The organism is Streptomyces sp. NPDC033845 (assembly GCF_055576225.1).
The window spans coordinates 396,233-452,354 of the sequence record NZ_JBVIRI010000002.1; the positions used below are offsets into that span (position 1 = coordinate 396,233).

The 56,122-nt window shown below is 73.8% G+C and carries 51 protein-coding genes and 1 pseudogene (2 of these 52 cut by a window edge); 32 read left to right on the forward strand and 20 right to left on the reverse strand.

What is annotated here, in order from left to right:
* The 4 genes in view from ACZ50K_RS05865 to ACZ50K_RS05880 are tightly spaced (at most 8 nt apart) and all read left to right on the forward strand, a layout consistent with a single transcriptional unit that may run on beyond the window.
* Window positions 1–1,227 carry the 3' end of an FHA domain-containing protein gene (locus ACZ50K_RS05865; RefSeq protein WP_468897932.1) on the forward strand. It extends 1,245 nt beyond the left edge of the window, so the window shows 1,227 of its 2,472 coding nt (coding positions 1,246–2,472); the start codon falls outside the window, past its left edge; it ends in the stop codon at window positions 1,225–1,227.
* 8 nt (window positions 1,228–1,235) lie between these two features.
* A complete protein-coding gene (locus ACZ50K_RS05870) occupies window positions 1,236–1,967 on the forward strand; it encodes a hypothetical protein (protein ID WP_468897934.1) in 732 nt (243 codons plus the stop codon).
* On the forward strand, window positions 1,967–3,013 hold the full coding sequence (locus tag ACZ50K_RS05875) for a serine/threonine-protein kinase (protein WP_468897936.1): 1,047 nt from the start codon (window positions 1,967–1,969) through the stop codon (window positions 3,011–3,013). Before ACZ50K_RS05870 ends, ACZ50K_RS05875 begins: the two co-directional genes overlap by 1 nt.
* Complete coding sequence (locus ACZ50K_RS05880; RefSeq protein WP_468897938.1) at window positions 2,991–5,114, forward strand: SpoIIE family protein phosphatase; 2,124 nt, start codon at window positions 2,991–2,993, stop codon at window positions 5,112–5,114. Before ACZ50K_RS05875 ends, ACZ50K_RS05880 begins: the two co-directional genes overlap by 23 nt.
* Window positions 5,115–5,167: 53 nt before the next feature.
* Here ACZ50K_RS05880 and ACZ50K_RS05885 read toward each other — a convergent pair whose 3' ends face one another.
* Entirely contained in the window at window positions 5,168–6,382 is a 1,215-nt protein-coding gene (locus ACZ50K_RS05885) for a streptophobe family protein (RefSeq protein WP_468898485.1), read from the reverse strand.
* Between the two features lie 207 nt (window positions 6,383–6,589).
* Here ACZ50K_RS05885 and ACZ50K_RS05890 point away from each other — a divergent pair, with 207 nt between their 5' ends.
* Entirely contained in the window at window positions 6,590–7,975 is a 1,386-nt protein-coding gene (locus ACZ50K_RS05890; RefSeq protein ID WP_468897940.1) for a DUF6777 domain-containing protein, read from the forward strand.
* A 24-nt stretch (window positions 7,976–7,999) separates the two neighbouring features.
* Here the strand turns inward: ACZ50K_RS05890 and ACZ50K_RS05895 are convergent, their stop codons facing one another.
* Window positions 8,000–8,464: an SRPBCC family protein gene (locus ACZ50K_RS05895; protein ID WP_468897942.1), complete on the reverse strand. Its 465-nt coding sequence runs from the start codon at window positions 8,462–8,464 to the stop codon at window positions 8,000–8,002.
* A gap of 136 nt (window positions 8,465–8,600) precedes the next feature.
* Here ACZ50K_RS05895 and ACZ50K_RS05900 point away from each other — a divergent pair, with 136 nt between their 5' ends.
* Together ACZ50K_RS05900 and ACZ50K_RS05905 are read left to right on the forward strand one after the other, a co-directional pair.
* Window positions 8,601–10,643, forward strand: a complete 2,043-nt coding sequence (locus ACZ50K_RS05900; RefSeq protein ID WP_468897944.1) for a SpoIIE family protein phosphatase — start codon at window positions 8,601–8,603, stop codon at window positions 10,641–10,643.
* A 121-nt stretch (window positions 10,644–10,764) separates the two neighbouring features.
* Entirely contained in the window at window positions 10,765–12,747 is a 1,983-nt protein-coding gene (locus ACZ50K_RS05905; protein WP_468897946.1) for a phosphodiester glycosidase family protein, read from the forward strand.
* Between the two features lie 22 nt (window positions 12,748–12,769).
* Here the strand turns inward: ACZ50K_RS05905 and ACZ50K_RS05910 are convergent, their stop codons facing one another.
* From ACZ50K_RS05910 to ACZ50K_RS05920, 3 genes are all read right to left on the reverse strand, one after another.
* A complete protein-coding gene (locus tag ACZ50K_RS05910; RefSeq protein WP_468897948.1) occupies window positions 12,770–14,818 on the reverse strand; it encodes an ABC transporter permease in 2,049 nt (682 codons plus the stop codon).
* 175 nt (window positions 14,819–14,993) lie between these two features.
* Complete coding sequence (modA, locus tag ACZ50K_RS05915; protein WP_468897950.1) at window positions 14,994–15,818, reverse strand: molybdate ABC transporter substrate-binding protein; 825 nt, start codon at window positions 15,816–15,818, stop codon at window positions 14,994–14,996.
* Between the two features lie 40 nt (window positions 15,819–15,858).
* Complete coding sequence (locus ACZ50K_RS05920; RefSeq protein WP_468897952.1) at window positions 15,859–16,254, reverse strand: TOBE domain-containing protein; 396 nt, start codon at window positions 16,252–16,254, stop codon at window positions 15,859–15,861.
* A 133-nt stretch (window positions 16,255–16,387) separates the two neighbouring features.
* Here ACZ50K_RS05920 and ACZ50K_RS05925 point away from each other — a divergent pair, with 133 nt between their 5' ends.
* Window positions 16,388–16,771 (forward strand): RNA-binding S4 domain-containing protein, encoded by a 384-nt coding sequence (locus tag ACZ50K_RS05925; protein WP_468897954.1) that lies wholly within the window; start codon window positions 16,388–16,390, stop codon window positions 16,769–16,771.
* Window positions 16,772–16,817: 46 nt separating this feature from the next.
* Here ACZ50K_RS05925 and ACZ50K_RS05930 read toward each other — a convergent pair whose 3' ends face one another.
* The 4 genes from ACZ50K_RS05930 to ACZ50K_RS05945 form a co-directional block, all read right to left on the reverse strand.
* The gene (locus ACZ50K_RS05930; RefSeq protein ID WP_468897956.1) at window positions 16,818–17,219 is read right to left on the reverse strand and encodes a PTS-dependent dihydroxyacetone kinase phosphotransferase subunit DhaM; all 402 of its coding nucleotides are present in this window, start codon (window positions 17,217–17,219) and stop codon (window positions 16,818–16,820) included.
* Window positions 17,220–17,577: 358 nt separating this feature from the next.
* Window positions 17,578–19,047, reverse strand: a complete 1,470-nt coding sequence (locus ACZ50K_RS05935) for an FAD-dependent monooxygenase (protein WP_468897958.1) — start codon at window positions 19,045–19,047, stop codon at window positions 17,578–17,580.
* A complete protein-coding gene (locus ACZ50K_RS05940; RefSeq protein ID WP_468897960.1) occupies window positions 19,031–20,293 on the reverse strand; it encodes an MAB_1171c family putative transporter in 1,263 nt (420 codons plus the stop codon). The genes ACZ50K_RS05935 and ACZ50K_RS05940 overlap by 17 nt, the downstream gene beginning before the upstream one ends.
* Window positions 20,290–20,790 carry a hypothetical protein gene (locus tag ACZ50K_RS05945; protein WP_468897961.1) on the reverse strand — a complete coding sequence of 167 codons (501 nt, stop codon included), beginning with the start codon at window positions 20,788–20,790 and terminating at the stop codon, window positions 20,290–20,292. The genes ACZ50K_RS05940 and ACZ50K_RS05945 overlap by 4 nt, the downstream gene beginning before the upstream one ends.
* Before the next feature lie 237 nt (window positions 20,791–21,027).
* On the opposite strand from ACZ50K_RS05945, the gene ACZ50K_RS05950 reads away from it, so the two are divergent.
* The 4 genes from ACZ50K_RS05950 (at window position 21,028) to ACZ50K_RS05965 (ending at window position 24,685) form a co-directional block, all read left to right on the forward strand.
* Window positions 21,028–21,258: a FeoA family protein gene (locus ACZ50K_RS05950; RefSeq protein WP_468897963.1), complete on the forward strand. Its 231-nt coding sequence runs from the start codon at window positions 21,028–21,030 to the stop codon at window positions 21,256–21,258.
* Window positions 21,255–23,489: a ferrous iron transport protein B gene (gene feoB, locus ACZ50K_RS05955; RefSeq protein WP_468897965.1), complete on the forward strand. Its 2,235-nt coding sequence runs from the start codon at window positions 21,255–21,257 to the stop codon at window positions 23,487–23,489. Before ACZ50K_RS05950 ends, feoB begins: the two co-directional genes overlap by 4 nt.
* Window positions 23,486–23,821, forward strand: coding sequence for a hypothetical protein (locus tag ACZ50K_RS05960; protein ID WP_468897967.1), 336 nt, complete (start codon window positions 23,486–23,488; stop codon window positions 23,819–23,821). Before feoB ends, ACZ50K_RS05960 begins: the two co-directional genes overlap by 4 nt.
* A gap of 78 nt (window positions 23,822–23,899) precedes the next feature.
* Window positions 23,900–24,685, forward strand: a complete 786-nt coding sequence (locus tag ACZ50K_RS05965) for a class I SAM-dependent methyltransferase (RefSeq protein WP_468897969.1) — start codon at window positions 23,900–23,902, stop codon at window positions 24,683–24,685.
* Between the two features lie 3 nt (window positions 24,686–24,688).
* Here ACZ50K_RS05965 and ACZ50K_RS05970 read toward each other — a convergent pair whose 3' ends face one another.
* Window positions 24,689–25,606 carry an alpha/beta hydrolase fold domain-containing protein gene (locus ACZ50K_RS05970; protein ID WP_468897971.1) on the reverse strand — a complete coding sequence of 306 codons (918 nt, stop codon included), beginning with the start codon at window positions 25,604–25,606 and terminating at the stop codon, window positions 24,689–24,691.
* 195 nt (window positions 25,607–25,801) lie between these two features.
* On the opposite strand from ACZ50K_RS05970, the gene tdh reads away from it, so the two are divergent.
* The 3 genes from tdh to ACZ50K_RS05985 all read left to right on the forward strand — a co-directional run bounded on the left by tdh (window position 25,802) and on the right by ACZ50K_RS05985 (window position 29,106).
* Window positions 25,802–26,833, forward strand: coding sequence for an L-threonine 3-dehydrogenase (gene tdh / locus ACZ50K_RS05975; RefSeq protein WP_468897972.1), 1,032 nt, complete (start codon window positions 25,802–25,804; stop codon window positions 26,831–26,833).
* Between the two features lie 135 nt (window positions 26,834–26,968).
* Window positions 26,969–28,171: a glycine C-acetyltransferase gene (locus tag ACZ50K_RS05980; protein WP_468897974.1), complete on the forward strand. Its 1,203-nt coding sequence runs from the start codon at window positions 26,969–26,971 to the stop codon at window positions 28,169–28,171.
* A 20-nt stretch (window positions 28,172–28,191) separates the two neighbouring features.
* Entirely contained in the window at window positions 28,192–29,106 is a 915-nt protein-coding gene (locus ACZ50K_RS05985) for a LysR family transcriptional regulator (RefSeq protein WP_468897976.1), read from the forward strand.
* 75 nt (window positions 29,107–29,181) lie between these two features.
* On the opposite strand, the gene ACZ50K_RS05990 is transcribed toward ACZ50K_RS05985, so the two are convergent.
* A complete protein-coding gene (locus tag ACZ50K_RS05990) occupies window positions 29,182–29,751 on the reverse strand; it encodes a GNAT family N-acetyltransferase (protein WP_468898488.1) in 570 nt (189 codons plus the stop codon).
* A gap of 99 nt (window positions 29,752–29,850) precedes the next feature.
* A complete protein-coding gene (locus ACZ50K_RS05995) occupies window positions 29,851–30,639 on the reverse strand; it encodes a DeoR/GlpR family DNA-binding transcription regulator (RefSeq protein WP_468897978.1) in 789 nt (262 codons plus the stop codon).
* A gap of 128 nt (window positions 30,640–30,767) precedes the next feature.
* On the opposite strand from ACZ50K_RS05995, the gene ACZ50K_RS06000 reads away from it, so the two are divergent.
* The 4 genes from ACZ50K_RS06000 (at window position 30,768) to ACZ50K_RS06015 (ending at window position 35,005) form a co-directional block, all read left to right on the forward strand.
* Complete coding sequence (locus ACZ50K_RS06000) at window positions 30,768–31,670, forward strand: SIS domain-containing protein (RefSeq protein WP_468897980.1); 903 nt, start codon at window positions 30,768–30,770, stop codon at window positions 31,668–31,670.
* The gene (locus ACZ50K_RS06005; protein WP_468897982.1) at window positions 31,667–32,503 is read left to right on the forward strand and encodes a class II fructose-bisphosphate aldolase; all 837 of its coding nucleotides are present in this window, start codon (window positions 31,667–31,669) and stop codon (window positions 32,501–32,503) included. The genes ACZ50K_RS06000 and ACZ50K_RS06005 overlap by 4 nt, the downstream gene beginning before the upstream one ends.
* A 142-nt stretch (window positions 32,504–32,645) precedes the next feature.
* On the forward strand, window positions 32,646–33,719 hold the full coding sequence (locus ACZ50K_RS06010) for a hypothetical protein (protein WP_468897984.1): 1,074 nt from the start codon (window positions 32,646–32,648) through the stop codon (window positions 33,717–33,719).
* Between the two features lie 95 nt (window positions 33,720–33,814).
* Complete coding sequence (locus ACZ50K_RS06015) at window positions 33,815–35,005, forward strand: acyl-CoA dehydrogenase family protein (RefSeq protein WP_468897986.1); 1,191 nt, start codon at window positions 33,815–33,817, stop codon at window positions 35,003–35,005.
* Here ACZ50K_RS06015 and ACZ50K_RS06020 read toward each other — a convergent pair.
* Entirely contained in the window at window positions 34,962–36,044 is a 1,083-nt protein-coding gene (locus ACZ50K_RS06020; RefSeq protein ID WP_468897988.1) for an NAD(P)/FAD-dependent oxidoreductase, read from the reverse strand. The two genes, ACZ50K_RS06015 and ACZ50K_RS06020, sit on opposite strands and share 44 nt — an antisense overlap.
* Window positions 36,045–36,159: 115 nt before the next feature.
* Between ACZ50K_RS06020 and ACZ50K_RS06025 the strand changes: the two genes are divergently transcribed.
* The 4 genes from ACZ50K_RS06025 to ACZ50K_RS06040 all read left to right on the forward strand — a co-directional run bounded on the left by ACZ50K_RS06025 (window position 36,160) and on the right by ACZ50K_RS06040 (window position 38,740).
* Entirely contained in the window at window positions 36,160–36,522 is a 363-nt protein-coding gene (locus ACZ50K_RS06025) for an ArsR/SmtB family transcription factor (protein ID WP_468897990.1), read from the forward strand.
* Window positions 36,519–37,013 carry a GNAT family N-acetyltransferase gene (locus ACZ50K_RS06030; protein WP_468897992.1) on the forward strand — a complete coding sequence of 165 codons (495 nt, stop codon included), beginning with the start codon at window positions 36,519–36,521 and terminating at the stop codon, window positions 37,011–37,013. The genes ACZ50K_RS06025 and ACZ50K_RS06030 overlap by 4 nt, the downstream gene beginning before the upstream one ends.
* A complete protein-coding gene (locus tag ACZ50K_RS06035) occupies window positions 36,961–37,758 on the forward strand; it encodes an IS3 family transposase (RefSeq protein ID WP_468897994.1) in 798 nt (265 codons plus the stop codon). The genes ACZ50K_RS06030 and ACZ50K_RS06035 overlap by 53 nt, the downstream gene beginning before the upstream one ends.
* 100 nt (window positions 37,759–37,858) lie before the next feature.
* Window positions 37,859–38,740 carry a zinc finger domain-containing protein gene (locus ACZ50K_RS06040; protein WP_468897996.1) on the forward strand — a complete coding sequence of 294 codons (882 nt, stop codon included), beginning with the start codon at window positions 37,859–37,861 and terminating at the stop codon, window positions 38,738–38,740.
* Between the two features lie 42 nt (window positions 38,741–38,782).
* Here ACZ50K_RS06040 and ACZ50K_RS06045 read toward each other — a convergent pair whose 3' ends face one another.
* Together ACZ50K_RS06045 and ACZ50K_RS06050 are read right to left on the reverse strand one after the other, a co-directional pair.
* Complete coding sequence (locus ACZ50K_RS06045) at window positions 38,783–40,486, reverse strand: SulP family inorganic anion transporter (RefSeq protein WP_468897998.1); 1,704 nt, start codon at window positions 40,484–40,486, stop codon at window positions 38,783–38,785.
* Window positions 40,487–40,573: 87 nt separating this feature from the next.
* Entirely contained in the window at window positions 40,574–40,981 is a 408-nt protein-coding gene (locus tag ACZ50K_RS06050) for a pyridoxamine 5'-phosphate oxidase family protein (RefSeq protein WP_468897999.1), read from the reverse strand.
* Between the two features lie 342 nt (window positions 40,982–41,323).
* On the opposite strand from ACZ50K_RS06050, the gene ACZ50K_RS06055 reads away from it, so the two are divergent.
* The 3 genes from ACZ50K_RS06055 to ACZ50K_RS06065 all read left to right on the forward strand — a co-directional run bounded on the left by ACZ50K_RS06055 (window position 41,324) and on the right by ACZ50K_RS06065 (window position 43,239).
* Complete coding sequence (locus tag ACZ50K_RS06055; RefSeq protein ID WP_468898000.1) at window positions 41,324–41,788, forward strand: Crp/Fnr family transcriptional regulator; 465 nt, start codon at window positions 41,324–41,326, stop codon at window positions 41,786–41,788.
* A 26-nt stretch (window positions 41,789–41,814) separates the two neighbouring features.
* The gene (locus tag ACZ50K_RS06060) at window positions 41,815–42,453 is read left to right on the forward strand and encodes a CBS domain-containing protein (RefSeq protein WP_468898001.1); all 639 of its coding nucleotides are present in this window, start codon (window positions 41,815–41,817) and stop codon (window positions 42,451–42,453) included.
* 87 nt (window positions 42,454–42,540) lie between these two features.
* Window positions 42,541–43,239, forward strand: coding sequence for a response regulator (locus ACZ50K_RS06065; RefSeq protein WP_468898003.1), 699 nt, complete (start codon window positions 42,541–42,543; stop codon window positions 43,237–43,239).
* Between the two features lie 14 nt (window positions 43,240–43,253).
* On the opposite strand, the gene ACZ50K_RS06070 is transcribed toward ACZ50K_RS06065, so the two are convergent.
* From ACZ50K_RS06070 to ACZ50K_RS06085, 4 genes are all read right to left on the reverse strand, one after another.
* Window positions 43,254–44,984: a sensor histidine kinase gene (locus tag ACZ50K_RS06070; protein WP_468898005.1), complete on the reverse strand. Its 1,731-nt coding sequence runs from the start codon at window positions 44,982–44,984 to the stop codon at window positions 43,254–43,256.
* 109 nt (window positions 44,985–45,093) lie between these two features.
* On the reverse strand, window positions 45,094–47,670 hold the full coding sequence (locus ACZ50K_RS06075; RefSeq protein ID WP_468898007.1) for a cation-translocating P-type ATPase: 2,577 nt from the start codon (window positions 47,668–47,670) through the stop codon (window positions 45,094–45,096).
* 6 nt (window positions 47,671–47,676) lie between these two features.
* Window positions 47,677–48,540, reverse strand: a complete 864-nt coding sequence (locus ACZ50K_RS06080) for a universal stress protein (protein ID WP_468898009.1) — start codon at window positions 48,538–48,540, stop codon at window positions 47,677–47,679.
* On the reverse strand, window positions 48,537–49,445 hold the full coding sequence (locus tag ACZ50K_RS06085; RefSeq protein WP_468898011.1) for a universal stress protein: 909 nt from the start codon (window positions 49,443–49,445) through the stop codon (window positions 48,537–48,539). The genes ACZ50K_RS06080 and ACZ50K_RS06085 overlap by 4 nt, the downstream gene beginning before the upstream one ends.
* A 249-nt stretch (window positions 49,446–49,694) precedes the next feature.
* Between ACZ50K_RS06085 and ACZ50K_RS06090 the strand changes: the two genes are divergently transcribed.
* The 5 genes from ACZ50K_RS06090 (at window position 49,695) to ACZ50K_RS06110 (ending at window position 54,135) form a co-directional block, all read left to right on the forward strand.
* Window positions 49,695–50,360 (forward strand): CBS domain-containing protein, encoded by a 666-nt coding sequence (locus tag ACZ50K_RS06090; RefSeq protein ID WP_468898013.1) that lies wholly within the window; start codon window positions 49,695–49,697, stop codon window positions 50,358–50,360.
* A gap of 33 nt (window positions 50,361–50,393) precedes the next feature.
* Window positions 50,394–51,263 carry a universal stress protein gene (locus ACZ50K_RS06095; protein ID WP_468898015.1) on the forward strand — a complete coding sequence of 290 codons (870 nt, stop codon included), beginning with the start codon at window positions 50,394–50,396 and terminating at the stop codon, window positions 51,261–51,263.
* Between the two features lie 108 nt (window positions 51,264–51,371).
* Window positions 51,372–52,004 (forward strand): CBS domain-containing protein, encoded by a 633-nt coding sequence (locus ACZ50K_RS06100; RefSeq protein WP_468898017.1) that lies wholly within the window; start codon window positions 51,372–51,374, stop codon window positions 52,002–52,004.
* A 13-nt stretch (window positions 52,005–52,017) separates the two neighbouring features.
* Window positions 52,018–53,118, forward strand: a complete 1,101-nt coding sequence (locus ACZ50K_RS06105; RefSeq protein ID WP_468898019.1) for a universal stress protein — start codon at window positions 52,018–52,020, stop codon at window positions 53,116–53,118.
* Window positions 53,119–53,142: 24 nt separating this feature from the next.
* Window positions 53,143–54,135, forward strand: a complete 993-nt coding sequence (locus ACZ50K_RS06110; RefSeq protein WP_468898021.1) for an Acg family FMN-binding oxidoreductase — start codon at window positions 53,143–53,145, stop codon at window positions 54,133–54,135.
* 136 nt (window positions 54,136–54,271) lie between these two features.
* On the opposite strand, the pseudogene ACZ50K_RS06115 reads toward ACZ50K_RS06110, so the two are convergent.
* Window positions 54,272–54,465, reverse strand: a pseudogene (locus ACZ50K_RS06115) (polyphosphate kinase 2); the annotation flags it as partial.
* A gap of 45 nt (window positions 54,466–54,510) precedes the next feature.
* Between ACZ50K_RS06115 and ACZ50K_RS06120 the strand changes: the two are divergent.
* Window positions 54,511–56,122: the 5' portion of a sensor histidine kinase gene (locus ACZ50K_RS06120; protein WP_468898023.1), read on the forward strand. The gene runs 107 nt beyond the window's last position; the window shows 1,612 of its 1,719 coding nt (coding positions 1–1,612); its start codon is at window positions 54,511–54,513; its stop codon lies off the right edge, out of view.

The window sequence follows — 56,122 nt, forward strand, 5'->3', positions numbered from 1 at the left end:
GTCATCGTGGTCACCCACAGCGTCCTGAGCCTGGACGTCTGCGACCGGCTGCTGGTGCTGGCCCCGGGCGGCCGGATCGCGTACTTCGGCCCGCCCGCCGAGGCGCTGGGCTTCTTCGGGTACGCACAGTGGCCCGAGGCCTTCGAGGCCTTCGAGAACCTGCGCGACCGGGACTGGGCGGGGGAGTACCGGGCCTCGGCGCAGTACCGCCGGCACATCGCGGGCGCCGCCGGGGCCGCGGCCGCCGCCGCGGCGGCCGTACCGGCCTCGGTGGCCGCCGGCGGCACCGGGCCCGCGGCGGCGGCGCCGTCCCCGACCCCGTCCCCGACTCCCTCCCCGTCCCCGACTCCCTCCCCGTCCCCGACTCCCTCCCCGACCCCGACTCCGTCCACGGCCCCGCGTGCGCGGGCGGCTCGGAGCCGGTCCGGGCAGCTGTCCACCCTGGTCCGCCGCTACGCGGCCGTACTGAGCGCCGACCGCACCTTCCTGGCCATCATGGTCGCCCTGCCCTTCGTGATGGGGGCCATGGCGCGGGCCCTCGCCGGATCCCGGCTCACCCGGGAGAGCGCGCTGAACGCCCTGCTCATCCTGTGCGTCGGCGGAGTCCTCACCGGGGCCGCCAACGCGGTGCGGGAACTGGTCAAGGAACGGGCGATCTACCGGCGGGAACGGGCCGTCGGCCTCTCCCGGCCGGCCTATCTGATGTCCAAGGTGATCGTCCTGGGGGCGGTCACCGTCGCCCAGGCGGTGGTGCTCACCCTGGTCGGCCTCGCCGGGGTCGACCTCGGCGCCCCGGACGGCCGGGGGGTGCTGATGCCCCCACTGGTCGAGATCACCCTGGCCGTGGCCCTGCTGTCCTTCACCGCGATGATGCTGGGCCTGCTGGTCTCCGCCCTGGTCCGCAAGGAGGAGGTCACCATGCCGCTGCTGGTGCTCCTCGCCATCGTGCAGGTGGTGTTCTGCGGGGCGCTGCTGAAGCTCGACGGCGTACCGGTGATCGAGCAGCTGGCCTGGCTGGTGCCGTCCCGCTGGGCGCTCGGCGCGATGGCCGGCACCATCGACCTGGGCGCCACCGTGCCCGGCGAACTCACCCGGGACCCGCTGTTCGCCCACACGGCGGGGGCCTGGCTGCTCGACATGGGGATGATGGCCGGGCTGTCGGTGCTGTTCGGGGTCCTGGTGGTCCGGCTGCTGCGCCGGCACGAGCCCGTGGTCATGCGGAAGTAGCGGCCGCGATGACCCGCGCCGACGTCACCGATCCAGGTTCCGGTTCCGGGTCCGATCCCGCGTCCGGTTTCGGTTCCGGTTCCGGGTTCCGGCCCACCCATGTGGTGCCCCCGGAGGGGCTGGCCGCCTGGGCGGACCAGGACGGGGTCCGGCCCACCAGCCCGCTCGACCCGTTCCTGCCGGTCCGGGTGCTGGAGCGGGCCGGGGACCGGGCGCTGATCGGCTGCGCCAACGGCTGGTCCGCCTGGGTGGACGGCCGGCCGCTGGTGGCGGTGCCGCAGCCGCCGCCGGCCGCCGGGGGCGGCCCGCCCGGCCGGTCCGCCGACCCCGGGCCGCTGCTGGACCGCACCGCCGCCGCCCTGGACCGCTACCGGCGGGCGGCCGGCGGCGGGGACCCGGCGGAGTTCCGGCGGGCGACGGCGGGACTGCGGGCCGGGGTGGTGGTCGACGGCGGCCGGGTCTGGGTGTACGACCCGGCGGCGGACCGCTGGATGTACGGGGACGGGACCGACCTGACCCCCGGACCGCCCGGATCCGACCCCCGGGGCCCGGCCCGCGCGCACCCGCTCCCTGGGGACCCGGGCGGTGAGGACCCGGGCGGTGAGGACCCGGGCGGTCAGCACCCGGTCCGTGCGGACCGGGGGCAGGCGGCGGCGCCGGGCGAGGCCGGGCAGCCGGGGGAGCCGGACCGGGCGGGGCACCCGCCGACCCGGGTCGTGCCCACGGCGGGTGACGGCTGATGGCCGCGGGGCTCCCGGCCGGACGGCCCCCGGACCTCCTCGGCCGGCGGATCGCCGGCTACCGGGTGGACGAGGAGATCGGCCGCGGCGGCATGGCCGTGGTCTACCGGGCGACGGACCTGCGGCTGGACCGCACCGTGGCCCTGAAGCTGCTGGCCCCCGAACTTGCCCGCGACGAGACCTTCCGGCGGCGCTTCGTCCACGAGTCGAAGACGGCCGCCTCCCTCGACCACCCGCACATCGTCCCCGTCTTCGAGGCCGGCGAGACCGAGGGCCTGCTCTACCTCGCCATGCGCTACGTCCCGGGGCCCGACCTCCGCGCCCTGCTGGACCGTACCGGCCCGCTGCCCCTGGACACCGCCCTGCGGATCGCCGCCCAGGTGGCCTCCGCGCTGGACGCCGCCCACGCCCGCGACCTGGTGCACCGGGATGTGAAGCCGGGCAACGTCCTGATCGCCGAGGGCACCGACGGCGACCACCCCGAGCACGTCTACCTCACCGACTTCGGCCTCACCAAACGGTCCCTGGCACTCACCGGGTTCACCACCGCGGGGCAGTTCGCCGGCACCCTGGACTACGTCTCGCCCGAGCAGATCTCCGGCAGGCCGGTGGACGGCCGCTGCGATGTCTACGGCCTGGGCTGCGTGGTCCACGAGATCCTGACGGGCGAGCCGCCGTTCCGCCGGGACGAGGACATGGCCGTGCTCTGGGCCCACCAGTACGAGCCCCCGCCCCGGCTCGGCGAGCGCAGGCCCGGCCTGCCCGCCGCGCTGGACGGGGTGCTGGCCCGGGCCCTGGCCAAGGACCCCGGCGACCGGTGGGCCGGCTGCCAGGAGTTCACCGCCGCCCTCCGCGAGGCCGCCGGGAGCGGCGGTGCCATCCGTGGCGGTGCCGTCCGTGGCGGTGCCGCCAGCGACCGGGAGGGTTCGCTTCCCCCGGTCCCGCCACCGCCCCGCTGGGCCCTGCCGGTGATCCGTCCGGCCGGGCCCGCCGGGCCGGATCCCGCCGGAGAGGAGGCCTCCGGTGCCGGAGCCGCCACCCGATGAGCCGCCACCCGCTGAGCTGCCCCCGGAGGAGTCGGCACCCGGTGACCGGGGGGCCCGTGCCGCGCAGCTGCGGTCCGAGCCGGGCTCGCTGCTGGAGCAGGTCGCGGTCGCCGTGTTCGGCATCGACCAGGAGGAACGGGTCTGCTACTGGGGCCCCGGCGCCCACGGCCTGTTCGGCCACCGCGCCTCCGAGGTGCTGTCCCGGCCGGCCGCCGACCTGTTCCCCGTCCCGCCGCCGGGCGAACGCGGTGCGGCCGCCCGGCTCACCGAGGAGGCCCGGCTGCACGGCTACCGGCGGATCAGGCTGGCCGCCCGGCACCGCGACGGCAGCGCCTTCGACTGCGGGTTCCGGGTGTTCCCGCTCACCGACCCGGCCGGCCGCTCGGTGGTGCTCGGGCTGGCCAGCCGCAGCTCCGAACTGGACCGGGTGAAGACCAACCTGTCCTTCCTCGACTCCCTGTTCGAGACCTGTCCGATCGGGCTGGTGATGCTCGACGAGGACCTCCGCTACGTCCACCTCAACCAGGCCCTCGCGGACATGGACGGGATGCCCCTCGCCGACCACCTCGGCCGCCGGATGGACGAGATCATGATCACCGACGACGGGGGCGCCTATCTGGAACTGCTCCGCCGGGTCGCCCGGGACGGCCGCCCGGTGGCCGGCACCCTGGTCGGCCTGCGCACCCCCGGCCGCCCCGACCGGCACCAGGTCCGGTCCGTCAGCTTCTTCCCGCTGACCGGAGCCGGTGACACCCGGCGCGGGCTCGGCGGACTCCTCGTCGACGTCACCGACCGCGAGCAGGCCATCCTGGACGCCACCGCCGCCCGGCAGCGCCTGGACCTGCTCGACCGGGCCTCCGCCCGGATCGGCACCACCCTGGACGTGGACGTCACCGCCCGCGAACTCACCGAGGCGGCCGTCCCCGCCTTCTGCGACGCCTCCGTCGTGGAACTCGTCGACCGCGCCGAGGAGGACGGCGGGTTCGCCCCGGAGCTGCCCCTGACCACCCGCCGGATCGCCGGACTCACCACCCTCCCGCCGCCCGCCGGGGAACTCGTCGGCGGACCGGAGACGGTCACCTACCCGGCGGGCTCCCACATCCACGAGATGCTGCGCACCGGCCGCCCGGTCAGCTTCCCCGTGGACGCCGAGTTCGTCCTGCGCACGGTCGCCCACCGGGACCGCGCCCGGCTCCTGCTGGCCAGCGGCCTCTCCTGCATCCTGATCGCCCCGCTGGTGGCCCGCGGCACGGTCCAGGGCCTCGCCATGTTCGGCCGGTCCGCGGACCGGCCCGCCTTCGCCGCCGCCGACCTCAGCCTCGCCGGGGAACTCGCCTCACGGGCCGCCCTCTGCCTGGACAACGCCCGCCTCTACAGCCGGGTCCAGGACATCGCGCTCACCCTCCAGCAGGCCCTGCTGCCCACCGCCCCGGCCACCAGCCCGCACCTGGACGTGGCCCACCGCTACCGGCCCGGCAGCCGGATCACCGAGGTCGGCGGCGACTGGTACGACGTGATCGGTCTGCCCGGGGACCGGGTCGCGCTGGTGGTCGGCGACGTGATGGGGCACGGGGTGCCGGCCGCCGCGGCCATGGGCCGGCTCCGGCTCACCGCCAAGGCCCTGGCCCGGCACCACGAGGACCCCGCCGACCTGCTCGCCGAACTCGACCTCTTCGCCCGCGAGGGCGGCATCGAACTCGCCACCTGCCTCTACCTGGTCTACGACCCGCACACCGGCTGCGCCCGGGTCGGCAACGCCGGGCACCTGCCGCCGCTGCTCCGGCACCGGGACGGCACCGTCCTCCCGCTGTGGCCCCCCGACCAGGTCCTCGGCGTCCCGCTGGGAGTGGGCGGGGTCCCCTTCCGGTCGGTGCGGGCCGAACTGCCGGAGGGCGCGGTCCTCGCCCTCTGCACCGACGGCCTGGTCGAGGCCCGCGGCAGGGACATCGACGCCGGACTCGACGCACTGCGCCGCGAACTGGCCGAGGCCCCCGGCGCCCTGGAAGCCGCCGCGGACCGGATCCTGTCCCGCCTGCTCCCCGCCGCGGCCACCGACGACACGGTCCTCCTGCTGGCCAGGGTCCACCGCACACCCCCGTGACCCACCCCGGCCGCGCCACCGCGGGGGCCGGGCGGGCCCGGCGGGCCGGCCGGTCAGGGCCGGGTTCCCTTCGCCCCGGCAGGGCCGCGGGGATCCGGGGCGGCTTCGCCGTGGTGGTGGAGCGGGCGGGCCAGCAGGGCGCCGAGATACCCGGCCAGGGCGCCCCAGAGCAGGGCCAGGCCCACCGTTCGCCACAGGACCGGCCGGAGCTCCACCGAGCCGCCCGACCCGCCGGCGTCGCCGATGCCCAGCAGCGACAGGCCGTAGGCCGCCCGGACCTGGCCGAGCAGGCACACCACCAGCACCGCCAGGGCCAGCGCCACGCCCAGGTGCAGGGCGTGCTGCCAGGGGCGGATCCGGGCGGAGGAGCGTACGGCCGCCAGGAAACCGGCGCCCAGCAGCATCAGGACCGCCACCACCGCCAGCCACCAGGCCCGCGGATCGCGCTCGGCGAGGGTGCCCAGGTCCACGGTCGACCCGTCGGCGGTGCGCAGCACCTCGTCCAGCGGCTTCGGCACGGGCAGCCCGAAGGGGCCCCGCGCCCCGCCCTCCCAGGCCCCGCCGAAGCCCACCGTGAACGCCGGCCAGACCAGGTTGGGCAGCCCCAGGAGCAGCACCGCCAGGGTTTCCGGGGCCTGGTCCCGGGTCACCGCCACCACCAGGCCGATCAGCACGCCGAGCAGGACGTACGCGAGCAGCAGGACCACCGTGGCGTGCGCGGCCGGGCGGACGGCCTCGTGGAAGCGGACCAGCCGGGCGGGCAGCGGAGCGCTCCGCGACACCAGCAGGGTGATCAGCAGCAGGCCCAGGATCCACAGCAGCCCGAAGCCGAGGGTGGCGGGCAGGTTCGCCCGGAAGCCCACGGTGGGCGAGGAGTCCAGCAGGTCGGTGATGGTGCCGAGCGGGGAGCCGTCGGTGGCGAGGCCGAAGGTGTGCCGGGAGCACAGCGCGAACCCGGTCAGCAGGAGCAGCCACAGCAGGACCAGCGGGGCGGCCCGGCCCAGGAGTTCGCGCGGTCCGGCCACGGCCCGGCCGCGCAGCGGCCGCAGGAAGCGGGCTCCGGCGGCCAGTGCCCCGGCCAGGCTGACGGACAGCGGCAGTACGGACAGTTCGGCGTCGGCATCGGCCAGGAAACCGGCCCCGCCGGTGAGTTCCACGGTTCCGCCGGCCGCCAGTACCACCACCGCGGCCACCACCCGGGGGAAGGCCCCGCCGGGGAGTTCGCCCGCGCCGGCGAAGGCCAGCCCGGCCGCGGCCACCGCGGTCATCGCCACGAAGCCCGCCAGCACGGCGAGCAGGGCGTCACGCCAGGAACGGCTCACACGCAACCGTAGGCAGCCCCGGCCGGGCGTCACCACCTGAACGGCGCACACGGTGGTGCGGGCGGGCGGGGGATGTCCGGACACTGCAAGGGACAGTACGGCGAGGCCGTCGCGGCCGGCCGGGACCGGAACATCCCCGTACGGGAGGCCCCAGTGACCACCCAGCCCTCGGGCACCCCGCCCCCGGCCGACCGTCCGGCGGGCCCGCCCACCGGCCACCCCACCGGCCCTCCGGCCGGCCCGCCCACGGGGCCGCCGTCCGGTCCGCTCTCCGGCGGCGCCGGACCCCCGGAGCCGCCCCCGGGCGGGCCCCCGCCGTCCGGTCCGGGCGGCGGGCGGTGGTGGTCGGGGCCCCGGCTTATCGCGCTGGCCGTGGCCGCGGCCGTCGCCGTGGTCCTCGCCGTGGTGCTCACCCGCCCCGACAGGACCCCGGTCACCAGCGGAGAGCTGTTCCTCCAGCCGGCCGGTTCGGCGGGCGAGGACCCGTTCACCGAGTCCACCGCCACCGGCCCGGACGGCGGTACCGAGCCACCGCCCCCGCCCACGACCACCAGCCCCACCAGTACCGGCACCGGTACCGCCCCGGGCGGGATCCTCACCACCCGACGGATCAGCGGGGGCGAGCCGGGCCTCTACGGCGGCACCAAGGACACGGCCAGCTGCGACGTGGAACTCCAGATCCGGGTGCTGGGCGCCGTACCCGCGAAGAACGCGGCCTTCGCCGCCGCCCTGGGCATCGCCCCGACCGCCGTCCCCGACCACCTGCGCTCCCTCACCCCGGTCCGGCTCCGGCTGGACACCCGGGTCACCAACCACGGCTTCCGGTCCGGCCGGGCCACCCCCTACCAGGCTGTCCTCCAGGCCGGGACCGCCGTCCTGGTGGACGGCCGGGGGGTGCCCCGGGTGCGCTGCGCCTGCGGCAACCCGCTGGGCGAGCCGGTGGCGCTGCGACCCGACTCCGCGCGGCACGGCAAGCCCTGGGAGGCCTACCAGCCGCGCGGGGTGGTGGTCATCGCCCCCTCGACCACCAAGATCGACAAGATCGTGATCTACGATCCGGAGGACCGCCGCTGGTACGAGCGCCGGCCCGGACACCGGCCGCCCCCGGACCGCCCGGTGCGACCGCCGGTGCGGCCCACCCCGACGGCCAGCGACGGCACCGGCGTGCCCTCGCCGCTCACCCCGCCACCGCTCACCGACCCCTCCGGGGACGGCAGGTCCACCGGGCCCGGCACCCCCAGCGACGGCCCCGGCAGCTCGCCGCCGCCGCCCGCGCTCACCGACCGTACGCAGTCCCCGCCCGCGCCGCCCTCACCGCCCACCTCCGCCCCGGCGGAGGAACCGGCGAGCCCCGCGAGCCCCGCGCCGGAGAGTCCCGCCGACCGGGACCCCGGCACGGACCCGGACGGCACCGATCCGAGCGGTGCCCAGAACGGCCGGTCGAGCCCCGGCCCGAGCACCGGCCCGAGCACCAGCCCGAGCACCGAATCCGGCCCGAGCACCGAATCCGGTCCGGCCGCCGAGCCGCCCGCCCGCTGAGGCCCGTCCGCACCGCTCGGCAGCTCAGCCGAGCCGCTCCACGGACGCGGCGATGTCCGCCAGGTCCCGGGCGATGGCCTTGGCCACCGCCCGGGCCCCCACCCCGCCCAGCAGCCGGGCCAGCAGGGGCAGCTTCCGGCCGGCCGCCGGGTGGGCGGAGAAGGTCATCCGGACCGTGGTGCGGGCCGGCGCCCGCTCGGTGAGCAGGAACTCGGACACGTAGTGCATCCCGGAGCTCTCCGCCTCGACCACATAGCGGGCCGGTGCCTCGCAGGCGGTCACCCACATCTCCTCGGTCGCCGACTTCCCCAGCATCCGCCGGGTCTCCCGCCAGCGGGTGCCCACCCGGAACGGCCCCGGGGTGAGGAGTTCCACCGCATCCACCCCGCTGAGCACCAGCGGCATAGACTCCAGGTCCGTCAGCGCCTGCCACACCGTCTCCGCGGGGGCGGCGATCTCCCGCTCGACCGAAACCTCAGTGTTTGCCATGGCCGGATTGTCACCCCGGCCCGGCCCCCGCGCGCGGCGCCACCCGGGGCCGCCCCGCCAGCCCATTCCTCGCCGACCCCTCCGCCCACGCCCCGCCCGCAGGCCGCCGTCCGCCGATCGGTGAGACAGTTGCTCCATGGCCGACGAGGTGGACTGGCCCGCCCGCCCGGACCTGAGCCTGGCGCTCAACCGGATGGGCACCTTCGACTGGGACCTCGACAGCGGGCAGATGCATCTGGACGCCACCGCCTGCGAGGTGGTCGACCTGCGCCCGGAGGAGTTCGACGGGACCCTCGAAGGGCTGCGGACGCGGATCCCGCCCGGTGAGGAGGCCCGGCTGGACGGCCGGGTCGCCCAGGCCCTCAAGGAGGGCCGGGACCACTACGGCGCCTACGTCCGGATCCGCCGCCGCGACGGCTCCTCCCGCTGGACGCACATCCAGGGCCATATCGTGCGGGCCCCGCGCGGCCGCCCCTACCGGGTCATCGGCATCATCCGGGACGCCACCCTGGACCCCCGGGAACCGGGCATCACCGGCGCCCAGGACGAGGGCCGCCGCCGGATGACCGGGGTGGTGGAACGGACCACAGCGATCCTGGCGCACGCCCGCACCGTCCACGACGTCACCGACGTCCTCAAGGACCCGGCGGCCCTCAGCCACCTCGGGGCCGTCAGCGTGATGCTGGGCGTGGTGGACGGAGGCCGGATCCACCTGGTCGCGGAGGGCCAGCTCGGCTCGTACGTCCCCGAGATCGAGTACACCCGGATCGACGCCCGGTTCCCGATGAGCGAGGCCGTGCGGACCATGCGGCCGGTGTTCCTCCGCTCCCGGGAGGAGTTCCAGGACCGGTTCCCGAAGCTGTGGCCGTACATCGAACCGCTGGACGTGCGCAGCGGGGTCTACCTCCCGCTGATCGCCCAGGGCCGCCCGATCGGCGCCCTCGGGCTGCTCTACGCCCGGGAGGGGGAGTTCACCGACGAGGAGCGCAACGTCCTGGTCGCGCTGGGCAGCGGCATCGCGCAGAGCCTCCAGCGGGCCATCCTGTTCGAGCAGGAGCACGATCTGGCGGAGGGGCTCCAGCGGGCGATGCTGCCCCGCCGCATCCCGGTGGTGCCGGGCGCCCGGATCGCCGTACGCTACCGGGCCGCCGGGCTGGGCCGGGACATCGGCGGGGACTGGTACGACGTGATCCCGCTCGGTGACGGCCGGGTCGGGGTGATGGTCGGCGACGTGGAGGGCCACGACACCGACGCGGCGGCCGTGATGGGCCAGCTGCGGATCGTGCTCCGGGCCTACATCGGGGAGGGCCACACCCCCGGCACCGCCATGGCCCGGGCCTCCGACTTCCTCCGCGAACTGGCCACCGAACGCCTGGCGACCTGCACCTACGCGGAGGCCGACCTCAACACCGGCCTGCTGCAACTGGTCCGCGCCGGGCACCTCGACCCGGTGGTGCGGCGCGGCGACGGCAGCTGCCACCGGGTGGCGGTGGCCGCCGGTCTGCCGCTCGGGATGCCCCCGCGCCACCAGCCGGGCACCGGCTCCGGATATCCGGTCACCAGCCTGGAACTGCACCCCGGCGACACCCTGCTGCTGTGCACCGACGGGCTGACCGAACGGCCCGGTGCCGAACCGGGCGCCGGCATGCGGGCCTATCTGGACGCGGTCCGGGACGGTCCGGCGGACGTGGAGGAGCTCGCCGACCGGCTCTGCGAACTGGTCGGGGACACCGGCGCCGACGACATGGCCCTGCTCCTGCTGCGCCGCCGGGGCAGCCCCGCCCCCCGCGGCTCCGGCCCGCTGCGCCAGCACCTCGCCCCCGGCGACCCGGAGGGCCCGGCGATGGCCCGGCACCTGATCCGCGCGGCGGCCGCCGCCTGGGGCGCCGGGGAGCGGGCCGACGAGATCGAACTCGCGGCGGACGAGCTGATGACCAACGCGCTCGTGCACACCGAGGGCGGCGGCACCCTCAGCCTCCGCCTCACCGTGGACGGCCGGATCCGGGTCGAGGTGGAGGACTCCTCCAGCGCCCTGCCGCGCCGCCGGGAGGCCACCGACTGGGCGGTCTCCGGCCGCGGCCTCCTGCTGGTCGACCGCCTCGCCGACGCCTGGGGCGTGGAGGCCCGCGGCGGCGGCAAACGCGTCTGGTGCGAATTCACCGTCCCCACCACCCCGTGACGCCCGGTCCGCCGGGCGCGGTCCACCGGACGGCGTAGGCGGTGGCGGCCATCCGGTATATCCGATAGGCATTCTTCGTGTCTTCGTCGGTGCTATGAGCTGATTCGCCGATGCTTCCTGCGTGCTGACACTCCGTCCTCTGCTCGGCGCAGCGCTGCCGCTGGCGCTTCTGGCGCTGCCGGGCGGCGGCCCGGCCGCTCCCGCCGACGGCATCGAGACCGCCCGCGTCACCCGGCAGATCGCCCCCGGGGTCCGTCTGGAGTCCTACGACCGGCTGCTGGCCGACCGCCGGCTGCGGATCGACGAACTCCGGGTGGACCTGGCCACCCCCGGGCTGCGGGCCGAGTACCTGGGCGGGCCGGGTACGGTCGCCGAGGCGGCGGCCCGGCATCCCGCCGGGCCGGGCCGGCGGGTGGTCGCCGCCGTCAACGGGGACTTCTTCGACATCCGCCGGACCGGCGCCCCGCTCGGGCCGGGCATCGCCGCGGGCCGGCTGCTGCACTCCCCGGCCCGGGGCGCGGGGGCCGCTGTCGGTTTCGGTCCCGGCCCGAGGGGGCGGGTGCTGCGGGTGGACCTCGACGGCAGCGTCACCCTGCCCGGGGGTGCCGTCCGGCGGCTGCTGGGGTTCAACTCCGCCCGGCCCCCCGCCGAGGGGCTCACCGCCTACACCGCCGACTGGGCGGGCAGCCGGTCCGTCCTGCCGGGGGGCGCCGACGCCGAGGCCGAGGTGCGGGCCGGCCGGGTGGTCGCGGTGCGCGGGTACGGGCGCGGTGCCGCACCGGCGCCGGGGGTCACCCTGCTGGCGGCCCGGGGTGCCGCCGCCGCGGAGGCCCTGACCGGGCTGAGCCCCGGCGACCCGGTGCGGGTCAGCGTCGCCCCCAGGGCGGCTTCCGGTCCGGTCCCGCTGACCGCGATCGGCGGCCGGGAGCCGCTGGTGGTCGGCGGGGTCCCGCAGAACCACGACGGGAAGCGCAACAACGTTTCCGCGCCGCGTACGGCCGTCGGCTTCTCCCGGGACGGCCGCCAGTTGCGGATCCTGACCGTGGACGGCCGGCAGGGCGACAGCGGCGGCCTCACCCTGACCGCCCTGGGCCGGCTGCTGCACGCGCTGGGCGTGTACGAGGCCCTGAACCTGGACGGCGGCGGCTCGACCACCCTGTTGGCCGGGCGGGCGGGGGAGGGGGAGACCCTGTTGCTGGAGAACTCGCCGTCCGACGGGAGTGCCCGCACCGTTCCCAACGGTCTGGTGCTCACGGTTCCGACCGCGCCGGCGGTGCCCCGGGTTCCGGCCGCTCCGGCCGTCCCCGTCCCCGTCGGTGGCGGTGGCGGTGGCGGTGCCCGGTCGTCGGCTCCGGGGGTCGGAACCTCCTGGTGGAGCGCCCCGCCCGGCGGTCGGCCGGGGCGGCCGCTGCCGGTGTTCGACCGGGCCGGCGGCTTCGGCCTGTGGGCGCGGGGCGGGCTTCCCGGGGTACGGCCGGTGCTGCGGCTGACCGAAGCGGACGGTTCCGAACTGGTGCTGCGCGGAACGGCGGTGAAGCGGCGGGAGCCGCGGCCGGCCCCGGCCGCCCCGCCGGTCGCCCGGCCCTGGCGGTTCGGGGTCCTCCCGGCCGGGCTCCCGGAGCCCGAACGCGACCAGGCCCTGGCAGAACTCCGTTCCGCCGAGCCCGAGTTCGTACTGACCCCGGAGGCCGTCGGGGCCGGGTCCTTCCTCCGGCACGGGATCCGCTTCCTGCCGTTGGACACCACCCGGGCGACCCTGGACGGCGGTGGGCTGGCCCGGCTCCGCGCGCTCCGCACGGCACTGGACCAGGCCGTCGGCGATCCGGGGACCGCCGGGCTGGTCCTCGTACAGGAGGAGGACGGCCCGGACCGTCCGGACCTGCGGGAGGCGCGGACCCGGGACCGCTGGCTGGCCGAGTTCCACCGGACCACCGGGAAGGGGGCGGCCGTCCTCACCCTGGGGGGCGAGGGCCCGGAGCTGACCCGCTCCGAAGGGGTGGTCTCCTATGCGACCGGCCGGACCGGCGGGGCGCTGATCGGTGCGAACACCGGACTCCGGAGCCCGGCGCCCGGCGACTGGCTGGACTTCCCGCCGGGGTCCTGAACGGCCGGGTGCGCGTCGGGTCTCAGAGTTCGACGAGGTTGACCTCGGTGGCCTTCACCGAGGTCCAGACGGACTCGCCGTCGGCCAGGCCGAGTTCGGCCGCCGCCGACGGGGTGATCTCCGCGACCAGGTCGGGGGCCTCGGTGGAGCCGACCAGGACCCGGAGGCGGCTGCCGACCGCCGTGATCTCGCGGACCGTGCCCGGCCAGGTGTTGCGGGGGCTGCCGGCGGGGCGTTCGCGATGCACCGAGACCGCCTCCGGGGCGATGATCGCCAGGGTCCGGGATCCTTCCGGGAGCCCTTCGGCGACCACCAGCCGGCCGCCGCCGTCCAGTTCCACCCCTTCCGGACCGGCCGTGCCCGGCCAGGCATTCCGGCCGAGCATCCGGGCCACCCAGGGGGAGCGGGGGTGGCGGGTGACCTCGGCGGGGACGGCGTCCTGGAGGGTGCGGCCGTCGGCGAGCACCAGCACCCGGTCGGCCAGCGAGACCGCTTCCACGGGGTCGTGGGTGACGATGAGGCAGACCCCGCCGAAGCCGGAGAGATGGCGGCGCAGGGTGTGCCGGACATGGGCCCGGGTGGTCTGGTCGAGGGCGGCCAGGGGCTCGTCGAGGAGCAGCAGCCGGGGGCGGGCGGCGAGGGCGCGGGCCAGCGCGACCCGTTGGGCCTGGCCGCCGGAGAGCTGGGCGGGCTTGCGGTGGGCGAGGTGGCCGACACCGAGCCGGTCCAGCCACCCCTGTGCCTCCTGACGGGCCCGGGCGCGCGGGGTGCCGTGGGCGCGGAGGCCGTAGGCGGTGTTCGCGAGGGCGGTCAGGTGCGGGAAGAGGGCGCCGTCCTGGGGGACCCAGGCGACGTGCCTTTTGTGCGGGGGGAGGGCGGTGGCGTCGAGGTCGCCGAGGGTGAGTTCGGCGTGGGCGCGGGGGGTGAGGCCGAGCAGGGCACGCAGCAGGGTGGTCTTGCCGGCGCCGTTCTCGCCGACCACGGCGATGGTGGTGCCGGGTTCGGCGTCCAGGGACAGCTGGTTGAACCCGGTGACGGTGGCGTGCAGCGGCCACCGTCCGGCGGGTGCGGACTGCTTCCCGTCCGCCGCCCGCTTTCCGTCCGCCGCTGACTTCCCGTCGGCCGCCGGGGTGCCGTCCGGCGCCGCCTTCCCGTCCGTCGCCGGTGCCGGCACGGGTGCGGACGCGGGGGCCGGGACGGGTTCGGTGCCGGGGGCCGGTTCCGGGGCGGGCTCCCGGTCCCGGCGGGCCGCCGGGGCGCCCGTCCAACGGCCGCGCAGGGCGACCAGGACCGCCATCGCGATCGCCAGCAGCAGCAGGGACAGCGAGGTCGCCGCCTCCGGCTCGTCCTGGAGCAGCAGGTAGACCTGGAGCGGCAGGGTCTGGGTGGTGCCCGGCAGATTGCCGGCGAAGGTGATGGTGGCCCCGAACTCGCCCAGGGCCCGCGCCCAGGTGAGGGCCGCCCCGGCGACCAGGCCGGGCGCCACCATGGGCAGGGTGACGGTGAAGAACACCCTTACCGGGGAGGCCCCCAGGGAGGCGGCGGTCTCCTCGTAGCTCTGCTTGAGGCCGCCCAGTGCCCCCTCCAGGCTGATCACCAGGAACGGCATCGCGACGAAGGTGGCGGCCACCACGGCACCGGAGGTGTGGAACGGCAGGGTGATGCCGAAGTTCTCCTCCAGGAACGGTCCGAGCAGACCGCGCCGGCCGAAGCCCAGCAGCAGGGCCACACCGCCGACCGTCGGCGGCAGCACCATCGGCAGCATCACCAGGGAGCGGACGATCGCCTTCCCGCGGAACTCGACCCGGGCCAGCAGCCAGGCCAGCGGCACGCCGAGCAGCAGGGCCAGCCCCAGCGCCCAGAACGACACCAGCAGCGACAGCTTGAGCGCCTCCGTGACCCCGGGGGTGGTCAGATGGGTGCCGAGCTCCCCCCACTGCGTACGCACCAGGATGCCGACCAGGGGGAGCAGCAGGAAGCCGACGGCCAGCAGCGCGGGCAGCGCGAGCGCGAACGGGGCGCGGGTGCCGGTGCGGGCCGCCTTGCGCGGGCGGGTGCGGGGTGTGCTCATGAGGGCGGCGTTCCTGACGGGACGGAGACGGGGGGACCGGGGCAACGGGCGGCGGGCAACGGGTGGCGGGCGATGGGGAGCGGGCGGCGGGCGGTGGAGGGACGGCGACACGGGCGAGGGGACCGCCTGTCCCCCCGGACCAGGCAGTCCCCTCACCCGTATCATGCGCGGCCGGTTACGGCTGCTGGAACCCCGCGTCCTGGAGGATCTTCTGCGCCTCGGGGGTGTTCAGCCAGGCGACGAAGGCCGCGGCGGCCTCGGCGTTCTTGGAGGCCTTCAGCGAGGCGGCCGGGTAGGAGGCCACGGCGTTCTGCTCGTCGGGGATCTCGACGGCGACGACCTTGTCCTCGGCCTTGGAGGCGTCCGTCTTGTAGACGAGGCCGGCGTCGGCCTCGCCCAGCTCGACCTTGGACAGCACGGCGCGGACGTTGGGCTCCTGGGAGACCGGCTTCACCGCGACGCCCTGCTTGTCCAGGATCTGCTTGCTGTAGCGGCCGACCGGGACCTCGGGCGCGGCCAGCACGACCTTGATCTTGGTGTCGGCGAGGTCCTTCAGGTCGTCGATCTTGAAGGGGTTGGTCTTGCCGGCCGCGATCACCAGACGGTTCTTCGCGATGATCGCCGGGGTGCCGGTCTCGGCCTTCAGCCCGTCCATGGTCTTGGTGTCGGCGGTGACCAGGACATCGGCCGGGGCGCCCTGCTTGACCTGCGCGGCGAGTTCCTGGGAACCGGCGAAGGAGAAGGTGACCCTGGTGCCCGGGTTCGCCTTCTGGTAGGCCTCGCCGGCCGTCTTGAAGACGTCCGTCAGCGAAGAGGCCGCCAGCACGGTCAGGTTGACGTCCTTCGGGGCCGAGGAGGACGGGGCGGACGCGGACGGGGAGTTCGCGCCCTCGTCCTTCTTGTCCTTGTCGCCGCCGCAGGCGGCGAGCGGCATCAGCAGGGCTGCGGACAGCACCGCGACGGCGGCGCGACGGCGGTTGGGGAAGCGGTAAGAGGACATGGGCGTGACACTCCGATGGTGAAGCGGGCGGCGGGGAAGGTCAGGTGCGGTCGATGTGGACGCTGGTGGACTTCACGCGGGCGGTGGCCCGCATTCCGACCTCCAGGCCGAGCTCGTCGACGGCTTCGCGGGTCAGCAGGGAAACCAGCCGGTGCGGTCCGGCCTGGATCTCGACTTGAGCGGCCACGTCGCCGAGCCTGACGGCGGTGACGATCCCGGGGAAGGCGTTGCGGGCGGAGGTGTACGGCTCCTCGTCCTCGATGTGGGCCCCCTGGCCGACCTCGACGGAGAAGGCGGCCAGATCACGGCCGTTGATGAGCCGCCGGCCGCTGTCGTCGCGATGGGTCGCGACCCGGCCTGCGTCGGCCCAGCGGCGGGCCGTGTCCGGGCTGACGCCCAGCAGACGCGCCGCCTGACCGATGGTGTAGGACTGCATGTGCGACAAGGTAGGGGTACACATGACGCATTTGCAATTCTCTTGGGATGATCTACATGGCAGGTGCGCGGCCCTTGTCGTATCCGCCAAAATCCGCTCCGCTCCGCCGGTCGCGGCTCGATAGGCTCGGGGCATGGCAGCCACGGGAAGCGAAGAATCATCGGCACGTGTCGACGCCTGGATCTGGGCGGTCCGCCTGACCAAGACCCGGTCCATCGCGGCGGCGGCCTGCCGGGCCGGGCACGTACGGGTCAACGGGGACCGGGCCAAGCCCGCCCAGTCGGTGAAGCCCGGTGACGAGGTCCGGCTCTACCACGACGGGCGCGAGCGGATCGTGGTGGTCCGCCAGGCCTTCACCAAACGGGTCGGCGCCCCGGTCGCGGCCGAGGCCTACGTGGACAACAGCCCGCCGCCGCCCTCCCGGGTGGAGGCGGCCGCCACCGGGCTCCGCGACCGCGGGACCGGCCGGCCCACCAAGCGGGACCGGCGCGAACTCGACGGCCTCCGCGGCCGCTGACCCGGTCCGCCGCCGGGCCGACCGGTGCTCCGGCCCGGCCCGGTGCTCAGGCCTTACGGTAGCCGTACGCCTCGGCCGCCGAGGCGGCCACCGCGTCCAGCGGGGCGCCGGCCGAGGCGGTCAGCACCGCGGAGACCGCCCCCTCCACGAACGGGGCGTCCACCAGCCGGGACCCGGCGGGGAGTTCGTCCCCGTCGAGCAGGGTCTTCACGGTGAGCACCGAGCTCCCCAGGTCGGCCAGCAGGGCCACGCCCGCGCCCCGGTCCACCGCAAGGGCGGCGGCCACGATCAGATCGGCGCTGGTCCCCAGACCGCCCTCGGCGGTGCCGCCGGCCGCCGCCAGCGGGGCCAGCGGGCCGCCGTCGGCCAGCCCGCGGGCCAGCGCGGCCACCGAAGCCGCGACCTCGGCACTGTGCGACACCAGCACGATCCCCACCAGCGCGGTCATCCCGCCACCTCCGCCCGGGCGGGCCGGTCCGCCCCGGCAGGCACCGGCCCGGTCCGGCGGATCTTCGCGTCACGCACAGCAACTCCTCGCCCCCGGCCGTGCGGCCGGGTCGGTCCCGGACCCACCGGCCGGCATCCAGGCCCTGCGGCCGTCACCGCGCCCAGTATTCCCGGCCGGGCCGCGTCCGGGCCGCCGCCCACGGCGAACCCGCCGCGGATTCCGGCCATCCGGGCGGCGGGGCCCGCCACCGCACCGGCCGCCGCCCGCCCGGCCCGGCTGCTCGCCCGTCCGCCCGTCCGCCCGGCACGAGGGTGCCCGGACCGTCCGGCGGACCTGCCCGGCGGCTGCCGGGATCTCGTCACGACCCCGCGACCGGCCCGGCGCCCGTCCCGCCGGACGGTTCCCGCTCCACCGCCCGGGCGGCCCCGAACGGGCGGAGCTCGGCGGCGGAGAGCGGCGGTTCCGTCAGGGCGGGTGCGGAGGGGCCCGCGAGGACCGAGCGGACGGTCCGGGGGCGGAACAGCCGGGTCGGCGCGGAGTCCATCGACATCACGTCGAACAGCGCCCCCAGCGCCTCCCCGTCGGACATCGCGGTCCGGGCCAGCCGGTCCACATAGCCGTGCGTCAGCCGGGCCGCGGCCGGGGCCGGCCGGCCGGTGGCCCCGGGGAAGCGGATGTCCTGCCCGGTGGTGATCGCCCACGGCGCCTCCACCACCCGCCCGACCCCCCGCCGGACGGCCCGCCCCAGCCGCGCCCCGGCCGGGCCGTGCGCCTCCAGCGCGGCCCGCAGCACGGCCGCGCTCTGCGCCGCCACCGTCATCCCCTGCCCGTACACCGGATTGAACGCGGCCACCGCGTCCCCCAGCACCACGAAACCCTCCGGCCAGTCCCGCAGCCGCTCGAAGTACCGGCGGCGGTTGCTGCAGCTCCGGCTCACCGACACCTCCGACAGCGGCTCGGCGTCGGCGATCAGGTCGGCGACCAGCGGATGCCGGGCGGTCCGGGCGAACGCCTCGAACCCCTCGGCCGCCCGGCCCGGTTCGGCCCCCCGCGTCCCGGCCAGGGTCACCAGCCAGCGCCCGCCCTCCACCGGCAGCAGGGTCGCCATCCGGCCCGGCTCCGGCCGCCCCGGATCCGCCTGCAAGGACACCGCGGGGAACCCCTCGGCGCCGGCCGGCGCCCGGTACAGCCGGCTGGCGTAGACCAGCCCCGGATCGACGGACTCCTCGGCGACCGCGGGCAGCCCCAGCGCGGTCAGCCAGCCCGGGGCCCGCGAACCGCGCCCGGTGGCGTCCACCACCAGATCGGCCGCCACGTCCTCCACCGGCCCGCCCGCCGTCCCGCGCAACCGCACCCCGCGGACCCGGGCCGCCGTCCCGCACAGCCCCTCCGCGCGCACCCCGGTACGGACCCGGATCCGCGGCCCGCCCAGCAGCACCGGCCGGGCCGTCGCGTCCAGCAGGTCCCGGGTGCAGGCCAGCTGGTACTGGCGGCCCGGCCCGCGCCGCACCCAGCCGTGCGGGGTCAGCAGCACCAGATCGGCCGGCATGTCCAGCCGCCGGGCACCGGCCGCCACCCACCGGCCGGCCAGCCCGGGGGCGATCCGCTCGATCACCCGGACGCCCCCGGACCACATCAGGTGCACGTGCCGGGCCTGCGGCAGCCCGGGCCGCGGTTGCGGCCCGGCGGGCAGCTCGTCCGGGTCCACGACCAGGACCTCCTCGGCGTGGTCCGCCAGCACGGCGGCGGCCAGCATCCCCGCCATGCTCGCGCCGAGCACCACGGCCCGCCGCACCCGGCGGCGCCCGCGGTCAGCCGAGACGTCCATCGGCAGGCCTCTCCCCTCGGATCGGGCGGGATCTGGTGAAGCGGGCCCGGCCGACCGGGCACCGGAACCGGAGCGAGACCAGCACCAGCGCCTCCCGGTCCAGCCGGGGCAGCACCGCGGTGTCCTCGCCGATCTCCGGGGGTTCCGGCAGGTCCGCGCGCCCCGGCGGCGTCCCGCCGGCCGCCGCGCCCCCATCGTCGCAGGCCGCCCCCGCCGCCCGTGCGGCGGCCAGCGCGTCGGCCAGCACCACCGCCTCGACCGCCGCGGCGGCCGCGTCCCCGTCCAGCCCGGCGGCCCGGGCCCGGGAGCGTGCCTCCTCGGCGACCTCCGGGTCCCGGTAGGGGCGCAGCGACAGCCGGCCGTCCTGCACCTGGGCCACCCGCCGGGTCAGCCGCAGCTCCACCTCCCACCAGGGAACGGGCAGCGAGGGCGCGACCGCCGGGGCGGTGGTCCGCAGGGCCCGCCAGAGCGGCCCCAGCCGGAGGTAGGTACGGACCGCCGCCAGGGTGCCCGCCGCCCGGCCGCCGACCACCGGCAGGACGAACCCCAGACAGGTGCACAGGGTGGAGGCGAACGCGAACTGCGGGGCCACCAGGGTGTTCAGCCGGTCCCAGTCCCGGCCGGCCCAGCGGGCGCCGATGGCCGCGAACTTGGCGAAGTCGAGTCCGAAGTTGAGGACGAAGCCGCAGATCAGCACCCGCAGTCCGCGGCGCAGCCAGGGCGGTCCGGTGACCCCGGCGAACCAGCGGACGCAGGTGACGGTCGCGGCGACCGCCGCCCCGGTGTGCGCGGTCAGGTAGAGCAGGATCATCTCGCGGACGTACGGGGTCCGCGCGTAGTAGGTGTCGAAGTCGGTGCGCTGCTCCACGGGCGCCTCGCCGATCCGGAACAGCACCACCAGCGCCACGACGACCAGCCCGTACACGCACTGCCAGATCCGGGCCGACCGGCGGGCCCGGGCCTCGGTGCCCTCCCGCCAGTACACCAGCAGGGTCAGGATCATGGCGCTCTCGGCCGTCAGCAGGGAGTAGACCAGCGGGGCGGAGAAGTTGGGGACGCCGGTCAGGTCGTTGACGAATCCGATCACGTCCGGGTTGGCGCAGCAGTACGCGATGCCGCCGATCAGGAGGACGGCGCAGACCGTCACGGAGAGCGGGCCCCTGCGGTGCCGGAGTCCGGGGGCCTTGATCAGGGCGGCGACCCACATCGCGGTGGCGAGCACCCAGTACCCGGCGTGGTCGTTCACCAGCTGGTGCGGCCGATGGAGGTGTGCAGTCGGTGGCCGAACCCGCTGGCCGATTCGGGGACGGCCTCGGTGTCGGTCCGCAGCCAGTGCAGACAGCGGCTGGCCATCAGCGAGCCGAAGACCTCGCAGTCCGCCTCCACCGCCCGCGAGCACGCGGTGCCGGTGTCCGTTCCGGAATCCAGCTCCATGTGCCAGAACTCGTGGCCGAGGATGCCGAGCTGGTGCTCGGCGCAGGTGTTCTCCTCGATCAGGATCAGGGTGCGGCTGTCGGTGCGCAGCAGCATCCCGCTGACGGTGCTGACCGGGAAGCGGACCAGCCGGTAGTCCACGGGCTGGTGGTGCCGTCGGGACATCGAGGCGCAGAGGGCGGCGAACACGGTCGGGGGGTCCACGGGCGGGGGCAGGTCGAGTCCGGTCAGCAGGGCGTCCCGGGTGCGGCGCATGGACTTCATGCCGGCGCCGCGCCGGCCCCCGGTCAGCCGTGGAGGGAAGTTCACCGACTGATCGTAAAGTCCGGCTCGGTGCCGCCGGAAGGCGCATCCACGACCGATCTCCGGACGATCCGGCGCTGTCCGGTGTCCGGTTTACGACGGTCGGGCGCGAGGCCGGCGGGACCAAAGCTACCGGCCGGAGGGTACTTTTCCGGTGTTTTCGGGCGCCTTCCGCTGCTTAGGGTTACCTCAGTCGGGTCGTGGTCGCGATCCCGTCCTCCGTGCGCAGGGAAGGGTGGAGCGGTGCCGTCACTCAACGAGACCCGCCCCGGGGCGACCGTACGCCTCACCGGTATCGGCGCGGGGCGGGGGGACGGCGGACGCCGGCGGCTCCTGGAGTTCGGGTTCGTGCCGGGTGCCGAGATCGAGGTCATCGCCCGCGGGGCCACCGGGGGACTGCTGGTCGGCCTCGGCGCCACCCGGGTCGCCCTCGACCGGGCCACCGCGGACCGGCTGCGCTGGGGGGACCGATGAGCTGCCACACCGGAGCCACCGGAACGGCCGGTACCGACGTGGCGCCCGCCGGGAACCGCGCGGACGCGCCCCTGGTGGCCCTGACCGGCAACCCGAACGTCGGCAAGTCCACCCTGTTCAACGCCCTCACCGGAGCGCACCAGCGGGTCGGCAACTGGCCGGGCAAGACGGTCTCGGTCGCCCGCGGCGACTGGCGGACCCCCGACGGCCGACTGCTGCTGCTGGCCGACCTCCCGGGCAGTTACAGCCTGCTGCCGGACTCCCCGGACGAGGAACTGGTCCACGAGCTGCTGACCGGCCCGCCCGAGCTGCGGCCGGACCTGGTCGTCTTCGCCCTGGACGCGGCCAACCCGGCCCGCAACCTCTACTTCCTCTCCCAACTCCTCGACACCGGGATCCCGTTGGTGGTCGCGCTGACCATGACGGATGTCGCCGCCCGGCGCGGCGCCCCGCTCGATCCGGCGGCCCTGGAACGCGAACTCGGCCTGCCCGTACGGGCGGTGGCCGGCCGTACCGGATCCGGTCTGGACGCCCTCGCGGCGGCGGTGACCGCGGCCCTGCACGACCGGCGGTCCGGCCCGGGCGGCGGCACACCCCCGGACGGGCCATCCGACGGGCCCGCGGCCGCCGGGCCGCCCGCCGACTGGGCTGCCGGTACGGCCGTCGGAGCCGAACTGGGCCCGCTGGAGCGGGCCGCCACCGAGGCCCTGCCGGACCGGCCGGGCCGCTGGGCGGCCGTCGGGCTGCTCTGCGGCGAGCCCCTCCCGCAGGCCCCGGCGGCGCTCGCCGCCCGGGCCCGGGAGGCCGCCGGACGCCTGGCCGAACAGGACGCGGACGACCCCTGGTCCGCGGACCCCGAGACCCTGGTCGCCGAGGCCCGCTACGCCTGGGCGCACCAGGTGATCGAGCGGGCCACCCGACCCACCCGACCCACGCGATCCGCCGGGACCACCGGGACCGCGGGCCCCGCCCGGCGGTCCCGGACCCTGAGCGACCGCGCGGACCGGCTGCTGCTCAGTCGGACCTTCGGGATCCCCTTCTTCCTCGCCGTGATGTGGGGTGTGTTCCAAGCCACCACCACACTGGCGAAACCCCTCCAGGACGCCCTGGGCGCCTTCGTCTCCGGACCGGTCGGCGGCGGCGCGGAACGTCTCCTCGACGCGCTGTCGGCCCCCGGCTGGCTCACCGGCCTGGTGGTCCACGGCCTGATCGACGGGGTGGGCCAGCTGCTCACCTTCATCCCGCTGATGGTCATCATGTTCGCGCTGCTGGCCCTGCTGGAGGACTCCGGCTACTTCGCCCGGGCCGCGTTCGTCGCCGACCGGCTGATGCGGACGCTGAGGCTGCCCGGCCGCGCCTTCCTGCCGCTGGTCGTCGGCTTCGGCTGCAACGTCCCCGCCCTCGCCGCCACCCGGATCCTCGGCCGCCGCTCGCACCGGCTGCTGGTCGGCATGCTCATCCCGTACATGAGCTGCACCGCGCGCCTCGCCGTCTACGTGATGATCGCCGACGTGTTCTTCGGCTCCCGCTCGGGCACCGTGGTCTTCGGCCTCTACCTGCTGTCGGTGCTGCTGGTCCTCGTGATGGGCCTGCTGCTGCGGCCGCTGTTCTTCCGCGACATGCGGGAGGAGCCGCTGGTGCTGGAGCTCCCGCCGTACCGGCTGCCCACCCTGCGGGTCACCGGGGCCCAGGTGCGGCTGCGGCTCGGGGCCTTCCTGCGGACCGCCGGCGGGATCATCGTGGCCACCGCGGCCGCCGTCTGGCTGCTGATGGCCGTCCCCGCGTCCGCCGGGGCGGGCGGCTTCGGCGACGTCCCGGTCGAGCACAGCGTCTTCGGGGCGGTCACCCGGGCCGCCGAACCGCTGGTCGCACCGGCCGGGTTCGGCGACTGGCACGCCACGGCGGCGCTGGCCACCGGACTGGTCGCCAAGGAGGGCGTGATCTCCACCCTCGCCCAGACCTACGCCGCCTCGGACGACGGGGAGCGCACCGGGCCGGAACTGTCCGCCCGGCTGCGCGCCACCTTCGAGGAGTCCTTCGGAGGACATCCCGGGGCCGCCGCCCTCGCCTTCCTGGTCTTCGTCCTCGCCTACACCCCGTGCATGGCCACCGTGGCCGCCCAGCGGGCGGAGATCGGCACCCGGCTCACCCTGATCGGGCTGGGACTGCAACTGGCGGTGGCCTGGCTGCTGGCCACCGGGGTCTTCCAACTCGTCAGGCTGTTCCGGTGAGCGGGGGACCGGCGCCCCGGCCGGAGTCCGGGCCGGGGCTGCTGCGGCGGCTGCTCCGGGAGTGCGAGAACGCCGCTCCCGGCGAGGGGCTCGACGCCGTCGCCGGCCGGCTCGGCATCAGCCGGGCCGAGGCCGCGGACCTGGCCGCCTACTGGGTCCGCAGGGGCCGGCTGCGGCGGACCGGGATCGGCGCCCCGGACTGCTCCGGCTGCTTCTTCGCCACCCGCTCCTGCGCCGGCCCCGGCACCGCCGGGGCCGCCGACGCCGGCTGCGGCGCCACCCCGGCCGGCCCGGCCCTGGTCGCGCTGAGCCCCGTACGCCGTACCCACTGAGCCGACTGCCTCCCCCGTCCGGGGGACCGGCCGGAAGCCGGAACGCCGCCGGGCGGTCGGGCGCGGCAGCATACGGGCATGCGGCACAACGACTCCGGCAGCCTCCAGTACGACGTGCTCGGCGCACGCTTCGAAGAGGCGAAGGGCACCGCGGCGTTCTCCGCCGCCGACACCTTCACCCTGCTCACCGCCCTCGACCTGCTCGGCGGGGTGAAGGGCCTGGACGTCCTCGACCTCGGCTGCGGATACGGCTCCCTCACCCGGCTGCTGGCCCGCGCCGGCGCCCGGCGCAGCCTCGGCGTGGACAGCTCCGCGGAGATGGTCCGGCTGGCCGGCTCCCGCGCCCCGGAGGCCGCCGACGGACCCGTCGGGGAGGCGGCCGGGGAGGCCGCCGCAACCGAGTACCTGGTGGCCGACGCGGCCGACCTGCCGCCCGTCGGCCCCTTCGACCTGGCCACCGCCGTCTACCTGTTCGACTACGCCGACGACCGGCCCGCCCTGCACGCCATGTTCCGCTCCGTCCGCGCCGCACTGCGGCCCGGCGGCCGGCTGCTGGCGACCGTGCCCAACCCGGGCGCCTTCCCGCAGGCCGACTGGACCCCGTACGGGATCCGGCTGGACGAGCGGATCCCGGAAGGCGACGCCCCGGTGCTGCGGGCCGCCTTCCTCACCGATCCGCCGGTGCCCTTCCGGTTCCGGGAGTGGCCGCACGCCGAGTACGCGGAGGCCGCCGTCCAGGCCGGGTTCGCCTCCGTCAGCTGGCAGCCCAGCCGGACCCCGCCGCCGACCGCGGACCGGGACGAGGCCTTCTGGGCGGCCTACCGGAACGCCCCGGTCAGTTCCCTGATGGTCTGCACGGCCTGAGGCTCATCCGTCGGCGGCGGCCCGCACCAGCCGCACCAGCCGCTCCCGGGCCGCCCGGCCCTCCGGCACCGGCATCAGCGGGTACTCGTGCGGCATCCCCGCCGCCTCGTGGAGCTCCACCCGCACCCCCTCCGCCGCCGCCCGCCGGACCAGCTCCCGGCTGTCGGTGGTCAGCAGGTCCCGGGTGCCGGTGAACACGGTCAGCGGCGCCAGTCCGGCGAAGGACCCGTACAGCGGACTGACCCGGGGGTCGTCCGCGGCCAGGGTGCCCGCGTACAGCCGGCCCGCCTCGGCCAGGCCCGGCCGGGCCAGTATCGGATCGACCGGTTCGATCGCGGCCTGGTCGGGATGGGACATCGTCACGTCCAGCCACGGGGACACCAGCACGATCCGGGAGGGCTGCACCCGGCTGCGGTCCCGCAGCCGCTGCGCGGCGGCCAGCGCCAGCCCCGCCCCCGCCGAGTCCCCGAGGAGCACGGTGCCGCCCTCGCCGCCGGCCGCGATCAGCCCGCTCAGCAGGTCCGCCGCGACCGGGACCGTCCGGTCGGCGGTGCCGCGCGGCGCCAGGATGTACGCCGGCACCACACAGCGGGCCCGGGCCCGGGTCACCAGGGTCCGCACCAGCGACCAGTGCGGCCGCACCAGTTCGTTGATGTACCCGCCGCCGTGGAAGTACAGCACCCGGGCCGCCGGTTCGGCCCCGCGCGGGGAGACCTCGTACACCGGCCACGCGCCGACGAAGGTCCGGGACACCTCCGCGACCTTCCCCAGCGAGCGCGGCGGCAGATGCGAGGCGGGCCGCCGGGCCGAGCGGGCCACCTGCTCGCGGACCGCCTCGGCGGACGCCAACCTTCCGCGCCGCCCTGAGGCGATCAGCGCGGCCGACAGCGTCCTGCCTCTGAGACTCGGCAAGCCCGCCACCTCCCCGTTCCCTGTTCTTGCTCCATACCCGGCCCCGGTCACGGGAGGAGCATAGGCGTGAAGCTGGGCTGTCGACCCGCTTAAGAAATCCTCGATGGACTGATCACCTCCGGGATCGGCAGATTGGTGTCCGTCCCACCCGTCACACGGCCCCCCGCGGTCGCGGCGGTCCCTTCCCATGCCTGGAGCCACCCGATGAAGGCACTCGTCAAGCACAAGGCCGAGCCCGGACTGTGGCTCATGGACGTGCCCGAGCCGGAATACGGCCCCGGAGACGTGCTGATCAAGGTGCTCCGCACCGGGATCTGCGGCACCGACCTGCACATCCGGTCCTGGGACGGCTGGGCCCAGGGAGCCGTCCGCACCCCGCTGGTCCTCGGGCACGAGTTCGTCGGCGAGGTCGCCGCCGTCGGCGCCGACGTCCCGGACGAGATCGAGCCCGGCGCGCTGGTCAGCGGCGAGGGGCACCTGGTCTGCGGCAAGTGCCGCAACTGCCTGGCCGGCCGCCGCCACCTGTGCCGGTCCACCATCGGCCTCGGGGTGGGCCGGGACGGCGCGTTCGCCGAGTACGTGGTGCTGCCCGCGCAGAACGTCTGGGTGCACCGGACCGCCGTCGACCTGGACGTGGCCGCGATCTTCGACCCGTTCGGCAACGCCGTGCACACCGCCCTGTCCTTCCCGCTGGTCGGCGAGGACGTGCTGATCACCGGCGCCGGCCCGATCGGCATCATGGCGGCCGCGGTGGCCCGGCACGCCGGCGCCCGCAACGTGGTGATCACCGACGTCAGCCCGGAACGCCTGGAGATCGCCCGCAAGGCGGGCGCCACCCTCGCGGTGAACGTGGCCGAGTCCTCCATCGCCGAGGCGCAGCGGCAGCTGGGGCTGCGCGAGGGCTTCGACATCGGTCTGGAGATGTCCGGCCGCGGCGAGGCCATGCGCGACATGATCGACAACATGACGCACGGCGGCCGGATCGCCATGCTGGGCCTGCCGGCCCAGGAGTTCCCGGTGGACTGGGCGAAGGTCGTCACCTCGATGATCACCATCAAGGGGATCTACGGGCGCGAGATGTTCGAGACCTGGTACGCGATGACGGTGCTCCTGGAGGGCGGTCTGGACCTCAGCCCGGTGATCACCGGCCGGTACGCCTACACGGACTTCCAGGCGGCCTTCGACGAGGCGGCCACCGCCCGCAGCGGCAAGATCATTCTGGACTGGACGGCCTGACCCCCCGGCCCCGGTCCGGGCCCCTGGACCATCTCCCTCCGGCCGGACCCCGCACACCCCCCTCCGCGGGGTCCGGCCCCCCTCCCGTCGCCCGCCCGCCCCGCCCCGCCTCCGCCGCACAAGGAGTACGCCCGCATGTTCGAGTCCGTACGCGAAGACCTCCGGACCACCCTCGACGAGATCCGCTCCGCCGGGCTGCACAAGCCGGAGCGCGTCATCGGGACCCCGCAGAGCGCGGCCGTCTCGGTCACCGCCGGCGGCACTCCCGGCGAGGTGCTCAACTTCTGCGCCAACAACTACCTGGGGCTGGCCGACCACCCCGAGGTGATCGCCGCCGCCAAGGAGGCCCTGGACCGCTGGGGCTACGGCATGGCCTCGGTCCGCTTCATCTGCGGCACCCAGGAGGTCCACAAGGAGCTGGAGGCGCGGCTGTCGGCGTTTCTCGGCCAGGAGGACACGATCCTCTATTCCTCCTGCTTCGACGCCAACGGCGGGGTCTTCGAGACCCTCCTCGGCCCCGAGGACGCCGTCATCTCCGACGCCCTCAACCACGCCTCGATCATCGACGGCATCCGGCTCTCCAAGGCCCGCCGCTACCGCTACGCCAACCGCGACCTGGCCGAGCTGGAGACCCGCCTCAAGGAGGCCTCGGACGCCCGCCGCCGCCTGATCGTCACGGACGGCGTGTTCTCCATGGACGGCTACGTCGCCCCGCTCGCCGAGATCTGCGACCTCGCCGACCGCTACGACGCCATGGTGATGGTCGACGACTCGCACGCCGTCGGCTTCGTCGGCCCCGGCGGCCGCGGCACCCCCGAGCTGCACGGGGTCATGGACCGGGTGGACATCATCACCGGCACCCTGGGCAAGGCCCTCGGCGGCGCCTCCGGCGGCTATGTGGCCGCCCGCGCCGAGATCGTCGCCCTGCTGCGCCAGCGCTCGCGCCCGTACCTGTTCTCCAACTCCCTCGCCCCGGTCATCGCCGCCGCCTCCCTCAAGGTCCTCGACCTGCTGGAATCCGCCGGTGACCTGCGCGAACACCTGGCCGCCAACACCGCCCTGTTCCGCACCCGGATGACCGAGGCCGGCTTCGAGATCCTCCCCGGGGACCACGCCATCGCCCCCGTGATGATCGGCGACGCCGCCGAGGCCGCCCGGATGGCCGAGCTGCTGCTGGAGCGCGGGGTGTACGTGATCGGCTTCTCCTACCCGGTGGTCCCGATGGGCGCGGCCCGGATCCGGGTCCAGCTGTCCGCGGCCCACTCCACCGCCGACGTGGAGCGCGCCGTCGCCGCCTTCGTCGACGCCCGCGCGGCGCTCGGTGCCGCCCGGGGCTGACGGGCTGACATCATGGAGGGGTGATCGACCCCCGCCGGCTGCGCATCCTGCGGGCCGTGGCGGACCACCGTACGGTGACCGCCGCGGCCGCAGCCCTGTACCTCACCCCCTCCGCGGTCTCCCAGCAGCTCGCCGCGCTGGAGCAGGAGACCGGGCACGCGCTGCTGACCAGGAGCGGGCGGGGGGTCCGGCTCACCGCCGCCGGGGAGATCCTGCTGGCCCACACCCACGAGGTGCTCGCCCAGCTGGAGCGGGCCGAGGCCGAACTCGCCGCGTACGCGGGCGGCTCGGCCGGCGAGGTCACGGTCGCGGCCTTCGCCACCGGGATCGCCGAGGTGCTGGCCCCGGCGATCGGCCGGCTGGCCCTGGACCACCCCGGCATCCGGCTCCGGGTCCGCGACGCGGAGGGCGACCAGAGCCTGCCGATGCTGCTGGACGGCGAGGCCGACGTGGCCCTGGCCGTGGAGTACCGGGGCTGGCCGGGCGCGGAGGACGTCCGGCTGTCCGTGCTCCCGCTGTACGCCGAACCCTTCGACGCGGTGCTGCCCCCGGCGCATCCGCTGGCCGCCCACCCGGCGGTGGAGCTGGCGGAGCTGGCCGGTTCCGACTGGGTGGGCCAGTACCCGGCCAACCCCTGCCACGACGTGACCCTGCTGGCCTGCGAATCGGCCGGTTTCCAGCCGCGGTTCGTGCACTCCTCGGACGACTTCCGGGCGGTGGTCGCCCTGGTGGGCGCCGGTGCCGGAGTGGCCCTGGTGCCGAGGTCGGCCCTGCGCGGGATGGACCTCAAGGAGGTCCAGGTGCGTCCGGTGGCCGGTCCCTCAGCCACCCGGCGGGTGTTCGCCGCCACCCGCCGGGGCGCGGAGGCGCACCCGCTGATCGCCCCGGTGCTGGCGGCCCTGGCCCGGGAGGCGGGCCGGCTCCCCACGCACTGAGCGGTCCCGTTCCCGGGGCTCCGGGGGCGGGGCACAGGCGGCAGGGCTCAGGCGGCAGGGCTCAGGGGGCGGGGTTCAGGGGGCGGGGCGGTCCACCCGGTAGACGTAGTGGGCGCGGTCGTCGACCGGGTTGTCGGGTTCCAGGGAGGCCTCGGCGTAGCGGTGCAGGCCCGCCTTCTCCAGCATCCGCCAGGACGCCCGGTTGCCGGAGTGCACCGGCACGATGATGCTCCGGGCGTCCGGGTGGTCGGCCCAGGTGGCCGCGACGACCGCCCGGATGACGCGGGTGCCCAGCCCCCGGCCGGTCAGTTCGGGCTCGCCGATCAGGTAGTCGAGGCTCATCGCCCGCTCCGGCACCTCGGCCTGGGACTCCAGCTCGCCGATGTACTCCGGGTAGTCGGCCAGCCGGCAGCGCTGGACCAGCCCGACCGGCTCACCGTCGAGGAGGACCAGGAGGTCCTCGGAGGGCTCCTCGCCCCGGGCCGCCGGCCCGAAGTCCCGGGCCACCGCCTCGGGGGAGGTCTCGTGGTTCCACCAGCGGGCCACGTGCGGCCGGGCCAGCCACTCCCGCAGCAGCGGGAAGTCGGGTTCGCCGAGCCGGCGCCAGGTGATGACCGGGAGGGTCGCGTCGTCGTCCGTGTGCACGGTCCAGTTGTCGCAGACCGCGGGCCGTCGTGTCACGGCGATTTCCTCCGGGGCCGTTCCTCCGGGGCCGTTCCTCCGGGTCCGTTCCTCCGCGGCCGTTCAGACGCGCCGCACCTCGACTCCCGCCTCCTCGAACACCGCCGTGGCGGAGTCCGGCAGGCCCGCGTCGGTCACCAGCACGTCCACCGCCGCCGTCGCACGGATCCGGGCGAAGGCGCGGACGCCCAGCTTGCTGGAGTCCATGGCGACCACCACCCGGCGGGCCCGGTCGCACAGCAGCCGGTTGACCGAGGCCTCCTCCTCGTGGCGGGTGGAGATGCCGTCGGCCGGGTCGAAGCCGTCCACGCCCAGCACCGCGGTGTCCAGGGAGATCTGGCCGAGGACGGCGTCCGCGAGCGGGCCGGTCAGCTCGTAGGACTGCGGGCGGGCCACCCCGCCGGTCACCACGATCTTGAACTGGGGGCGGATCGCCAGCTCGGCAGCGATGTTCAGGGCGTTCGTCACCACGGTCAGGGCGGGGGATCCGGCGCCCCCCGAGGACAGGTCCGGCCGGGAGGCCAGGGCGCGGGCCACCTCGGTGGTCGTGGTGCCCCCGGTCAGTCCGACCACCTCGCCCGGGGCGATCAGCTCCGCCACCGCCTCGCTGATCCGGCGCTTCTCGGCCGCCCGCCGCGAGCTGCGGTAGCGCAGCGGGAGTTCGTACGAGACCCCGTGCTGCACCGCGCCGCCGCGGGTGCGGACCAGGAGCTGCTGGTCCGCCAGCTGGTCGAAGTCGCGCCGGATCGTCGCCGCCGACACCCCGAGGGCCTCGGCGGCCGCCTCGACCTCCAGTCGGCCCCGCTTCACCAGCAACTCCAGCAGCGCCTGCCAGCGCGTTTCCCGGGACATGAACGAGTACCCCTCCTCAGATGCTTGAAGTTGATTGAAACAGACGGATATCTTGCAGGAAAATGCATCGCAGGAAAATGCGGCGCACGTCATGCGGACCGCGTCCGACGCGACCTAGGGAGCCGACAGTGAGCCATGTCGCACACGAGCTGAACACGCAACCGGACTGCTGGGAAAGGGCCGCGGAACTCGCGCCCGCCCACCGGTCCGTGCTCCCGCAGCCCGGGGAGCGGGTGGCGATCGTCGGATGCGGGACCTCCTACTACATGGCCCAGGCCGCCGCCGCCCTCCGCGAGGAGGCCGGACAGGGCGAGACAGACGCCTTCCCCGCCTCCGAGTACCCCCGCCACCGCCGCTACGACCGGGTGGTCGCGCTCACCCGCTCCGGCACCACCACCGAGGTCCTCGACCTGCTGGCCGGACTCCGGGAATCGGGAACCCCCAGCACCGCCGTGATCGGGGACCCGGCCACCCCGGTGATGACCCTGGCCGGGGAACTGGTGGTCCTCGACTTCGCCGACGAGCAGTCCGTGGTGCAGACCCGCTTCGCCACCACCGCGCTCACCCTGCTGCGCGCCCACTTCGGGCTGCACACCCCCGGCGTGGTCGCCGACGGGCGCACCGCGCTCGCCGAGCCGCTGCCCGAACCGCTCGCCGAATGCGGCCAGTTCACCTTCCTCGGACGGGGCTGGAGCGTGGGCCTGGCCCACGAGGCGGCCCTCAAGATGCGCGAGGCCTCGCTGGCCTGGGCCGAGTCCTACCCGGCCATGGAGTACCGGCACGGGCCGATCAGTGTCAGCGCGCCCGGCACCCTCACCTGGTCGCTGGGGGAGGCCCCCGAGGGCCTCGCCGACCAGGTGGCGGCCACCGGCGCCCGGTGGGTGGCCGGTCGGCTCGACCCGCTCGCCGAACTGGTGCGGGTCCACCGGCTGGCGCTGGCCGTGGCCGCCCGCCAGGGGCTGGACCCGGACCGGCCCAGGAACCTCACCCGGTCGGTGATCCTCGACGCGGGCGAGGAGGCCGTCCGATGAGCCTGGTGCCCGCGGGCGAGCTCGTCCGGGACGCCGCGTCGGCCGGCCGGGCCGTCGCCGCGTTCAACATCATCACGCTGGAGCACGCCGAGGCGGTCGTCGCCGGGGCCGAACGGGCCGGCCGGCCGGTGATCCTCCAACTCAGCGAGAACGCCGTCGCGTTCCGCGGCGGCCGACTGCTGCCCATCGCCCGGGCCGCCCTGACCTGCGCCGAGGAGGCGGAGGTGCCGGTCGGCCTGCACCTGGACCACGTCAAGAGCGCCGACCTGCTCCGGCAGGCCGCCGACGCGGGCTTCGGCTCGGTGATGTACGACGCCGCCCACCTGTCGTACGCGGAGAACCTGGAGAGCACCCGCTCCGCGGCCGACTGGGCGCACGCCAACGGCCTCTGGATCGAGGCCGAGCTGGGCGAGGTGGGCGGCAAGAACGGGGCCGCGCCGCTGGACCCGCACGCGCCGGGCGCCCGTACCGACCCCGACGAGGCCCGCCGGTTCGTCGCCGACTCCGGGGTGGACGCGCTGGCCGTCGCCATCGGGAGCACCCACGCGATGACCCGGCGGACCGCGGCCCTGGACCACGCGCTGCTGGCCAGGCTGGCCAAGACGGTGGACGTGCCGCTGGTGCTGCACGGCTCCTCCGGGCTGCCGGACAGCGAGCTCGCGGCGGCCGTCGCCGGGGGGATCCGCAAGGTCAACATCGGCACCGCGCTGAACGTGGCCATGACCGGGGCGATCCGGGAGCACCTGACCGCCGCGGACCCCCGCCCCTATCTGACGGCGGCCCGTACGGCGATGACCTCCACCACCGTCGCCATGATCGCGGCCCTGGACTGAGGCCCCGGCCCCGTACGCCTCCCCTTGCCCGGTGGCCGGATCGCACCCCTGAATTGACCGGTCGTCAGGATGCGGTGGACGGTCGCCGGACGGACCCTGAACCCACGGAAGCGGGATCAGGTCCGACGGGGGGAGCAGGGGCATGGAAACGGATGCGGTCGCCCTGGCCGTACGGGTGGTGGCGGACCTCGCGAGCGGGGCCACCACGGCGGTGGGGGCGGAGGTCGGGCAGGCCGTCTCGGCCCTGGTGCGCGAACGGGTCGGGGCGAACCCGGCCGGCCGGGAGGCCCTCGACGGGGTGCGGGAGCGGCCCGGGGACCCGGAGGCCGTCGAGGCGCTGCGGGAGGCGGTGGCGGCCCGGGCCGCCGCGGAACCGGACTTCGAGGGCCTGCTGCTGCGGGCCCTGGCAGGCGCCCCGCCGGCCGAGCCGCCCCGCCAGATCCTGAACAGCGTGGTGATCGACGGCGGCGCCCGGGTGCGCGGCAGCACCATCTCGCTGGGGCCGGTGACCTTCAACAACAGCCCCGCCGGGCGGGCGGCCCTGGTGGCGGTGGTGGCCGCCGTCCTCGCCCTGGCCGTGGTGGCCGTCTACGGGGGCACCCGCCTCCTCGAAGGCTCCGACGAGGGGCCCCGGGCGCCGGGCTCGGGCAATGTGTTCGACCTCCCGGGCGGCGTGGACAGCGGAGCCGGCGGCGACGGAGGCGGCGACGGGGGCGGCGACGGCGGACCGGTCCGCCGCGCGGTCCCGCTCACGGACGCCGAGTCGGTCAAGGCGGTCCTGCCGGACGCGGCGAGCCTGCCGGCCGGCTGGACCGAGCAGGACCCCCCGTCCGTCCGGACCTCCGCCGAGGAGGACGGCTCCACCTTCGCGGCGGGCGTCGGCTACACGGGCCGCTACAGCATGGAGACCTCCTTCGGAGTGCTCTCCTACCCCGGCGAGGAGGCGGCGCGGACGGCCTTCGCGCAGCGGGTCGAGGACCTGCGGTCGGGCTCCTCGGCGCGGGTGCTGGCCATGCCGTCGTTCGGCGACGAGAGCTTCGCGGCCAGTCTGAGCGGCGGCTCCGGGCGCACCACCCTGCTGACCGTGGTCCGCACCGGAACCCTGGTCACCCTGGTGCGCGGCCGGGACAACGAGAGCCGCGGCTACAACGGCGAGGACCTGGAGACGGTGACCCGTCTGCTGTCGGAGCGGGCGGCCGCCGCGCAGGCCGGCTGACCGGCACGGTCACGACACTTCCAGATTCCTGCAACAGGTTCTACTCTGTGCGCCCGCCACCGCGGCAGCACCGCAGTCAGCCTTACGGAGGGGCCGTGCACCTCGAATACACGCCTGAGCAGCAGCAGTTGCGCGCCGAGCTGCGTGCCTACTTCGCCGAGCTCGTGCCCGAAGACGTCGCCTCCCGCTACGGGGACCCGGCCTCCCAGAAGAGGTTCTACCGGGAGACCATCCGCCGGCTGGGGGCCGACGGCTGGCTCGGGGTGGGCTGGCCCGTGGAATACGGCGGGCGCGGGATGTCCCCCATGGACCAGTTCATCTTCTTCGACGAGGCCGCCCAGGCCGTCGTCCCGCTCCCGCTGATGGCCCTGAACACCGTGGGCCCCACGATCATGCAGTTCGGCACCGAGGAGCAGAAGGCGTACTTCCTCCCCAGGATCCTCGCCGGGGAGATCGACTTCGCCATCGGCTACAGCGAACCGGACGCAGGCACCGACCTGGCCGCCCTCACCTGCAAGGCCGTCCGCGAGGGCGACGAGGAGACCGGCACCTACGTGGTCAACGGCCAGAAGATCTGGACCACCAACGGCGACACCGCCGACTGGGTCTGGCTCGCCGTCCGCACCGACCCCGAGGCCCCCGCCCACAAGGGCATCACCATGCTGCTGGTGCCGACCGCCGACCCCGGCTACTCCTGCACCATCATCAACACCCTGGCCTCGCACGACACCACGGCCAGCTACTACGAGGACATCCGGGTCCCGGCCGGCCGCCGGGTCGGCCCGGAGAACAAGGGCTGGCGGCTGATCACCAACCAGCTCAACCACGAGCGGGTCACCCTGGCCGCCCACGGCACCATGGCCATCCGCGCCCTCCACGACGTGCAGCGCTGGGCCGCCGACACCAAACTCGCCGACGGCCGCCGGGTCATCGACCTCGGCTGGGTCCGCGGCCGCCTGGCCCGCACCCACACCCGGCTCGACGCCATGAAGCTGCTCAACTGGCAGATGGTGAACGCCGTCCAGGACGGCACCCTCACCCCCCAGGACGCCTCCGCCGTCAAGGTCTACGGCTCCGAGGCCCGACGGGACGCCTACGCCTGGCTGATGGAGGTGGTCGGCGCGGCCGGTCCGCTGAAGGACGGATCGGCCGGCGCCGTCCTGCACGGCGAACTGGAACGCGGCTACCGCAGCGCCGTGATCTTCACCTTCGGCGGCGGCAACAACGAGATCCAGCGCGAGATCATCTCCTGGATCGGCCTGGGCATGCCCCGAGTCCGCCGCTGATCCCGTCGTGACTAGGCAGGTGGGCGGCGATGGAGCGGACCTGCTCGGAGCCGGTCATGGCGAGGAAGGTCGGGGCGCGGCCGTAGGACTTCATGCCGACGAGGTAGAGGTCCTTCTCGGGGTGGGCGAGCTCGGTCTGGCCGTGGGGATAGACGGTGCCGCAGGAGTGCTGGTTGGGGTCGATCAGCGGCGCGAGGGCGATGGGGGCCTGGAGGCGCTCGTCGAGGCCGAGGCGGAGCTCGTCGAGGAAGGTGAGCTCGGGACGCAGGCCGGTCAGGACGATGACTTCGTCAACCGGGTCCAATCGGCGGCTGTCCTCGGCAACAAGGACCAGGCGGCCGTCGCCATGCCGTTTGAAGGCGTCGGTGCGGAAGCCGGTGACGGCGTCGGCGTATCCGTCGTCGACAGCGGCCTTGGCGGCGAGGCCGAGGGCGCCACGGGCGGGGAGCTGGTCGGCGTCCCCGCCGCCGAAGGTGGAGCCGGAGATTCCGCGCCGCAGAATCCAGGTGGCGTGCGTGTCGGCGCCGTTGTCGGTCTTGGCGAGGTAGGCGAGCGCGGTGAAGGCGGAGGCGCCGGTGCCGACAACCGCGGTGCGCTTGCCCGTGTAGCGGGCGCGGACGGCAGGGTCCTTGAGGCCGGGGATCCGGTAGGAGATCCGGTCGGATGCGGCCTTCTCGCCGAGGGCGGGCAGGCCGCTGCCACCGGCCGGGCCGGGGGTGGAGAAGGTGCCGGAGGCGTCGATCACGGCGCGGGCGTGGATCCGCTCTTCCGCCCCGTCGGGGCCGGTGAGGTAGGCGGCCCCGACGGGGCGGACCCAGCCGGTGGGGGCCAGGAGCCTTTCGGCGGCCGGGTCGACGACCTCCGCCCACGGGGAGAAAAGCCGCACGTGCGCCCAGGCGCGCACGTGCGTCGCGGCGGTGGGCCCGGCTTCCAGGGCCAGGGGCTGGAGGTCGCGCTCGATGAGGCGGGCGGCGGCCGCCAGCCCGATGGGGCCGGCCCCGATCACGACGACGGGCAGGGCTTGGGTGGATGCGTTCACGACGGGGCTCCCCCTTCGATTCGACGGCTGTCGATGTCCTGAGGTTTGGCCTGGCATTCCATATCGACGTTCATCAACATAGGCATTCGTCGAAGCTGTGTGGATGATGGGCGGTATGACGACGAAGGTATTGCCGCTGCTGGAGCCCGACACCGCAGCACCGTGCTGCCCGCCGCTGTCGGAGCGCCCGCTGACCGCCGAGGAGGCCGAGCGGACCGCGGTCATGTTCAAGGCGCTCGGCGACCCGGTGCGGCTGCGCCTGTTCTCCCTGGTCGCCTCCCACGAGGGCGGCGAGGTGTGCGTGTGCGACATCTCCGACGTCGGCGTCTCCCAGCCCGCCGTCTCCCACCACCTCAAGAAGCTCTGGGAGGCGGGCCTGCTCTCCTTCGAGCGGCGCGGGACCTGGGTGTACTACCGGGTCGAGCCCTCCGTCTTGGCGGCCATGGGCCAGCTCCTGACCCGCGCAGCCGGCACATGAACCCGACCGTCACGGCCCTGACCGCCGCTCACGCGGATGAGGTCCTGGCGATCTACCAGGCCGGGATCGACGAGGGCGACGCCACGTTCGAGGCCACCGCCCCCACCTGGGCCGAGTTCGACGTGGCGAAGCTGCCAGGGCACCGCTTCGCCGCGCTCGACCAGGACGGCTCGGTGCTGGGCTGGATCGCGGCCACCGAAGTCTCCGACCGGTGCGCGTATGCCGGGGTCGTGGAGCACTCCGTATATGTGCACCCGGACTCCCGCGGCCGCGGTGTCGCCCGGGGGCTGCTGGAGGCGCTGATTGCCTCCACCGAGGCTGCGGGGGTCTGGACGATCCAGTCCGGGATCTTCCCCGAGAACACCGCCAGCCTCGCCCTCCACCAGCGGGCGGGGTTCCGCATCATCGGTACCCGCGACCGCATAGGCCGCCACCACGGTGTGTGGCGGGACGTGGTGCTGCTGGAACGCCGCAGCCCGCACGTCAGCTGACCATGCGGCGGGGCCGTACTTCGCCCGTAGGAAGCGGCCGAAGTCGGCCCTCGCGCGGGCCTTGGGGCGCAAGGGCGTCGCGGTGGCCCGCTGCGCCGTCGAGCGGCTGATGGCCGAGCTGGGCCTGGAGGGCGTCATCCGTGGCCGGCGGCGCCGGACCACGGTTCCGGAGCCGTCGGCGCCGCGTCCGCCGGACCTGGTCGACCGCGACTTCACCGCCTCGCGGCCTGATCAGCTGTGGGTGGCGGACATGGCCTATGTCCGCACCTGGTCGGGGTGGGCGTATGTGGCGTTCGTCCTGGACGTGCACTCGCGGTTGATCGTCGGCTGGCAGGTCGCGAACCACATGCGGATGGAACTCCTTCTGGACGCACTGGAGATGGCGCTGTGGCAGCGTCGGATCAAGAAGGACTCCGGGCTGATACATCACAGCGACCGCGGGTGGCAATACGTATCAATTCGGTACACCGACCGGCTCGCCGACATCGGTGCCTCCGCCTCCGTCGGCTCGGTCGCGGACTCGTATGACAACGCGATGGCCGAGGCCCTGAACGGCACCTTCAGGGCCGAGCTGATCGAGATGCAGGGCCCCCGGAAGGACGTCGACCAGGTCGAACGGGCGATCTTCCAGTGGAGCACCTGGTACAACGAAGAACGCCTCCACTCCGCGCTCGACTACGTTCCTCCGGCCGAGTACGAGGAAGCCTTCTGGCGGAGCCAGGAACAAACCCCGCGGTCCGCGTGAACCAATCAAGATCGGACTCTACGAAACTCGGGGCAGCTCACGAGTGAATGAACTCGTGCATGTTTTCGCATGCCGTATTGCAGCTTGAATCGGTGCGGTCGTGCGGGGGCGTAGGCCACGCACGACCCCGTCACCTCATGCTGGCGCTGCCAGGGTCGCGGCATGCGCAGAGACACCTCTCCACCGTGTTCGGTCTGTCGACTGCCCCACCTGTGATGCGTCCACGGGCCGGCCCTGTCTGAGCCTGCGCAACCGCCCCCTGAACGTTCTCCATCGTGGACGTTCGTCGCGCTACCTGAATCGCCGCTTCGGTCTGCGCGCAACAACACCCCGGAAAGGTGGGCCCCAGGCAACTGCTCGTCCGCAGACCGGCCCGGCGCTGCGAGCCGTCCCGGTGGCGCACAACGAACCCTGGCGGCAGTGCGGAATCGAGCGGACCGGGATGACCGAACTGCTCTACGGCGGCGACCGACTGTCCGCCTCCATCGACGCCTTGACGTACGCCCAGCACGACCTGCAGATCCGTCGCGAAGAACGGTGCCTCGTCGTCGGCCGTTGGGACGAAGAAGCCCAACACCTCGACTGGCAGTACGCGGCCGTTGCGCAGCGCGCACAAGAAGCCCGGAGGGAGTTTCAGCGACGCCGTACGGAGGACCTCACCGCCGCCGGGGTCCTGCCGGGACCGCCGGCCACGGATGATCCGCGAGAGCAGGCACTCCTCTGGCTCGCCCAGCACGATGCCATCAGCGTCGCCGAGCACACTCATCCCGAGAAGCCCCTCCTTGTGGCAGCGGCGCGAGAGGCCCGCGAGGAGCTCGGCCGTCGGCACCCTGATCTCTGCGCACTTATCCGCAACCTTCTCGAACCACATCTGACGCGGTATGGACGGCTGCGGCTACGGAGCGCTCAAGACAGACAGCAGGTGCGAGGCGAAGTCATGCTGGCCCTCCTGGAGCCTGGGAGGGCCGCAGCGCGGCATTGATCCTCCTCTGAGCAGCGTCCGGTTTCTCGGCAGGGGACCTACTCAGAGGGCTGGATCGTGACCAGTGGTGCGTTGCCAGTCCTGGTAAGCGGCAACGGCTGTGGGAAGCGTGGGGAAGATGCGCTCCGGGCCGACCTTCGCTGTCAGGCCGTAGGCGTCGAGGGCGTGACGCAGGTCCTGCTTGACGCGGGCGAGGGCGAACACGATCTCCTGTTGGGCGAGTTCGGAGCGCAGGGCCTCAACGGCGTCGAGGGCGGTGATGTCGACCTCGACGTTCGCCTCGGTGTTCAGGACGAACCAGTGCACGGGTTCCGCCTGGGCAGCGACCGAGGCCAGCGCCCGGCGGTGGAAGTCCTCGGCGTTGGCGAAGAACAACGGGGAGTCGTAGCGGTAGATGAGGAGACCGGGAATGGTGCGCGCGGTCGGGTAGTCGTCGATGTCGTGCATGCCGGCCAGCCCGGGCACCATGCCCTCGACCGCGTCGTGGGGGCGGGCGACCCTGGTGAGGAGTTCGGCGACGGACAGTGCCACGGCGAGGAGGACGCCGTGCAGGATGCCGAGGGCGAGGACGCCGAGACCGCAGCCGAGGGCGAGCAGGAACTCGCGGCGACGGAAGGCTGCCAGCCTGCGGAACTCGCCCACCTCGACCAGGCGTACGGCGGCGTAGACGACGATCGCGCCGAGGGCGGCGGACGGGGTGTGGGCCAGCAGTGGGCCCAGGAAGAGCAGGACGGCGGCCACACAGACGGCGCCGACGAGGGAGTACGCCTGGGTGCGCGCGCCGGCGGAGTCGGCGAGGGCGGTACGGCTGGCGCTGCTGCTGACGGGAAAGCCGTGCAGGACGCCGGCGCCGATGTTGGACACCCCGAGCGCCAGCAGCTCGCGGTTGGTTGCCAGGGGCTGCGGATCGTCGTGGCGGGCGAAGGCTCGCGCGGTGAGGACGACGTCCGAGTATCCGACGAGAAGCACTCCGACAGCCGGCAGGACCAGGTTGGCATAGGCCGCCGGATCGGGCAGGGCGAAGCCCGGCAGGCCGGTCGGGACGGCCCCGATGACGTTGATGCCGTAGTTGTCGTCGAGGGCGAAGCCCCCCACCGCGGCGGTGGCGAGCGCCAGGACGACGAGCGGCCCGGGCAGCGGGCGCCACAGCAGGGGCAGGACGAACAGAAGGGCCAGGCATCCGGCGGCGAGCACGGCCGTGGGCCAGTGCACGTCACCGAGGCGGCGGAGGGAGGAGAACAGCTGGGGGAAGAAGCCCGATCCGCTTCCACTGGTCCCGGTCAGGCGGGGAAGCTGGTCGCCGATCATGATCAGGGCGACACCGGCCAGGTAGCCGACGAGGACCGGCCTGGAGAGGAGATCCGCGAGGAAGCCCAGCCTGACGGCCCATGCCACGAGGCAGAGCAGGCCGACCACGACGGCCAGGGCCGCCGAGAGCATCGCGTAGCGCGCGGGGTCGCCGGCCGCCAGCGGTCCCACGGCCACGGCGGTCATCAGGGCGGTGGTCGATTCCGGGCCTACGGACAGCAGGCGGGAGGACCCGCTGAGGGCGTAGAGGACCATGGCGGGGAGGGCGGCCCAGAGGCCGACGGCCGGTGGCAGGCCGGCAACGCCGGCGTAGGCCATGACTTGCGGCACGAGATAGGCGGCGACCGTGATGCCGGCCAGCACGTCACCCCGGAGCCAGGCGGCGCGGTAGCCGTGGAAAGCAGGCGGGACCGCCACGGTCCGTCCGCGCTTCGGCATGGCACCTCCGGAACTCCTGCGGGCGTGTGCCGCACCATCGTGACGTGCGGAGGGCCGCGTGGAAGTGAAGCGCGCGAACAGGCACCGCTACGGGCCGGCCTCGCGCAAGCGGAAGCCGGTGACCAGGTCGGGCCGGATCCGGATCGCCCAGGTTGCGCTGCCCGCGGCCCAGGGCCGCAGAAGGCGCACGTACCGGTCGATCTCGTCGGGGTCGGTGACAGCGGTCGCGAAGCCGGTGGCGACCACGCTCCAGCCCAGGTGTTCACCCGTATCGATGTCGTCGGCCTCATAGGCGACGACCACGCCTGCGCCTTCCTGGGCCGCGAGCAGCGCCGCCAGCGTCGATCCGTCCTGAACCCGGATGATGATGTCGCCGGCGTCGAGAACGTGGTTGACCGGGCGTACGGCGGGCAGTGCGTGACGGGTGAAGACGATCCGGCCCAGTTCGGCGGTGCCGAGCAGCTGCAGCGCCTCGTCAGCGCTGAGCTCTTCCATCTCCCGTCCCGGCACAGGGACGGGAGGCGAACTGGTGGTCGCACCGGCCGGGTGGGGTTTCATCGTTGGCGTCCTTCGTCGGGCGAGCAGGCCGCGGGCCGGACAGTCGGCGTGGTGAGGGAGGCGAATGCCTCCGGTCTCCGTGCCGTGACCGTTCCCGTACGTCACACGCCTGCCGCTCAGGCAGGGTCGGAGGCCGTGAACGGGCCATCTGCTGCCAGCATGTCCGCGTGCGCCGATCCCGGACATGGGCCGATCGGCCCCTGGACGGGACCACAGGGCCCATGCTCGGGACCGGTGGGAAGGCCAAGACTGAAGACGGACTCGAACAGGAGGCCGTTCATGAGCATCCCTTCACCCGCCCGTATCTCCGAGGCGCTGCCCGCCGACTGCCGCTCCCGTCTGATGGAACTGGCCCGCGAGGTCAGCTTCGCGGAAGGGACGCGTCTCTTCCGCGAGGGCGGCCACGCCGACCGGTTCTGGATCGTCCGCTCTGGCACCGTGACCTTGGACGTCCATGTGCCCGGTCGGCGCGCCGCCGTCATCGAGAGCCTCGGCGCCGGCCAGCTGGTCGGCTGCTCGTGGCTCTTCAAGCCGTACTCCTGGCGGCTGGGCGCCGAAGCGATGACGCCCGTTCGCGCGTACGAGTTCGACGCGGAGCGCGTACGAACGCTGATGGACGCCGATGCCGCCTTCGGCTCGGCCCTGGGCCGCTGGGTCGGGCAGGTCCTCGCCAACCGGCTGCAGGCCGCCCGCGTGCGCCTTCTCGATCTGTACGCGCCCTATGGCAGCGGCAGCTTCCTCTGATCGTCCGCACAGCGAAGGAGCCGGTCATGCCCGCATCCCGCTACACCGTCAGTGACGTCATGACGCACACCGCCGTCGCCATCGGCCGCGAGGCGTCCTACAAGGAGATCGTCGAGCTGATGCACCAGTGGAAGGTCAGCGCGGTCCCCGTCCTGGAAGGCGAGGGCCGGGTCGTCGGCGTCGTCTCCGAGGCGGACCTGCTGCCGAAGGAGGAGTTCCGGCGGACGGATCCCTCTCTACCCGGTCAGCTGGAGGAGGCGTCGAAGGCCGCCGGTGTGCTGGCCGAGGAACTCATGTCGAGCCCGGCGATCACCGTGCATCCCGACGCGCCCGTCGCCGAAGCCGCCCGGATCATGGCGCGCAAGCACGTCAAGCGCCTGCCCGTGGTGAACGCGCTCGGCATGCTGGAGGGCGTGGTCAGCCGCAGCGACCTCCTGAAGGTGTTCCTGCGGCCCGACGAGGAGCTCGAGGAGGAGATCCGCCAGAGCGTGCTCACCGAGCTGACACCCGGCGTGAACGTGGGCTTCGCCGTACAGGACGGCGTCGTCACCCTGCGCGGCCCGCTGCGGGACCGGGCCCTGGTCCCCCTGCTCGCCAGGGCGATCCGCGCGGTCGAGGGCGTCGTGGACGTCCGGATGGAGCTGAACGGCGCCGTCGCCGCCTAGCGACGTCCCACAGCCACGGGGTGCTTTGCACACCTTCCTGAGACAATGCGGATGGAAGGCGTCATGGGGACCGAACCAGGGGCGATCATGTCCGATGATCCGAAGGCATCCGCCGAGGCGCCGATCAAGGTGTTCCTTCTCGACGACCACGAAGTGGTCCGGCGCGGGCTGCGAGACCTCCTGGACGCCGAACCGGACATCAGCGTCGTGGGCGAGGCGGGCACGGCGGAGCAGGCACTGGCCCGCGGGCCGGCGCTGCGCCCGGACGTGGCCGTGCTCGACGTACGGCTTCCCGACAGCGACGGCATCACCGTCTGCCGCGAGCTGCGCTCCCGCATGCCCGGCCTGGCCTGTCTGATGCTGACGAGCTTCGATGACGAGGACGCGCTGCTGGACGCGATCATGGCGGGCGCCGCCGGGTACGTGCTGAAGCAGATCAAGGGTTCCGACCTGGTCTCCGCCGTACGGACGGTGGCCACCGGGCAGTCCATGCTGGACCCGGCCACCACCGCCCGTCTGATGCGCTCCCTGCGGGACCCCGAGAGCGCCAAGGAACCGGAAGACGCCCGCCTGGCCGCCCTGTCGGAACGCGAGCGGGCGGTGCTGGAGCTCATCGGAGAGGGCCTTACCAACCGGCAGATCGCGAAGCAGCTCTACCTGTCCGAGAAGACGGTCAAGAACCACATCTCCCGGCTGTTGGGAAAGCTCGGCGTGGAGCGGCGGGTCCAGGCCGCCGTCATCGCCGCCCAGGTACACGAGCACGACATCGGGACTGCGAAGCAGTAGGACGTCGGCGGCGGTCACTGCGGGGGCGGGGCCAGGGGCACCTGCCACTCCAGGCGAGTGCCCGGCTCACCGTCGCCCCGCGCTGTGACGTCCATCCGGCCGCTCAGCCTTTCGGCCCGCTCCGCCAGGTTCCGCAGTCCGCTGCGCCGACCGCCCGCCGGCAGGCCGACGCCGTTGTCCGTCACGGTGAGGGTCAGGTTCCCGTCGGCCGCAACGATGGAGACCTCGACGCACGTGGCCTCGGCATGACGGGCGACGTTGGTGAGGGCTTCCCCCACCACGGCGAGGGCCTCGTCGGCGACCACCGGCGGGACGTCCGTGTCGAGCAGACCCTCCATTCTGAGGGCCGGCGCGAAGCCGAGGGCTGCGGCCGCCTCGTCCAGGGCCTGGACGGCGCGGGAGCGCAGCTTGGACGCCTCCCCCGGGGCGTCGTGCTCGCGGAGTCCGAAGATGGTCGATCGGATGATCTTGATGGTGGCGTCGAGGTCGTCCACGGCGCGGGCGAGGCGTTCGGACGCCTGGGGGTGGTCGACGAAGCGCTGGGCGCTCTGGAGGGTCATGCCGGTCGCGAAGAGGCGCTGGATGGCCAGGTCGTGCAGGTCGCGGGCGATGCGGTCGTGGTCCTCCAGCAGGCTCATCTGCTCGGTGTCGCGGCGCCGGTCGGCCAGCTCCAACGCGAGGGCGGCCTGGCCCGCGAACCCCGGAAGCGCGGCGACCTCCGTGGTGGCGAAGACGGGGCGACCGTGCCGCCGGGCCAGCATCAGGACGCCGCTGAGCTTTTCCTTGGTGCCGACGGTGACGGCCACGGCCGGGCCGAAGCCCGTCCACCGCTCGGGTTGCACAGTGACGCGCGCGTCGGTCGCCACGTCGGGAACCGTGATGAGGCCGTTGCGGGCCAGCGCGGCCTCGGCGAGCGTTCCCTGGGTGCTGGGCAGGACGATCCCGCGGTGCGCCTCGGCTCCCTCCCCGAGGGCGAGGGAGCCTCGCAGTTCACCGGCGGAGCCGAGCAGGTAGAAGACGCCGATGTCGGCGCCGGTGATGTCCTTGGCCCGTTCCAGCATGCCTTCGAGGACCTCCTCCTCGGGCGCTCCGGAGAGCAGGGCGCTGGTGATGTCGGAGTTTGCCTCCAGCCAGCGCTCGCGCAGCCGGACCTCCTCGAAGAGCCGGGCGTTCTCGATGGCGATGCCGGCCGCGACGGCGAGGGTGGACAGGACCGCCTCGTCCTCGGCGTCGAACTCGGCTCCGCCGCGCTTCTCGGTCAGGTAGAGGTTGCCGAAGACGTCCTCGCGGACCCGGATCGGGACGCCGAGGAAGGAGTGCATCGGCGGGTGGTGGTCCGGGAACCCGTACGAGGCGGGGTGCTCGGACAGCTCCGACAGTCGCAGGGGTTCGGGGTGGCGGATCAGCTCGCCGAGGATGCCGTGGCCGGAGGGCAGGTCTCCGATCTGCGCGCGGAGGCTGTCGCTGATGCCGACGGGCAGGAACTCGGCCAGCTTCTTGTCGTTCCCGATGACTCCGAGTGCCCCGTACTCGGCGTCCACGAGCACCACGGCGGCCTCGACGATGCCTTGCAGGACCTGGGGCAGGTCGAGTTCCCGGCCCACGGACATGACTGCCTCGAGCAGACCGTTCAGCCGGTCCCGCGTGCCTCTGACCTCGTCGATCCGTACCTGCAGCTCGTCCAGCAGTTCGTCGAGCCGCAGTCGAGGAACACCGCTGCCGGTGGGCTGTTCCCCTGTGCGCATGCCCACCTCCGGCCGGAAGCGGTGGCGAGAAGGCCACCCCTTCCACGGTATCCCCGGCCGGAGGGCCCGGCCTTCCCACTCAGTGGGAGCCGTTGCGCCGTTCGGCCTCTCATGCCTTTCTGTGGAATGCGCTGCGCAGCAGCCGGGCCGTGACGAATGCTGCGAGGGCTGCCGCCGTGGCGAGCCCCGCGCCGGCCCAGCCGACCGGCTGGGTGTCCAGCAGCGACTGCAGAGCGGGAACGTGCAGGGCGGCCATCGCCAGGAGGGCGGAGGCCGCCACGGAGGCCGGGAGGAAGAGGTTCTGGCGGGTGAACAACCGAGCCCTCAACCCCAGAGCCACGCCCAGTTGGGCCCCGAGCAGAGACAGGAAGAGCACGCTCTGCCAGGGCAGGCCCATGCCACGCGCGCCTATGCCGGCGATCAGGCTGAACGCTGTCACGGCCACGGCCAGGATGAGGAGGCGTTGCCACACTCCTGCGGCCAGGATGTGCTGTCCCGGCGGCCGGGGCGGGCGCCGCATCGCCTCGGGTGCGGCCGGCTCGGCGCCCATGGCCACGCCGGTCAGGCCGTGGGTGAGGAGGTTGATCCACAGGATCTGCCCCGCCCGCAGCGGCAGGGCCAGGCCGAGCAGGGGACCTGCCAGCATGACGAGGATCTCGGCGGTTCCGCCGGCCATGGCGTAGACGAGGAAGCGCCGGATGTTGTCGTAGACGCGGCGGCCTTCCTCGACGGCCGTGACCACGGTGGAGAGCTCGTCGTCCGTGAGGACGAGGTCTGCGGCTTGGCGGGCCACCTCCGTGCCGCGGGCGCCCATGGCGACGCCGATATCGGCCTGGCGGAGGGCGGGGCCGTCATTGACGCCGTCCCCGGTCATGGCGGTGACGGCTCCGCGCGCCCGCCAGGCGTGGACGATGTCCAGCTTCTGCTGTGGATCGGTCCGGGCGAAGACCCGGACCGCGGTCAGGTCGGTGTCCGGTGCTGCGGCCAGTTCGGGGCCGGTGACCACCGCATCGGCCGGACCGTCCTCTACGAGGCCGATGCGTACGGCGATGGCGTGGGCTGTCGCGGGGTGGTCGCCGGTGATCATGACCGGGGTGATGCCGGCGGCGCGGCAGGCGGCCAAGGTGGCCGCGGCTGCCGCTTTCGGCGGATCGCTGATGGCGATCAGGCCGAGAAGGCCCAGTCCGCGTTCCGCCTCGGCGGCGGGCGGATTCCACTGGAGCCGTTCGGTGCCTGCCACCGCCAGGACCCTGAATCCGTGCGAGGCCAGCTCTGCTGCCCGTCGGCGGGCCTGGTCCAGGACCTCGGGCGGCTCGGCGAGCACCGTGGGGGCCAGGACGGCCTCGGGCGCCCCCTTGAGGCAGACCAGGACATTGCCGTCGGGCAGATGGTGGAGGGTGGTCATCCGTTTGCGCAGGCTGTCGAACGGTGCCTCTCCGATCCGGGGACAGGCCCTTTGCAGCTCGGCCGGGTCGGGACAGCCTGCCTTGGCAGCGGCTGCCAGCAGTGCGGCCTCCATGGGATCGCCCACGGCCGTCCACATGTCGGATCCGCTCTGGGGCGGTTTCAGGCTCGCGTCGTTGCACAGTGCCGCCGTGGTGAGCAGCTCCTGTAGCGGGCGGAGCTGCTCGGGCGTCAAGGAGCGTCCGGAACGGGTCAGGGCTCCGTGGGGCTCGTATCCGCTTCCGGACACCTCGGCGGCTCCGGACGGCGCCCACACGTGCTGGACGACCATGCGGCCCTCGGTGAGGGTGCCGGTCTTGTCCGTGGCCAGCACGCTCACCGAGCCGAGTGTCTCGACCGCCGGAAGGCGTCGGATCAGGGCGCCCCGGGCCGCCATGCGGCGTGCCCCGAGGGCGAGGGCGAGGGTGACCACGGCGGGCAGGGATTCGGGCACCGCGGCGACGGCCAGGCTGATTGCGGTAACCGCCATCGTGCTCACGCCGAGCCCGCGGACGAGACCCAGGGCGAAGAAGAGCACGCACAGGGCAAGGGTGACGGCGGCCAGAACGCGGCCGAGGGAGGCGAGGCGGCGCTGGAGTGGGGTCGGCTCGTGTTCCCCGCCGAGGAGCGCCGCGATCCGGCCGAGGGCACTGGAGGATCCGGTGGCCGTGGCGGTCGCGGTACCCCGACCGCGCACCACGACGGTGCCGGCGCTGACCGTGTCACCGGCAGTCTTCGCGACGGGTTCCGATTCGCCGGTGAGCATGGACTCGTCCATGAGGAGAGCCGACGCCTCGGTGAGATCGGCATCCGCGGCGACGATGTCCCCCTCGCCCAGCAGCAGGCTGTCACCGGGCACCACCAGCGCTGCCGGCACCTCGTGTGCGGCGCCGTCGCGCCGTACACGGGCGTGCGGGGCGGAGAGAGCGGAGAGGGCGGCGACCGCCCGGTCCGCCCGGACCTCCTGGGCGACTCCCACGGTCGTGTTGAATACGACCACCAGCCCGATGACGATGGCGTCCGGGTGGTCGCCGATCGCGATGGTCAGGAGTGCGGCGCCGAGCAGCACCATGATCAGCGGGTCACGCAGCTGTGCCAGTACCCGACGGTGGAGGGGCGTGGGCCGCGGAGGTGCCACCTCGTTGCGACCGTAGCGGGCCAGCCGGCGCTCGGCCTCGGCCTGCGTCAGCCCCGCCGGGACCGAGGAGCCGACGGACGGAGTGTCGATCGCGCGGCTGGTCATGGCGGGTCAGCCGGTGGGGACGGTGATCACCGGGCAGTGCGCGCGGTGCAGGAGGCCGTGGACGACGGATCCGATCCGCATGCCGGTGTATCCGCCGCGGCCGCGGCGGCCCACGACGACGGCCAGGGCGTGTTCGGCGGCGCGGGCCAGTTCCTCGACCGGGTGGCCGGTGAGCACCTCGTGCGTCACGTGCACGTCCGGGTACTTCTCCGACAGTCCGGCGGTGGCCTCGGAGAGCAAGGTGCGCTGTGCCCGCAGTGCCACCTCCTCGTCGTCCAGCATGACCAGCGGCCTCTGCCACACGCAGACGACCCGCAGCGCTGCCCCCCGGAGGTCGGCTTCGTCGAAGGCGAAGGCCAGCGCGGCGGTGGCGGAGGCGCTGCCGTCGCTACCCGCGACGACGTAGGGCGGCTGCTGGCTGATGTGCTCGGCGTCGCCCACGACGACGACCGGGCAATGGGCCTGGGCGGTGATGGGGACCACGAGGGAGCCGGCGCTGAAGAACTCGGCGGTGCGGCTCAGGTGCCGGGAGCCGAGGACGATCATCCGGGCTTCTTTCGCTGCGCCGCCCAGGACGGGGACGGGGAAGCCGCCGAGCAGATCGCCGGTGACGCTCACTTCAGGGTGGCGGTCACGCACCCAGTCGCAAGCCTGTTCGAGCTTGTCGGATCCGGCCTGCCCCAGGGCCGTCTGGCCGGGGGTGTCATCGACGTGCTGGGTGTCGTGCTGGGGCGGTACCGCGAGCACCAGGCGCAGCGGGAGCCGGCGCCGTTGTGCCTCGTCGGCGGCCCAGGCCAGGGCAAGGTGCCAGTTTCGGTCCGGGTCGATGCCCACGACTATGTCGTGGCTTCCTGTCCGGTGGCTGGTCATGACTGGCTCCCGAAGTCGCTGCCGGTACGGGGGATGAGGAGTACGGGGCAGTGGGCATGGTGCAGCAGGCTGTGCGTGGCCTTGCCCAGGTTGGGGGCGAGTCCGAGGGACCCTGGGACCCGGCGCCCGCCCATGACGAGCAGGTCGGCGTGCCGGGACGCCTCGACCAGGACACCGGCCACGGAGATGCTCTTCTCCGCATCGGCCTGAACCTCCAGGTCGGGGAACTCGTCGCGGACCACGTCCGTGACGGCCCTCAGGGTCTCTGCGTGGCCGCCGGCGATCTCGTCGATGCCGTCGAGCATGCTGACCACCTCACCGACGGACTGGAGCACGTTCCACACGTGAAGCAGCCGCAGGGAGGCCTTGTGCAGTTCGGCTTCCTTGGCGGCGTACCTGGCGATCAGGAGGTCGTGCTCATCGCGGATCGCCGCGAGGACCGTGCCGGTCTCCTCGGCCCCGTCAATGCCGCGGACGACGATGACGGGGGTCATGGCGATGGCCGCGGTTTCCAGCCCGACCGAGCCGAGCATGAGGGAATTGAACCCGCCCAGGCCGCGGTTGCCCACGACGACCGTGCCGTGGAGCCCGCCAGCCCGGTGGAGGCTGTCGACGGCGCCCGCGCGGCTGAACTCGGTGGTCACGTTCAGCCCCGGGTACTCGGCCGACACCGCCTTCGCCGTGTCGTCCAGGAGCTCCCGGCCGTTGATGCGGACCCGTTCGATGGCCTCCGCCGACAGGTACAAGGCTCTCCCGTCGGTGTCGGCGCCGTAGACGATGCGCAGGGGACGGCCTCGGCGGACGGCTTCCTTGGCCGCCCACAGAGCAGCGACGCGCGCCGATTCCGAGCCGTCCACGCCGACCGTGACCGAGCTGGTGTCCGGGGTGCGGAAGGTGCTTTCCACGATTCCTCCCAACCGAGAAGCCGATGAGGGACACCCCTCACGCTGGCACCGTTGACGCTCTGGGAAGAGGGCCGCCCGGGGCCGCAGGCGGGACCAAAGGTCCCCATCGTCACGCCCGGCACCCCGGGCCCCGAACGGTCCCCGGACGGGACCGTTCGGCCCTCGCTCACCAGCGGTCGGCGACGGATGGTGGGAGCACACCCACACCGGACATCAGCCTCGCGTGACACGGCGGAGCAGGAGGGCCTCATGAAGCATCTCAAGGTGGCGGACCTGATGACCGACGAGGTCGTCTCCGTGGCCCCGGGGACGGCCTTCAAGGACGTCGTGAAGCTCCTCGCCCAGTACGACGTCTCCGGAGTCCCCGTCCTGGACGACGAGGACCGCGTGGTGGGCGTCGTCTCGCAGACGGACCTGCTCGCCCACACGATGGTGGGCTCCCATCCCGCCGAGCAGGGCAGCACGGCAGCTGGGCCGCCGTCCGCGGGCGAGGTCATGTCCGCGCCCGCGATCACCGTCCATGCCGAAGAGACAGCGGCTGACGCCGCACGGCTGATGACCCGCCGGAGTATCGAACGCCTCCCCGTCGTGGACGTGGAGGACCGGCTCGTCGGCATCGTCACCCGCCGGGACCTGCTGCGCATGTTCCTGCGGCCGGACTCCGAGATACGCCGACGGGTCACCGACGACGTCCTCACGGACGTGCTCGGTGTGCCCGCCGGTGACGTCGACGTCCACGTGGTGGACGGCATCGTCACCCTGGACGGCCAGGTCGAGCGCCGCAGTCAGCTCCCCGCACTTCTCAGCCTCGTCGAACGGCTCGACGGGGTCGTCGCGGTGGCATCTCGTGTCACCGCCCGCACCGACGACACGGCAACCCACGCGGACCATGCCCGGCACGCAATGCCCTGGTGATGAGCGCCGGACCGCACGAAGGGAGTCAGAGCCATGAAGAACCACGTGACCGTCGGAGTCGACGGCTCCGAGGAGAGCCGGGCGGCAGCACGCTGGGCCGCGCGGGAAGCCGCCCTGAGGCAGGTGCCGCTGCGCCTGGTGCACGCCGTCGACTGGCCCATGGACCCGGTGCTCCCCGGCCTGGGCCGCCAGGACGCGGACCGCTGGGCGGACCAGGCCCTGACCGAAGCCGCACAGGAATTGCACGGGCGCCACCCGCAGCTGGAGATCACGACCCGCTGCCTGACAGCACGGCCGGCCGCCGCCCTCGCGGCCGAGGCCGCCGACGCCGGGCTGCTGGTCCTGGGATCGCGCGGCCTGGGCGGCCTGGTCGGATTCATCGTCGGCTCGGTGGCGATGTCCACCGTGGTCGGGACCGACACGCCGGTCGTGCTCGTTCGCATCGCCGACGACCCGGACGGCCCGGGCACCGGATTCGCAGCCGAGGTCGTCGTGGGGGTCGACATTCACGAGGCCTGCGACCGGGTACTCGCCTTCGCCTTCGAAGAGGCGGCCCGGCGCAACTGCCCGCTGCGGGCTGTCCACGGCTGGAAGATGCCGGCCGCCTACAGCTACGTCCCCTTCTTCGACCCGGACAACGAACGGGACATCGGCAGGAGCGTCACACACATGGTGGACGACATGCTGCTGCCCTGGCAGCACAAGTTCCCCGACGTGGACGTCAGCCAGAACGTCTTCATGGGATCGGCGGGCGGACATCTCGTCCGTGCCTCGCAGGGCGCGGGACTCGTCGTCGTGGGACGCCATGTGCGCCGCTCTCCCCTCGGCGCACACCTGGGCTCGGCCGCCCACGCGGTCCTGCACCACGCAGCAGCCCCCGTGGCCGTCATCGCCCACGAGTGAAGGACCGGAAACCGGTGAACGGCGGTGTGAGGCAGACAGCGAGGGCCCACGGGAAGCTCGCCCCGCACACCATCGCGAGTACCGGCAGTCCCATCGAGGAGGAAGACCATGAAGCACCTGCGCAACGTCGAGGACGTCATGACGCACGCCGTGATCTCGGTCGACCGGGGAACCGCGTTCAAGGACATCGTGGAAGAGCTGCGGATGTGGAACGTCAGTGCCCTCCCGGTCCTGGACCATCACGGACAGGTGGTCGGCGTCGTCTCCGAAGCCGACCTGCTGCTCAAGCCCCAGGGCACCGAAACGGCTCGCGACACCACGGCCGAGCAGCTGATGACCCGCCCGGCCGTGACCGTCACGAAGGACGCCACCATCCCCACCGCGGCGCGTCTGATGGCCCGCAGACACCTCAAGCGCCTTCCCGTGGTCGACGGCGACGGCCGCCTCGTCGGCGTCGTCAGCCGCGGCGACCTGCTCAAGGTCTTCCTTCGGCCGGACGAGGACATCGGTGCCGAGATCCGCGAACTGATCATGTACCAGCTGCTCCCGCAGATTCCCTCCGAAGCACACGTCCACGCGCACGGCCCCGCCGAGGTGCACGTCCACGTCGCCAACGGCATCGCCTACCTCACCGGTTCGCTGCCGGACCCCGCGATGGAAGACATCGTCGTACGCGCCGCCGGCACCGTACCGGGGGTCGTCGACGTCAAGTCGGATTTCACCGCCACCGTCTCCGCATGAGGGCACGACCGCCATGAGGCATCGCAGTGTCGCGGACCTGATGACGCCCAGCGTCGTCACCGTTCGGCGCGCCACCGCGTTCGAGGAGATCGCCCGGCTCCTGAAGGAGTTCGACATCACCGCCATACCGGTGATGGACGAAGCCGGCCACCCGGTCGGCATCCTCGGTCGCAGCGATCTGATCCAGCTCCTCCTCCGTCGCGATCACGCGATACAGGAAGAGATCCTTGAGGACGTCCTCACCCGGACACTCCACCCCGCTCCTTCGGCCATCACCGTCGAAGTCGACGACAGACTCGGCTGCGCTGAGGCCGAGCTGCGGGGCGCGGCGCTGGAACGCGTCCACGCGGAGGACTGGGCACAGTACGGGCCCTTCGCCGCGCCGCCCACCGAACCGCGTCCGCAGTGGGCCGAGGACCTCCTTTCGCTCACGCGGGACCGGCTGCTGCGCGAACACCCCACGCTCGGCATCAGCACCCGCGGCACGAAAGGGCTCGCGGCCTCCAAGGTCCTCGCCTCCGCCGCAGCCGAGGCGGACCTGCTCGTCCTCGGCTCACGAGGGCTGGGCACCCTCGCCGGGTTCATCGTGGGCTCGACCGGCTCGGCGACGATCCCGGAGACCGAGACACCCGTCGTCCTCGTGCGCTCGATCGACGGCGAAGAGCGTCCGCCCCGCCACGCGGACGATGCCGGACCGGTGGTGCTCGGTGTGGACCTGCGCAGCAACTGCGACCGGCTCCTCGCCTTCGCCTGCGAGGAAGCGGACCGGCGGTCCGGCCCACTCGTCGTCGTCCACGGCTGGTCGCTCCCACCGGTCCTCTCCTACGCTCCCGCCCTCGATCCCGGTGTCGAGAAGGAGATGGCCGACGGACTCAAGGCCACGCTCCGCGGGCTCCTGAGCCCCTGGGAGCAGAAGTACCCGCAACTCGCCGTCGACGCACGCATCGTCATCGGCCAGCCCGCCATCCAGATCCTGGACGCCGCATCCGGCGCGGCACTCGTCGTGGTCGGCCGGCGCATCCGCCGTCCGGCACTCGGTGCCCGCATCGGTCCCATCACCCACGCGGTGATGCACCACGCCACCTCACCGGTCGCCGTCGTGGCGCACGACTGAGGCCGCACAGACAGGACCAGTCCCGTGACCGAAACACACCTCGACCCCGACACCGTCATCCAGCTCGTCGGCGACGCCGTCACCGCCCCGTCCATGCACAACGCCCAGCCGTGGAAGTTCGTATTCCATGTCGGCACGGGTGCACTTTCCCTGTACGGCGATCCGGAACGCGCCATGACCCGAACCGACCCGGTTCACCGCAGCCTCCACCTCGGCTGCGCTGCGGCCCTGTTCAACCTGCGCGTGTCCGCGGCCTGGATCGGTCTCCCCGTCCGCGTGCAGCTCCTGCCCGACGACGCCGAACCGTGGCTGCTCGCCACGGTGACCATCGACGAAACCGCAGGGGAGGACCGCGAGCTGGCCGCCCTGCACGATGCCGTCCGGCGCCGGCACACCAGCCGGTACCCCTTCAGCGAGGAGCCGGTGCCCACCGCGCTCCTGGACGGCCTGTGGGCCGCGGCCCACTTGGAAGGCTGCCGCCTCACCGTCCCGGACACCTGGCACATCGACACCGTGCTCGGGCTGGTACGGGACGCGGAACACCGCGAGGAGATCGATCCGCTCGCCCGTGCGGAAACCACGGCCTGGACCTCCCCCACGCAGGACGGTTCGCGCCCGCGTAGTGACGGCATTCCCGCCGCCGCATTCGGACCGAAGGGTTCCGGCGGCCGCACCGCCGTACGCGACTTCGGCTGGGCCAACCCGATACCGGATCGCGGCTGGGCCGTGTTCGAGAAGCGGCCGCAGCTGGCCCTGCTGAGCACCTCGGAGGACACGAGAGCCGACTGGCTGCGCGCCGGCCAGGCGATGGAGCGGGTCCTCCTGCAGGCCACCGCCGACGGCCTCGCCACGTCGATGACGTCCCATCCCCTGGAATGGCCGGAGTTGCGCTGGACGGTCCGCGACCCGGTCGCGGCCATGGGACACGTGCAGATGGTCTTCCGCCTCGGCTACGGCCCCGCAGGTCCCGACACGCCCCGCCGCCCGTTGACCGAGGTCCTGGAAATCCGGGAGTAGACACCACCGGCGTCCACTGCGGGTCAGTTCTTCCCGAGGTGGCGGCGTGGTCGGGTACGGCGGTCTGCAACTCCTTGGACGGACGCTCGTGGCCCGTGGAGCGGGCCTCGGCGGCAAGGTCAGGGAAGGGTACGGCCTCGCGGAGCGCGATCCCGTCCTCGATCGGCATGCGCTCGGACACCGGGCACTGGCGCGGACAGCGCTGGTGCCCAGCGGGTGTGCAGAAGCCCATGACGTGCTCCACGCCAGCACGGTGCGTTCGATGGTGCCCCCCTTGCCCGCGGCGTCACACCCCGAGAAGACGACGACCAAGCGGGCGTCCTCCGCGCGCCGATACGCTGGCTCCGCACGGGGCGGGCAGCGAAGGGGAATCACATGGGTGTGGGGGATCCGTTGACGCAGGTGCCTCGGCTGCGGCTGGACGAGCTGCTCGACGAGCTCCAAGCGCGTATCGACGCCGTACGCGGCACCCGCGACCGGGTGCACAGTCTGCTGGAGGCCGTCGTCTCGGTGGGCCGGGAGCTGGATCTGGCCCAGGTGCTACGGCGGATCGTGGAGGCAGCGGCCCTGCTCGTGGACGCCGACTACGGGGCGCTGGGGGTCATCGGCCCCGACGGCCGCACCCTGTCGCAGTTCCTGACCGTGGGGCTCGACGAGGAGGCCATCGCCGGAATCGGTCCCCTGCCGGCCGGTCACGGTCTGCTCGGGGAGGTCATCCACCACCCGGAGCCCTTGCGCCTCACCGATCTCGGCGCGCACACCTCGTCGTACGGCTTTCCGCCGCACCACCCGCCGATGCGCACCTTTCTCGGCGTGCCGATCCGGGTGCGGGACGAGGTGTTCGGGAACCTCTATCTGACCGACAAGCGGGGCGGCGTCGATTTCGACACCGAGGACGAGACGGTGATCTCCACCCTTTCCGTGGCGGCGGGCGTGGCGATCGACAACGCGCGGCTTTACGAGGGGTCGCAGCGCCAGCAGCGGTGGCTCAAGGCCAATGCGGAGATCACCGAGAGTCTGCTGTCGGGCAGTTCCCGTCCGGCGGTGCTGGAGCTCATCGCCCTGCGGGCCCGGGAGATCACTGGCGCCCGGATCTCGGACATCTCCATGCCGGTTCCCGGCGCCGAGGGGTTGTTCGTGGAGTTCGCGGCTGGTGCGGACAGCAAGGCCCGGCAGGGACTCGTCGTCCCTTTCGCGGGATCCCTCTCGGGAACCGCTCACCGGACCGGGCAACCCGTGGCGGTCGTTCACGCCGCGGACGACGACCGGCATCCGGCCGATGCCCAGATACAGGGCGGGCTGGGCCCTGCCGTCGCGGTCCCGCTGGGCACCGCCGGCAGGGAAAGCCGGGGCGTACTCCTTCTCGCACGCGCAGCCGGCGAGCCCGTCTTCGGCGAGAACGAGTTGGAGCCGCTCGTCGCCTTCGCGGGGCAGGCGGCCATCGCCCTGGAGCTGGCGGAGCGGCGCCGCGACACCGAGCAGATCGCACTGCTGGAGGAGCGGGACCGGATCGCACGGGACCTGCACGACCTGGCCATCCAGCGACTCTTCGCCACGGGCATGACCCTCCAGAGCGCTGCACGGCTCGTCGAACACGAGGGGGCCGCCGAGCGCATCAGCCGTGCGGTCGACGACCTGGACGAGACCATCAAGATCATCCGATCGACGATCTTCGGTCTGCGCACCAAGGACCGTGAGAGCGGACCGGGTCTGCGGGCCCGCGCTGCCCGGGCCGTGGGCGACGCGGCCACCACCCTCGGCCATCCGCCGCGCCTGAGCATGGAGGGCCTGCTCGACACGGACGTCCCGTCCGAGGTGGCCGACCACGTCATGGCGGCGCTGGGCGAGCTCCTGAGCAACGCCGCGCGCCACGCGGGGGCGACCAGGGTCGCCGTGGCCCTCAAGGCGGAACCGGGCGAGATCGTCCTGACGGTCTCCGACAACGGCAGGGGCATCCCGGTCCAGGGCCGCAGGAGCGGTCTGCGCA

Coding starts and splice junctions, on each gene's coding strand:
- ACZ50K_RS05870 (WP_468897934.1), top strand. CDS start 1,236: ATGACCCGCGCCGACGTCACCGATCCAGGTTCCGGTTCCGGGTCCGAT.
- ACZ50K_RS05875 (WP_468897936.1), top strand. CDS start 1,967: ATGGCCGCGGGGCTCCCGGCCGGACGGCCCCCGGACCTCCTCGGCCGG.
- ACZ50K_RS05885 (WP_468898485.1), bottom strand. CDS start 6,382: ATGACCGCGGTGGCCGCGGCCGGGCTGGCCTTCGCCGGCGCGGGCGAA.
- ACZ50K_RS05895 (WP_468897942.1), bottom strand. CDS start 8,464: ATGGCAAACACTGAGGTTTCGGTCGAGCGGGAGATCGCCGCCCCCGCG.
- ACZ50K_RS05900 (WP_468897944.1), top strand. CDS start 8,601: ATGGCCGACGAGGTGGACTGGCCCGCCCGCCCGGACCTGAGCCTGGCG.
- ACZ50K_RS05910 (WP_468897948.1), bottom strand. CDS start 14,818: ATGAGCACACCCCGCACCCGCCCGCGCAAGGCGGCCCGCACCGGCACC.
- modA (WP_468897950.1), bottom strand. CDS start 15,818: ATGTCCTCTTACCGCTTCCCCAACCGCCGTCGCGCCGCCGTCGCGGTG.
- ACZ50K_RS05920 (WP_468897952.1), bottom strand. CDS start 16,254: ATGCAGTCCTACACCATCGGTCAGGCGGCGCGTCTGCTGGGCGTCAGC.
- ACZ50K_RS05925 (WP_468897954.1), top strand. CDS start 16,388: ATGGCAGCCACGGGAAGCGAAGAATCATCGGCACGTGTCGACGCCTGG.
- ACZ50K_RS05930 (WP_468897956.1), bottom strand. CDS start 17,219: ATGACCGCGCTGGTGGGGATCGTGCTGGTGTCGCACAGTGCCGAGGTC.
- ACZ50K_RS05935 (WP_468897958.1), bottom strand. CDS start 19,047: ATGGACGTCTCGGCTGACCGCGGGCGCCGCCGGGTGCGGCGGGCCGTG.
- feoB (WP_468897965.1), top strand. CDS start 21,255: ATGAGCTGCCACACCGGAGCCACCGGAACGGCCGGTACCGACGTGGCG.
- ACZ50K_RS05965 (WP_468897969.1), top strand. CDS start 23,900: ATGCGGCACAACGACTCCGGCAGCCTCCAGTACGACGTGCTCGGCGCA.
- tdh (WP_468897972.1), top strand. CDS start 25,802: ATGAAGGCACTCGTCAAGCACAAGGCCGAGCCCGGACTGTGGCTCATG.
- ACZ50K_RS05980 (WP_468897974.1), top strand. CDS start 26,969: ATGTTCGAGTCCGTACGCGAAGACCTCCGGACCACCCTCGACGAGATC.
- ACZ50K_RS05995 (WP_468897978.1), bottom strand. CDS start 30,639: ATGTCCCGGGAAACGCGCTGGCAGGCGCTGCTGGAGTTGCTGGTGAAG.
- ACZ50K_RS06005 (WP_468897982.1), top strand. CDS start 31,667: ATGAGCCTGGTGCCCGCGGGCGAGCTCGTCCGGGACGCCGCGTCGGCC.
- ACZ50K_RS06010 (WP_468897984.1), top strand. CDS start 32,646: ATGGAAACGGATGCGGTCGCCCTGGCCGTACGGGTGGTGGCGGACCTC.
- ACZ50K_RS06025 (WP_468897990.1), top strand. CDS start 36,160: ATGACGACGAAGGTATTGCCGCTGCTGGAGCCCGACACCGCAGCACCG.
- ACZ50K_RS06030 (WP_468897992.1), top strand. CDS start 36,519: ATGAACCCGACCGTCACGGCCCTGACCGCCGCTCACGCGGATGAGGTC.
- ACZ50K_RS06045 (WP_468897998.1), bottom strand. CDS start 40,486: ATGCCGAAGCGCGGACGGACCGTGGCGGTCCCGCCTGCTTTCCACGGC.
- ACZ50K_RS06050 (WP_468897999.1), bottom strand. CDS start 40,981: ATGGAAGAGCTCAGCGCTGACGAGGCGCTGCAGCTGCTCGGCACCGCC.
- ACZ50K_RS06055 (WP_468898000.1), top strand. CDS start 41,324: ATGAGCATCCCTTCACCCGCCCGTATCTCCGAGGCGCTGCCCGCCGAC.
- ACZ50K_RS06060 (WP_468898001.1), top strand. CDS start 41,815: ATGCCCGCATCCCGCTACACCGTCAGTGACGTCATGACGCACACCGCC.
- ACZ50K_RS06065 (WP_468898003.1), top strand. CDS start 42,541: ATGTCCGATGATCCGAAGGCATCCGCCGAGGCGCCGATCAAGGTGTTC.
- ACZ50K_RS06070 (WP_468898005.1), bottom strand. CDS start 44,984: ATGCGCACAGGGGAACAGCCCACCGGCAGCGGTGTTCCTCGACTGCGG.
- ACZ50K_RS06075 (WP_468898007.1), bottom strand. CDS start 47,670: ATGACCAGCCGCGCGATCGACACTCCGTCCGTCGGCTCCTCGGTCCCG.
- ACZ50K_RS06080 (WP_468898009.1), bottom strand. CDS start 48,540: ATGACCAGCCACCGGACAGGAAGCCACGACATAGTCGTGGGCATCGAC.
- ACZ50K_RS06090 (WP_468898013.1), top strand. CDS start 49,695: ATGAAGCATCTCAAGGTGGCGGACCTGATGACCGACGAGGTCGTCTCC.
- ACZ50K_RS06095 (WP_468898015.1), top strand. CDS start 50,394: ATGAAGAACCACGTGACCGTCGGAGTCGACGGCTCCGAGGAGAGCCGG.
- ACZ50K_RS06100 (WP_468898017.1), top strand. CDS start 51,372: ATGAAGCACCTGCGCAACGTCGAGGACGTCATGACGCACGCCGTGATC.
- ACZ50K_RS06105 (WP_468898019.1), top strand. CDS start 52,018: ATGAGGCATCGCAGTGTCGCGGACCTGATGACGCCCAGCGTCGTCACC.